Annotated in this window: 55 protein-coding genes and 2 tRNA genes (1 of these 57 cut by a window edge); 31 read left to right on the forward strand and 26 right to left on the reverse strand. The window is 55.4% G+C overall.

The genetic code is table 11. The features are described from left to right. Positions 1-81 precede the first annotated feature (81 nt). The 4 genes from H8S59_RS04845 to H8S59_RS04860 are packed head-to-tail and all read left to right on the forward strand — an operon-like array spanning position 82 to position 5,161. Entirely contained in the window at positions 82-1,185 is a 1,104-nt protein-coding gene (locus H8S59_RS04845; protein WP_187520669.1) for an ABC transporter ATP-binding protein, read from the forward strand. 18 nt (positions 1,186-1,203) lie between these two features. Beyond that, on the forward strand, positions 1,204-2,688 hold the full coding sequence (locus H8S59_RS04850; protein ID WP_187520670.1) for a mannitol dehydrogenase family protein: 1,485 nt from the start codon (positions 1,204-1,206) through the stop codon (positions 2,686-2,688). Between the two features lie 7 nt (positions 2,689-2,695). Further along, positions 2,696-4,177, forward strand: coding sequence for a xylulokinase (gene xylB / locus H8S59_RS04855; protein WP_187520671.1), 1,482 nt, complete (start codon positions 2,696-2,698; stop codon positions 4,175-4,177). 45 nt (positions 4,178-4,222) lie between these two features. Continuing rightward, positions 4,223-5,161: a carbohydrate kinase family protein gene (locus H8S59_RS04860; RefSeq protein ID WP_187520672.1), complete on the forward strand. Its 939-nt coding sequence runs from the start codon at positions 4,223-4,225 to the stop codon at positions 5,159-5,161. Between the two features lie 150 nt (positions 5,162-5,311). On the opposite strand, the gene H8S59_RS04865 is transcribed toward H8S59_RS04860, so the two are convergent. Next, positions 5,312-5,872 (reverse strand): hypothetical protein, encoded by a 561-nt coding sequence (locus tag H8S59_RS04865; RefSeq protein WP_095093949.1) that lies wholly within the window; start codon positions 5,870-5,872, stop codon positions 5,312-5,314. 160 nt (positions 5,873-6,032) lie between these two features. After that, complete coding sequence (locus H8S59_RS04870) at positions 6,033-8,918, reverse strand: sensor domain-containing phosphodiesterase (RefSeq protein WP_176469831.1); 2,886 nt, start codon at positions 8,916-8,918, stop codon at positions 6,033-6,035. Here H8S59_RS04870 and H8S59_RS04875 point away from each other — a divergent pair. Beyond that, positions 8,917-9,165, forward strand: a complete 249-nt coding sequence (locus tag H8S59_RS04875; protein WP_187520673.1) for a hypothetical protein — start codon at positions 8,917-8,919, stop codon at positions 9,163-9,165. The two genes, H8S59_RS04870 and H8S59_RS04875, sit on opposite strands and share 2 nt — an antisense overlap. Here H8S59_RS04875 and H8S59_RS04880 read toward each other — a convergent pair. Continuing rightward, a complete protein-coding gene (locus tag H8S59_RS04880) occupies positions 9,127-9,363 on the reverse strand; it encodes a hypothetical protein (RefSeq protein ID WP_095093950.1) in 237 nt (78 codons plus the stop codon). The genes H8S59_RS04875 and H8S59_RS04880 overlap by 39 nt on opposite strands. 17 nt (positions 9,364-9,380) lie before the next feature. After that, complete coding sequence (locus H8S59_RS04885) at positions 9,381-9,587, reverse strand: hypothetical protein (RefSeq protein ID WP_187520674.1); 207 nt, start codon at positions 9,585-9,587, stop codon at positions 9,381-9,383. A gap of 514 nt (positions 9,588-10,101) precedes the next feature. Here H8S59_RS04885 and H8S59_RS04890 point away from each other — a divergent pair. Then, positions 10,102-10,467, forward strand: a complete 366-nt coding sequence (locus H8S59_RS04890) for an NUDIX hydrolase (protein WP_187520675.1) — start codon at positions 10,102-10,104, stop codon at positions 10,465-10,467. A 120-nt stretch (positions 10,468-10,587) separates the two neighbouring features. Here H8S59_RS04890 and gvpU read toward each other — a convergent pair whose 3' ends face one another. Continuing rightward, on the reverse strand, positions 10,588-11,055 hold the full coding sequence (gvpU, locus tag H8S59_RS04895; protein ID WP_095093953.1) for a gas vesicle accessory protein GvpU: 468 nt from the start codon (positions 11,053-11,055) through the stop codon (positions 10,588-10,590). A gap of 264 nt (positions 11,056-11,319) precedes the next feature. Here gvpU and H8S59_RS04900 point away from each other — a divergent pair, with 264 nt between their 5' ends. The 4 genes from H8S59_RS04900 to H8S59_RS04915 all read left to right on the forward strand — a co-directional run bounded on the left by H8S59_RS04900 (position 11,320) and on the right by H8S59_RS04915 (position 15,275). After that, a complete protein-coding gene (locus tag H8S59_RS04900; protein ID WP_095093954.1) occupies positions 11,320-12,162 on the forward strand; it encodes a hypothetical protein in 843 nt (280 codons plus the stop codon). A gap of 361 nt (positions 12,163-12,523) precedes the next feature. Continuing rightward, entirely contained in the window at positions 12,524-12,733 is a 210-nt protein-coding gene (locus H8S59_RS04905; protein WP_176469832.1) for a PLD nuclease N-terminal domain-containing protein, read from the forward strand. 558 nt (positions 12,734-13,291) lie between these two features. Continuing rightward, on the forward strand, positions 13,292-13,531 hold the full coding sequence (locus H8S59_RS04910) for a hypothetical protein (protein WP_095093957.1): 240 nt from the start codon (positions 13,292-13,294) through the stop codon (positions 13,529-13,531). Positions 13,532-13,751: 220 nt separating this feature from the next. Further along, a complete protein-coding gene (locus H8S59_RS04915; protein WP_187520676.1) occupies positions 13,752-15,275 on the forward strand; it encodes a hypothetical protein in 1,524 nt (507 codons plus the stop codon). Positions 15,276-15,548: 273 nt separating this feature from the next. Here the strand turns inward: H8S59_RS04915 and H8S59_RS04920 are convergent. Then, positions 15,549-15,625, reverse strand: a tRNA-Val gene (locus H8S59_RS04920). 187 nt (positions 15,626-15,812) lie between these two features. On the opposite strand from H8S59_RS04920, the gene H8S59_RS04925 reads away from it, so the two are divergent. Continuing rightward, a complete protein-coding gene (locus tag H8S59_RS04925; RefSeq protein ID WP_187520677.1) occupies positions 15,813-17,096 on the forward strand; it encodes an NAD(P)/FAD-dependent oxidoreductase in 1,284 nt (427 codons plus the stop codon). Positions 17,097-17,135: 39 nt separating this feature from the next. Here H8S59_RS04925 and H8S59_RS04930 read toward each other — a convergent pair whose 3' ends face one another. Next, a complete protein-coding gene (locus tag H8S59_RS04930) occupies positions 17,136-17,822 on the reverse strand; it encodes a hypothetical protein (RefSeq protein ID WP_095093960.1) in 687 nt (228 codons plus the stop codon). A 221-nt stretch (positions 17,823-18,043) separates the two neighbouring features. Here H8S59_RS04930 and H8S59_RS04935 point away from each other — a divergent pair, with 221 nt between their 5' ends. Then, the gene (locus H8S59_RS04935) at positions 18,044-18,217 is read left to right on the forward strand and encodes a hypothetical protein (RefSeq protein ID WP_176469833.1); all 174 of its coding nucleotides are present in this window, start codon (positions 18,044-18,046) and stop codon (positions 18,215-18,217) included. Positions 18,218-18,297: 80 nt separating this feature from the next. Here the strand turns inward: H8S59_RS04935 and H8S59_RS04940 are convergent, their stop codons facing one another. Both H8S59_RS04940 and H8S59_RS04945 read right to left on the reverse strand, forming a co-directional pair. Further along, complete coding sequence (locus H8S59_RS04940; protein WP_187520678.1) at positions 18,298-19,059, reverse strand: TerC family protein; 762 nt, start codon at positions 19,057-19,059, stop codon at positions 18,298-18,300. Between the two features lie 32 nt (positions 19,060-19,091). After that, a complete protein-coding gene (locus H8S59_RS04945) occupies positions 19,092-19,328 on the reverse strand; it encodes a hypothetical protein (RefSeq protein ID WP_187520679.1) in 237 nt (78 codons plus the stop codon). Positions 19,329-19,458: 130 nt separating this feature from the next. Here H8S59_RS04945 and nhaR point away from each other — a divergent pair, with 130 nt between their 5' ends. Continuing rightward, positions 19,459-20,361: a transcriptional activator NhaR gene (gene nhaR / locus H8S59_RS04950; protein WP_095093963.1), complete on the forward strand. Its 903-nt coding sequence runs from the start codon at positions 19,459-19,461 to the stop codon at positions 20,359-20,361. Positions 20,362-20,374: 13 nt separating this feature from the next. Here nhaR and H8S59_RS04955 read toward each other — a convergent pair whose 3' ends face one another. After that, the gene (locus H8S59_RS04955) at positions 20,375-20,884 is read right to left on the reverse strand and encodes a DUF1993 domain-containing protein (RefSeq protein WP_095093964.1); all 510 of its coding nucleotides are present in this window, start codon (positions 20,882-20,884) and stop codon (positions 20,375-20,377) included. Between the two features lie 154 nt (positions 20,885-21,038). Here H8S59_RS04955 and H8S59_RS04960 point away from each other — a divergent pair, with 154 nt between their 5' ends. Further along, on the forward strand, positions 21,039-21,704 hold the full coding sequence (locus H8S59_RS04960) for a YceH family protein (protein WP_187520680.1): 666 nt from the start codon (positions 21,039-21,041) through the stop codon (positions 21,702-21,704). Positions 21,705-21,742: 38 nt separating this feature from the next. On the opposite strand, the gene H8S59_RS04965 is transcribed toward H8S59_RS04960, so the two are convergent. Continuing rightward, positions 21,743-22,558: a shikimate 5-dehydrogenase gene (locus H8S59_RS04965; RefSeq protein WP_187520681.1), complete on the reverse strand. Its 816-nt coding sequence runs from the start codon at positions 22,556-22,558 to the stop codon at positions 21,743-21,745. 232 nt (positions 22,559-22,790) lie between these two features. Between H8S59_RS04965 and H8S59_RS04970 the strand changes: the two genes are divergently transcribed. The 3 genes from H8S59_RS04970 to H8S59_RS04980 all read left to right on the forward strand — a co-directional run bounded on the left by H8S59_RS04970 (position 22,791) and on the right by H8S59_RS04980 (position 23,843). After that, complete coding sequence (locus tag H8S59_RS04970; protein WP_027899069.1) at positions 22,791-23,156, forward strand: hypothetical protein; 366 nt, start codon at positions 22,791-22,793, stop codon at positions 23,154-23,156. A gap of 191 nt (positions 23,157-23,347) precedes the next feature. After that, a complete protein-coding gene (locus H8S59_RS04975; RefSeq protein WP_095093967.1) occupies positions 23,348-23,542 on the forward strand; it encodes a hypothetical protein in 195 nt (64 codons plus the stop codon). A 118-nt stretch (positions 23,543-23,660) separates the two neighbouring features. Then, a complete protein-coding gene (locus H8S59_RS04980; RefSeq protein ID WP_187520682.1) occupies positions 23,661-23,843 on the forward strand; it encodes a hypothetical protein in 183 nt (60 codons plus the stop codon). A gap of 142 nt (positions 23,844-23,985) precedes the next feature. Here the strand turns inward: H8S59_RS04980 and H8S59_RS04985 are convergent, their stop codons facing one another. Continuing rightward, positions 23,986-24,546, reverse strand: coding sequence for a hypothetical protein (locus tag H8S59_RS04985; RefSeq protein ID WP_187520683.1), 561 nt, complete (start codon positions 24,544-24,546; stop codon positions 23,986-23,988). 247 nt (positions 24,547-24,793) lie between these two features. On the opposite strand from H8S59_RS04985, the gene pbpG reads away from it, so the two are divergent. Next, positions 24,794-25,729, forward strand: coding sequence for a D-alanyl-D-alanine endopeptidase (gene pbpG, locus H8S59_RS04990; protein WP_095093970.1), 936 nt, complete (start codon positions 24,794-24,796; stop codon positions 25,727-25,729). Between the two features lie 77 nt (positions 25,730-25,806). Here pbpG and H8S59_RS04995 read toward each other — a convergent pair whose 3' ends face one another. The 5 genes from H8S59_RS04995 to H8S59_RS05015 all read right to left on the reverse strand — a co-directional run bounded on the left by H8S59_RS04995 (position 25,807) and on the right by H8S59_RS05015 (position 33,512). Further along, the gene (locus tag H8S59_RS04995; RefSeq protein WP_187520684.1) at positions 25,807-27,240 is read right to left on the reverse strand and encodes an NAD-dependent succinate-semialdehyde dehydrogenase; all 1,434 of its coding nucleotides are present in this window, start codon (positions 27,238-27,240) and stop codon (positions 25,807-25,809) included. 125 nt (positions 27,241-27,365) lie between these two features. Further along, positions 27,366-28,250: a DMT family transporter gene (locus H8S59_RS05000; RefSeq protein WP_095093972.1), complete on the reverse strand. Its 885-nt coding sequence runs from the start codon at positions 28,248-28,250 to the stop codon at positions 27,366-27,368. 171 nt (positions 28,251-28,421) lie between these two features. Further along, positions 28,422-28,931: a cupin domain-containing protein gene (locus H8S59_RS05005; RefSeq protein ID WP_095093973.1), complete on the reverse strand. Its 510-nt coding sequence runs from the start codon at positions 28,929-28,931 to the stop codon at positions 28,422-28,424. 66 nt (positions 28,932-28,997) lie between these two features. After that, positions 28,998-31,256 carry an ATP-binding protein gene (locus H8S59_RS05010; RefSeq protein WP_187520685.1) on the reverse strand — a complete coding sequence of 753 codons (2,259 nt, stop codon included), beginning with the start codon at positions 31,254-31,256 and terminating at the stop codon, positions 28,998-29,000. Between the two features lie 630 nt (positions 31,257-31,886). After that, positions 31,887-33,512 carry an aldehyde dehydrogenase family protein gene (locus tag H8S59_RS05015; RefSeq protein ID WP_187520686.1) on the reverse strand — a complete coding sequence of 542 codons (1,626 nt, stop codon included), beginning with the start codon at positions 33,510-33,512 and terminating at the stop codon, positions 31,887-31,889. Positions 33,513-33,671: 159 nt separating this feature from the next. Between H8S59_RS05015 and H8S59_RS05020 the strand changes: the two genes are divergently transcribed. Together H8S59_RS05020 and H8S59_RS05025 are read left to right on the forward strand one after the other, a co-directional pair. After that, positions 33,672-33,747: transfer RNA gene (locus H8S59_RS05020), tRNA-Asn, on the forward strand. Positions 33,748-34,239: 492 nt separating this feature from the next. After that, entirely contained in the window at positions 34,240-34,731 is a 492-nt protein-coding gene (locus tag H8S59_RS05025) for a hypothetical protein (RefSeq protein WP_187520687.1), read from the forward strand. A 269-nt stretch (positions 34,732-35,000) separates the two neighbouring features. Here the strand turns inward: H8S59_RS05025 and H8S59_RS05030 are convergent, their stop codons facing one another. Next, entirely contained in the window at positions 35,001-36,032 is a 1,032-nt protein-coding gene (locus tag H8S59_RS05030; protein WP_187520688.1) for a leucine-rich repeat domain-containing protein, read from the reverse strand. 179 nt (positions 36,033-36,211) lie between these two features. Next, positions 36,212-36,643, reverse strand: a complete 432-nt coding sequence (locus tag H8S59_RS05035; RefSeq protein WP_187520689.1) for a LexA family protein — start codon at positions 36,641-36,643, stop codon at positions 36,212-36,214. A gap of 336 nt (positions 36,644-36,979) precedes the next feature. Between H8S59_RS05035 and H8S59_RS05040 the strand changes: the two genes are divergently transcribed. The 3 genes from H8S59_RS05040 to H8S59_RS05050 all read left to right on the forward strand — a co-directional run bounded on the left by H8S59_RS05040 (position 36,980) and on the right by H8S59_RS05050 (position 39,278). Next, positions 36,980-37,423 (forward strand): hypothetical protein, encoded by a 444-nt coding sequence (locus H8S59_RS05040; RefSeq protein WP_187520690.1) that lies wholly within the window; start codon positions 36,980-36,982, stop codon positions 37,421-37,423. A 79-nt stretch (positions 37,424-37,502) separates the two neighbouring features. Next, on the forward strand, positions 37,503-38,081 hold the full coding sequence (locus H8S59_RS05045) for a hypothetical protein (RefSeq protein WP_187520691.1): 579 nt from the start codon (positions 37,503-37,505) through the stop codon (positions 38,079-38,081). A 660-nt stretch (positions 38,082-38,741) separates the two neighbouring features. Beyond that, entirely contained in the window at positions 38,742-39,278 is a 537-nt protein-coding gene (locus tag H8S59_RS05050) for a T6SS immunity protein Tdi1 domain-containing protein (RefSeq protein WP_214658202.1), read from the forward strand. A gap of 154 nt (positions 39,279-39,432) precedes the next feature. On the opposite strand, the gene H8S59_RS05055 is transcribed toward H8S59_RS05050, so the two are convergent. The 5 genes from H8S59_RS05055 to H8S59_RS05075 form a co-directional block, all read right to left on the reverse strand. Next, positions 39,433-40,362 carry a DUF3829 domain-containing protein gene (locus H8S59_RS05055; RefSeq protein ID WP_187520692.1) on the reverse strand — a complete coding sequence of 310 codons (930 nt, stop codon included), beginning with the start codon at positions 40,360-40,362 and terminating at the stop codon, positions 39,433-39,435. 210 nt (positions 40,363-40,572) lie between these two features. Continuing rightward, entirely contained in the window at positions 40,573-41,067 is a 495-nt protein-coding gene (locus H8S59_RS05060) for a hypothetical protein (protein ID WP_187520693.1), read from the reverse strand. 156 nt (positions 41,068-41,223) lie between these two features. Further along, positions 41,224-42,198 (reverse strand): hypothetical protein, encoded by a 975-nt coding sequence (locus tag H8S59_RS05065; protein WP_187520694.1) that lies wholly within the window; start codon positions 42,196-42,198, stop codon positions 41,224-41,226. A gap of 631 nt (positions 42,199-42,829) precedes the next feature. Beyond that, on the reverse strand, positions 42,830-43,291 hold the full coding sequence (locus H8S59_RS05070) for a hypothetical protein (RefSeq protein WP_187520695.1): 462 nt from the start codon (positions 43,289-43,291) through the stop codon (positions 42,830-42,832). A gap of 232 nt (positions 43,292-43,523) precedes the next feature. Further along, positions 43,524-44,516: a hypothetical protein gene (locus tag H8S59_RS05075; RefSeq protein WP_187520696.1), complete on the reverse strand. Its 993-nt coding sequence runs from the start codon at positions 44,514-44,516 to the stop codon at positions 43,524-43,526. 231 nt (positions 44,517-44,747) lie between these two features. On the opposite strand from H8S59_RS05075, the gene H8S59_RS05080 reads away from it, so the two are divergent. Further along, a complete protein-coding gene (locus tag H8S59_RS05080; RefSeq protein ID WP_187520697.1) occupies positions 44,748-46,700 on the forward strand; it encodes a WD40 repeat domain-containing protein in 1,953 nt (650 codons plus the stop codon). A 196-nt stretch (positions 46,701-46,896) separates the two neighbouring features. Here the strand turns inward: H8S59_RS05080 and H8S59_RS05085 are convergent, their stop codons facing one another. After that, positions 46,897-47,766, reverse strand: a complete 870-nt coding sequence (locus tag H8S59_RS05085; RefSeq protein ID WP_187520698.1) for a phosphotransferase — start codon at positions 47,764-47,766, stop codon at positions 46,897-46,899. A gap of 227 nt (positions 47,767-47,993) precedes the next feature. On the opposite strand from H8S59_RS05085, the gene H8S59_RS05090 reads away from it, so the two are divergent. The 5 genes from H8S59_RS05090 to H8S59_RS05110 all read left to right on the forward strand — a co-directional run bounded on the left by H8S59_RS05090 (position 47,994) and on the right by H8S59_RS05110 (position 55,157). Next, positions 47,994-49,181: an MFS transporter gene (locus tag H8S59_RS05090; RefSeq protein WP_187520699.1), complete on the forward strand. Its 1,188-nt coding sequence runs from the start codon at positions 47,994-47,996 to the stop codon at positions 49,179-49,181. A gap of 33 nt (positions 49,182-49,214) precedes the next feature. Next, positions 49,215-49,775 (forward strand): nucleotidyltransferase family protein, encoded by a 561-nt coding sequence (locus tag H8S59_RS05095; RefSeq protein ID WP_187520700.1) that lies wholly within the window; start codon positions 49,215-49,217, stop codon positions 49,773-49,775. A gap of 232 nt (positions 49,776-50,007) precedes the next feature. After that, the gene (locus tag H8S59_RS05100; RefSeq protein ID WP_187520701.1) at positions 50,008-52,284 is read left to right on the forward strand and encodes an ATP-binding protein; all 2,277 of its coding nucleotides are present in this window, start codon (positions 50,008-50,010) and stop codon (positions 52,282-52,284) included. Then, complete coding sequence (locus H8S59_RS05105) at positions 52,284-52,745, forward strand: response regulator (RefSeq protein ID WP_027898985.1); 462 nt, start codon at positions 52,284-52,286, stop codon at positions 52,743-52,745. Before H8S59_RS05100 ends, H8S59_RS05105 begins: the two co-directional genes overlap by 1 nt. 30 nt (positions 52,746-52,775) lie before the next feature. Beyond that, positions 52,776-55,157, forward strand: coding sequence for a hybrid sensor histidine kinase/response regulator (locus H8S59_RS05110; RefSeq protein ID WP_187520702.1), 2,382 nt, complete (start codon positions 52,776-52,778; stop codon positions 55,155-55,157). Positions 55,158-55,178: 21 nt separating this feature from the next. Here the strand turns inward: H8S59_RS05110 and H8S59_RS05115 are convergent, their stop codons facing one another. Next, the gene (locus H8S59_RS05115) at positions 55,179-55,496 is read right to left on the reverse strand and encodes a hypothetical protein (RefSeq protein WP_187520703.1); all 318 of its coding nucleotides are present in this window, start codon (positions 55,494-55,496) and stop codon (positions 55,179-55,181) included. 614 nt (positions 55,497-56,110) lie between these two features. Here H8S59_RS05115 and H8S59_RS05120 point away from each other — a divergent pair. Both H8S59_RS05120 and H8S59_RS05125 read left to right on the forward strand, forming a co-directional pair. After that, positions 56,111-56,353 carry a hypothetical protein gene (locus H8S59_RS05120; protein WP_187520707.1) on the forward strand — a complete coding sequence of 81 codons (243 nt, stop codon included), beginning with the start codon at positions 56,111-56,113 and terminating at the stop codon, positions 56,351-56,353. Continuing rightward, positions 56,350-57,247, forward strand: partial view of a beta-glucosidase gene (locus tag H8S59_RS05125; RefSeq protein ID WP_176469994.1) — the 5' end (the start) only. 1,847 nt of this gene lie beyond the right edge of the window; only the first 898 of its 2,745 coding nucleotides appear in the window; it begins with the start codon at positions 56,350-56,352; its stop codon lies beyond the right edge, outside the window. The genes H8S59_RS05120 and H8S59_RS05125 overlap by 4 nt, the downstream gene beginning before the upstream one ends.

The raw sequence follows: 57,247 nt of genomic DNA on the forward strand, positions 1-57,247 counted from the left end.
TGCCATGGACAACGGGACCGTTCCAACAGGGATGCTGTTCACCCATTTCTGAAATATTCAAGAATAAGAACGGAGGCCACCATGGCTAACCTCAGCATCAGAAATCTGCAAAAAGGCTTCGATGGTCACCAGATCATCAAAGGTATCGATCTGGACGTGAAAGATCGCGAGTTTGTGGTTTTCGTTGGCCCGTCGGGCTGCGGCAAATCCACCCTGCTGCGCTTGATCGCCGGGCTGGAAGATGTCACGTCCGGCACCATCGAACTGGACGGCCGGGACATTACTCAAGTGACGCCGGCCAAGCGTGACCTGGCCATGGTGTTCCAGACTTACGCCTTGTATCCCCATATGACCGTGGGCAAGAACCTGTCTTTTGCCCTGGATCTGGCCGGTGGCGACAAAGCCGTCATCAAAAAGAAAGTCGATGAGGCCGCTCGCATCCTTGAGCTGGGCCCTTTGCTGGAGCGCAAACCCAAACAGCTGTCCGGCGGTCAACGTCAGCGGGTCGCGATTGGTCGCGCCATTGTGCGTAACCCGAAAATCTTCCTGTTCGACGAGCCCTTGTCGAACCTCGACGCCGCGCTGCGTGTGCAAACCCGTCTTGAGCTATCGCGCCTGCACAAAGAACTGCAAGCAACGATGATTTACGTGACCCACGATCAGGTCGAAGCCATGACCCTGGCGGACAAAGTCGTGGTGCTCAATGGCGGAAAAGTCGAGCAAGTGGGCTCCCCGCTTGAGCTGTATCACCATCCGGCCAATCTGTTTGTCGCGGGTTTTCTCGGCACACCGAAAATGGGCTTTCTCAAAGGCATGATCAGCCGCGTTGATACTAGCGGTTGCGAGGTGACGCTTGATGCGGACGCAGTCATCAACCTGCCGTTCGGCAACGCGCAACAAAGTGTCGGCGATCCAGTCACCCTCGGCATTCGCCCGGAACATCTGAACCTGGCCAAAGAAGGCGACTGCCAGATGCAGGTGATTGCCGACGTCAGTGAGCGGCTCGGCAGCGACACTTATTGTCACGTGCGGACCCGCTCCGGTGAAGCCCTGACCATGCGCATTCGTGGGGATCTGGCCAGCCAGTATGGCGACACGCTCAATCTGCATCTGGATAGCGCCCACTGCCACTTGTTCGACGCCCAAGGCCTGGTGATTGCCCAAGCCCTGCCGGTCGCCGCTTGAGAATTAGGGATCATCGCCATGAAATTGAACAAACAGAATCTGTCTCAGCTTGAGCGCAGCATCGCCCTGCCCGCCTACAGCCCGGAAAGTACCACTCAGGGCATTGCCCACATTGGCGTCGGTGGTTTCCATCGTGCGCACCAGGCGTTTTATACCGACGCATTGATGAACAGCGGCGAGGGTCTGGACTGGAGCATTTGCGGCATCGGCCTGCGCCCGGAAGACCGCGGCGTGCGTGATGCCCTCGCCAGTCAGGATTATCTCTATACGCTTTACGAACTGGGCGATACGCCTGACACCGAAACCCGGATCATCGCGTCCATCAGCGGCATGCTGCTGGCCGAGGACGATATCCAGACCGTCATCGACAAGCTGGCCAGCCCGCAGATTCGCATCGTTTCGCTGACTATCACCGAGGGGGGCTACTGCATTGATGACAGTAACGGCCAGTTCATGACCCACTTGCCGCAGATCCAGCACGATCTGGCCTACCCAGACGCGCCGCGCACCGTTTTCGGATTGCTCTGCGCCGCACTGGCAAAACGTCGCACCGCGGGCACATCGGCTTTTACCGTGATGTCCTGCGATAACCTGCCACACAACGGCGCAGTGGCGCGTAAAGCGCTGCTGGCGTTCGCTGCCCAGGGCAACCCGGATTTGCATGACTGGATTGCCGAACAGGTCAGCTTTCCCAACGCTATGGTCGACCGCATCACGCCAATGACCAGCACTTCCCATCGCCTGAAACTGGCCGACGAAAAAGGCATTGATGATGCCTGGCCGGTGGTCTGCGAGCCCTTTGTGCAATGGGTGCTGGAAGACAAATTTGTCGACGGTCGTCCGGCGTGGGAAAAAGTCGGGGTGCAATTCACCGACGACGTTACTCCTTACGAGGAAATGAAGATCAAGCTGCTCAACGGCAGCCACTTGGCGCTGACCTATTTGGGCGCACTCAAGGGCTATCGTTTCGTTCACGAGACCATGAATGATCCGCTGTTCGTTGCCTATATCCGGGCTTACATGGACCAGGACGTCACACCGCAACTGGCTTCGGTACCAGGCATTGATCTGGAAGGCTACAAGGACACGCTGATCGAGCGCTTCTCCAATCAGGCAATCGCGGATCAACTGGAGCGAGTCTGCTCGGATGGTTCGTCGAAGTTTCCCAAGTTCACGGTCCCCACCATCAATCAGTTGATTCATGATCAGGGTAGCCTGGAGCGCGCCTCGCTAGTGGTGGCCGCCTGGGCGTTGTACCTGCAAGGCACCGAAGGCGAAAACGGCGTGGCCTACAAGATCGTCGATCCTCGTGCGGAGTTCTGCAAGGCACTGGTGGCCGACGACGTTTTGATCGTTCAACGCTTGCTGGACGTCGAAGAGATCTTCGGTACTGCAATTCCACGGTCAGCTGAATTTGTAGCTGCCTTTGAAAAGAACCTGAACAGCCTCAAGCAACTGGGCGTCAGCAAAACTCTGGAAAACCTGTTGGCCAAATCTGCCTGAGGTGCCTATGTTTCTCGGAATTGATTGCGGGACCCAAGGCACCAAGGTGATCGTTCTCGACGCCCACACCGGCCAGGTGCTGGGCCAGGGAGCTGCGCCGCACAGCATGATCAGTGGCCATAACGGTCGTCGCGAGCAGGATGTGCAGCAATGGCTGACCGCCTTCGAGCAAGCGACTGCCGGGGCGCTGCTTGAAGCGGGCATTTCCGGACAGCAGATACTCGGCATTGGCGTCTCGGGCCAGCAGCACGGGCTCGTACTACTGGATGCCGACGGTCAGGTTCTGCGCCCGGCCAAACTGTGGTGCGACACCGAAAGCACGCCGCAAAATGACCTGTTGCTGGAGTATCTGGGCGGCGAAAAAGGCTCGCTGCAGCGTCTTGGCATTGCCATTGCGCCGGGCTACACCGTGTCCAAGCTGCTGTGGACCAAGGAGCAGCACCCCGAACTCTTTGCGCGCATCGACAAGATCCTGCTGCCCCATGATTACCTCAACTACTGGCTGACCGGTCGTTGCGCCAGCGAGTATGGCGATGCATCGGGCACCGGGTATTTCAATGTGCGCACTCGGCAGTGGGATCTGGCGATCCTTGAGCACATTGATCCCAGCGGCAATCTGAGCCGGGCACTGCCTGAATTGCTGGAGGCGCATCAGCCGGTTGGCACGGTCTTGCCGGAGATTGCCCGACGCCTGGACATCAATCCCAACGCTGTGATTTCCAGTGGTGGCGGCGACAACATGATGGGCGCTATCGGCACTGGCAACATTCATCCGGGTGCGATCACCATGAGCCTCGGCTCATCGGGCACCGTTTATGCCTTTGCCGATCAGGCACGCGTGAGTGAGCAGGCTTCAGTAGCGACTTTCTGCTCATCTTCCGGCGGCTGGCTGCCTTTGATCTGCACCATGAATCTGACCAATGCCACGGGCGTGGTGCGGGAGCTACTGGGCCTGGACATCGCCGCCTTTAACCAGGCCGTAAGCCAGGCCCCGATTGGTGCAGAAGGCGTATCGATGCTGCCGTTTCTCAACGGCGAACGCGTACCTGCCCTGCCCCACGCCACCGGCAGTATTCTGGGACTGGACGCCACCAATCTGACCCGGGCCAACCTGTGTCGGGCAGTGGTCGAGGGCACCACGTTCGGCTTGCGCTACGGTCTGGATCTGTTGCGCGCCAGCGGCATCAAAAGCGCTAAGATTCGCCTGATCGGCGGCGGCGCCAAGAGCGCGGTATGGCGGCAGATCGTTGCCGATATCATGGATACGCCGGTGATCTGCACTGAGCAGGCCGAAGCAGCGGCCTTGGGCGCTGCGATCCAGGCTGCATGGTGTCACGCCAATCTACAGGAGGCAGGCGAGACGCTGGATATTCTGTGTGCACGCTGCGTAAGCCTCGATAACAGCAGTGAAACCCGGCCCGTCCCGCAGAACGTCGCCGACTATCAACAGATCTATGAGCGGTATCGCAATCAGTTGCAGGCGCTCTGATTCCAACTTCTGAGCCCGACTGACGCATCTATTTCAGGAGCACCTATGTTTCTCGTTTGTGGCGAAGCACTGTTCGACTTTTTCAGCCAGCCCGACAACGGCGGGCAGCTCAACAAACTGGGCTTTCAGGCGATTGCGGGCGGTTCACCTTTCAACGTTGCGGTAGGCCTTCGCCGCCAGGGCATCGACGCGGGCCTGTTTGCCGGGCTGTCCAGTGACTACCTGGGTAAGCGCCTGCGCGCCGTACTGGATAAAGAAGGCGTAAGACCTGATTACCTGATTGATTTCAATGCGCCGACGACCCTCGCCATGGTGGCAGTCGGTGCTGACGGTTCGCCACACTACAGCTTTCGCGGCGAGGGCTGCGCGGATCGACAGCTGCGCCTTGAGCACTTGCCGGAGCTGGATGAGCAGGTACGCGGGATTCATATCGGCTCGTTCTCACTGGTGGTTCAACCCATCGCCGACACGCTGCTGGCCTTGGTGGCAAGGGAGAGCGGCAAACGGCTGATCACCCTGGACCCCAATGTACGCCTCAACCCGGCACCGGATATCAACCGGTGGCGGGAGCAGATCAGCGCCTTTGCCGAGCACGCTCACATCATCAAGGTCAGCGACGAAGACTTGAACCTGCTCTACCCCGACAAAGACCCACAGGTCGTCGCCCAGAGTTGGTTGAGCAAGCGTTGCCAATTGGTGGTGCTGACTCAGGGTACTGAGGGAGCAACGGTCTTTACTCGTCAGCACGGCAGCTGGTCAGTTGCTGCGCAGAAAGTCGTGACTGCCGACACGGTTGGCGCAGGCGATACCTTCCAGGCCGCGCTGATTACCTTCCTGACCGAACACCAGCTGGATGACCCGCTCAGCTTGCCGACTCTGCGCAAGGAAACCGTGGATGAAATGCTCAGGTTCGCCGTCCAGGCCGCGGCGCTGACCTGCACCAAGGTCGGGCCGGACTTGCCGTATCGGGATCAGTTGGGGTGAAGGCCTACGCCTTTAAAAAGCGAACACCGAACCTTGTGGGAGCGGTGCTTGCCCGCGATAAGGCTGGACGCGTTCTAAAATGAACCGCATACAGCCTTATCGCGAGCAAGCTCTGCTCCCACAGAATATACGCAAATCCGTAGACCAGCCTTAAACCAGCGCCAACCGGGCCGCGAGGATTTTGCTGTTTACGTCAGCGGTCGTCTGTTGCTGCTGCTCTTTCAGAGCGGCCTGAAGCTTGGTGTCGGCGTCCAGCTTCTGCTCAGGGGACATGGACTCATATTCTTCCTTACTGACTCCGGTCAGTTGCTCGCGCATTTTCTCCGCGGGCGTCAGGTTCATATAATCCGAGAACTCCTGCTGAGCCGAGGTGAACTTCGATGCCACTTCAGCCACATCAGCTTCGCTGGTGACCGCTGAATCGCGGGCCGCAATGCTGTTGTCGTTGCCTGCAGAGACAAACGAAGGTGCCGCGTCATTGTCAGTATTTTGCGTAGCCGTCTTCAGGCTGAGGAGCATTTTGGCAAACGCCTCGTCATATGCCTCGTTCTGCTGACTGCCACTGTTCTGCGCGACGGGATCCACGGCCGGGACCGGGCTGGTAGCACCGGTTGGGACGGAGAACGCATCGGTTGCCACATCGTCTTGAGTCTTGCGAGCCACCGCCTGAGAAACCAGGTGATGGAGCGCACTGATACTAGCGGTAATCATGCTTACCTCCTGCTGCCTGTTGTGATGCACAACCTGTACAGCAAGACTGATGCCATTTCACTCGCCGCCCTAAGGCCCACGGATTACAAGGCAGGCAGTTTTATACCTCAACCGAAATGCGGCAATTGGCAGCCAACTGTGGCCGAGGATTGCCGGTCAACTAATTGTCATTCAACAGCAGCTTGTCCTCGGGCAGCGGTACAGCGAAGAAGTAACCCTGGGCCTGACCCGCACCGATCTCCCGTAACAGATCAAGGGTGGCCTGATCTTCAACGCCCTCCGCTACCACGGTCAAATCGAGAGACTCGGCCATCCGTACGATCGCACGCACAATGGCCCGGCTGCGGGAGCTGGTGGTCAGCTCGAGGGTGAACGACTTGTCGATCTTCAAGCCGCTGAAGTGATACTGGTGGACGTAACTGAGGGACGAAAAACCCGCGCCAAAATCATCCAGTACCACTGACATGCCGTGATCAGCGAGCTGCTTCATCGATTGCCGGGCCAACTCCGGCTCGGCAACCAATGCACCTTCGGTAAGCTCCAGACAGATCCGCGAAGGCGCCATTTCGTAATTTGCCAGCAGTGTCAGTACTTCACCGGCAAACTCGGGGCGGGTAATGCTGTAGCTGGAGCAGTTCACATGCACCGTCGGCCAGTGCTCATTGCCCGGCCGCGCTAGAATCTCCACGACACAGCGCAACATGTACAAGTCGAGCCGACCGATCAGACGCAGGCCTTCCAGCGCAGGGAGGAACTGACCGGGAGCCAGAATTTTGCCGTCGGGTTGGCGCCAGCGGATCAAGGCTTCCAAAGCTAACAACTTGCCACTGTTGACATCAATGATCGGCTGGAAATACGGAATCAGCTCATCCTTGCGCTTGAGGGCATTACGCAATGCGCCCTCGCGCTCGACCTGGTCCGACACCTCGCGGCGCAACTCCTGGTTGAACACCGCATAACTGTCGCGACCACCGTTCTTGACCCGATACATGGCCATATCAGCATCGCGCAGCAAATCAGCAGGCATCTCATGAAACTGGCTGTCAGCCCCGACCACGCCAATGCTGCAGGACGAAAAGACCGCGTGACCATCAATGAAGAACGGCAAATCGAAAGCCGCAAGTATTCGCTCGGCAATGCCAATGGCCGTATCCAGCGATGCACCCGTGGCCAAGACAGCAAACTCATCGCCACCCAGACGCGCCAGTAGATCAGACTCGCGCATGCAGCCACGCAAGCGATCAGCTGCCTGCGTCAGCAACTGATCGCCAAAGTGATGACCCAGACTGTCATTAACCAGCTTGAAGCGATCCAGGTCGATGAACATCACCCCCAATTCACGACCGGTAGTGCGAAACTCCAGCCACTCCGCATGCAGGCGCTGCTGCAAATGGCTGCGGTTCGGCAGGCCGGTAAGTGAGTCATGAGAGTTTTCGTGCTGAAGCTTGGCGTTGGCGTAATCCAGCTCCCGGGTGCGGTCCTGAACACGCGCTTCGAGGCGTAGATTCGCAGTGTGCACCGCTTCAGCCGCGCTGCGCCGAGAGAGCGCGGTGTCGATGTGCCTGGAAACGAAGGTCAGCAGTTCCTGATCGCGTAACGAGTAACGTACCAGCGGCGAATAGCTTTGAACGGCAAGCACACCCCGCACATCATTGCCGTCGAACAGCGGAATCCCAAGCCATGACGAGGAACGGGCGCCCTCTCTCACCACATCAATCTCACCGCAGGCTTCAAGCCTCAGGGTTTCATCCTGATCGATCAGGCAAGCACGGCGCTGGCGTATCACATACTCCGTTAGGCCACGCTGGCCCCGCCGCGCAGCGGGACGAATAGCCTGACTTTCGTCGACGTAGTAAGGGAATGTCACTTCTCCCGTGGAAGTGTCAAACAACGCGATGTAAAAGTTCAGGGCAACCAATAACTCGCCCACAATCAAATGCAGGCTGTGGAACAGTTCAGCCATATCACCAGGCTGACTGGACAGTTCGGCTATCTGGAACAGCGCACTTTGCAGGTGCTCGGCACGCTCGCGCTCAGCAACTTCCTGACGCAGCGCGTTATTAAGAGCCGAGAGTTCCTGGGTGCGCAACATGACCGTTCGTTCGAGATCAGCGCGGTGCAGGATACGATCCAGCGCCATGGCCACATGGCGAACCACGACCAGAAACAAGGCTCGATCCTCGGCACTGTAAACCCGGGAAACGTCATACACCTGCATGGCCAGCATGCCAAATACTTCGTCCGAGGCATTCTTCAGTGGTGCCCCCATCCAGAACTCCGGGCGATGGCCTACGCAGTAGAAGCGCTTTTGCAGCTGGGCCCGCTCAATGGCCGCCGCGTCGACAAACAGCGGTTGGGCGCTGTTCAAGACGTAGCCGGTCATCGATAGCCGTGACCGATCCATATATTCAGACGCCTCTGACTCCAGCGCGTCCAGATCAGTGATGTCGACGTAATACGGATAGGTGATTTTATCGGTGTCGGAATCGTAGAGCGCGAGGTAAAGATTCTCCGCATCAATCAGAGAAGCAAGCTGATGGTGCACGCCCTCCAGAAACGCGCCGCGATCTCGGGTCGAACTGGCCAGATAGGTAATTTCATAGAGCACCCTCTGGGTGATCTGGGCCCGCGCCAGGGCGTCGGTCTGAAGACGGTGCCCCAGACGTAGTGCCAATGCGGGCAAGTCTGTGTCGCAGGCTTCGTTTTGCGGCGCGACCAGCCACGCCAGCACGCCCTCGCCTTTACCGGCGGCCCAGCGCTGCAACGCGTATTCGCGACAGAAATCATCGAACCGGTCGTTGGCAACGCTCACGGACCAGCGCATCGGGCTTTCGCCATGCCCCAACAGATGCATAGGGTCGCCGACGGCATACACCGCCCACGGCACATCCCCCATCCGATCCTGGATTGCGGCAAGTACTACGTCGATAGGTTCACCACCTAAGTTCGCTACAGCAGCCGACGCGGCGTCGGCCAGGTATCGACTGGCAGGATCATCACCAACACTTGATTGAGCTCGGTCAGAGGCCAAGGGCGGAACACTCATGAAAGCTCCAAAACCAAAGACAGCAGGCGCTTATATTCGCGGCGTGTGCAAAACCGTGCAAGTGGCATATTCATATCATCTGCAAGAAAGCCGCCAGAATTATCGGCAAGCGAACTTCAGCCTTGAGCGCAACCAGGTTCAAGGTCAGAAAATATTGGGACGAGATAGTGAAATCGTTAATCAGGCAGCCAAAAGACCACCGGATAATTCAGGCAATGGGGCGGGAGGTAATGGAGGTAATACCTAACAGCTGAGCCTGATCCAGTACCGATGCGGGAGGCGCGTCGGCCGTAGGCATGATCAGGCTGTTCTCTGCGTCGCCGAAGTGCAACTGCAGTAAATGTAGAGCTGCGATATGCGCGGGTAGCGACTGTTGATCCAGTTCGAGCAGGTGCTCACGCGCTTGCTCGTTGAATCGATAAGAAATGCAGTGACGATAAGTCATGCGATTTTCAGCCTTTGTCAGTTCAACGCATGACCGTACATTTCGGATTTCTTGATGAATGCGTTCCAGCGACCAAAGGAAAGACTTTGACGCGCAGTGGCAGCGATCCACACAGGCCCCGTGGTCTGGTGGATTCCAACCATTCCCATCATCGCGGCGGTTGCGTCGTTCAGCTCAAACATCAATACGTTTGCTTGCGCGCTGAAATCAATGTGCATAGTCATAAGTTAAGCCTTTTAGCGATGGAGACCCTTGGACAAAGACCCCCTTCCAAGTCATAGGACACTGCGTCCGTTGATATAGCCGTAAGCTTCCGATGGGCGGTCATTAATAAACGTATTCTATTTTACGAGTCGCTGCCCACGCTCATTTGTAGACCATCCTGCCTGCACCTTTTGAGGGCGAAGGATCTGCATTCAGGTATGGCAGACATATGTACCTACACGCTCACGAGGAAGGCCTGCAAACTGGCCTTCATCATGCGCAGCCGCGTTCAACTGGCTGAGGGCTCTATAGCCCTATCAAGGTCAAGCGCGAGGTTGACCCTCAAGTTTTCTGCTGCTCATACCGAAACAAGTAGGCAGGGAGGCCAAAAATGGCACCATTCCTGCTTAAGTCAGTTTAATGAAGGTTTTGTGACATTATGATTACCGTATCAAACATCTTAATCACCTTCGCAATTTTGAAGTAATGCGTCCGCTCCCGATAAGGCGGCGATTACATAAGAGGTGAATACTGATGAAAGAGCGGGCAACCGTGATTTGCAAGCGTGACGGCAGGATTCTGTACGTGCGCAAGCCAAAGTCAAAATGGGCTCTGCCGGGCGGCAAGATTGAAGTCGGCGAGACGCCGGAGCAGGCAGCAGTTCGTGAGCTGAGCGAGGAGACCGGGCTGGAGAATCTCGATCTGGTTTACCTGGATGAGTACGAGAAAGATAACGTCATGCACTATATCTTTATGGCTGTACTCTCATCCTCGGCCCAACCTGCGCCGCAGAACGAGATTGCCGCGTGCAAATGGTCGCATGTCAAAAACGTCAGCGACCTCAATGCCAGCGCGGCTACCAAATCCATCGTCAAATCGTTCGCCAGACAAGCGGTGTAACCACCCCGCTGCTATCTAACGCCCTTGATCCTGCTGAACATCTGCGACGCTTTATCAGGTCGCGACTTTTGGCCATAAGAAACCCCGGCATGTGCCGGGGCTTGATCAAGTGTGTATGGCTCAGGTCCTGACCAGCAGGCCCATCGTAAATCCGTCCACTGAGGCAATCTTGCCGCGCCACAACACGCCCTCTGCGCAAATAGGGCTCTGGTCGCTGGAGTAGGTTTTGCAGTCTTTCAAATGAATGAAGTGAAATGCCGTGGTTTCGTCTGCCGACTCGCCAGGCGTGAAGGACAAGATAATTTTTTTCATGGACTCGTCGACGCCACCGTCAAATTGAGCCAGCGGAGCAGCCATATCCTCAGCAAGCTGCTTGAAGTACGTGTCGTGCGAGATCAACTGACCCGAGACGAGATTGCCGCCAACAGAGAGCGTTATGCCGATTTCTACCGGCGTGGTGACGACAAACTTGACCAGAAACTGCAATAACCAGTCGATTTGCTTGCCTTGATCCTTCAGATGCGCGATCAGCTCATCATATTTCACGTCCTGGGACGTGGCTGTGAGGCTCTGCTCTACTTCCGACATCGACTGCTCCTTGCCTTACAAAATAATGAGCTTTAGCTATAGCCCAGATTTGTGAAAAACGAAACCTGTGGTTTGACCGTTCAAGCCATCACCTCCCGATTAATGTCGACTGCCAGGAAAATCGCCACCTTTATCCTGATTGCTTCACAGCACAAATCTGCACACCGACGTCGCGCGAATTAGTATTAGTCCGTTTGTATGTAGCTTATCGCCACTGTTAAGATGCGGCATGGAATAGCAGTTAGCCTGAATAAAGAAGGATTTATGTCCGCGGTCAAAGAGATTTATCAGCAGTTTCCACATACCTTCAAACATCTTGATTCCACGCTGTTCCTGGTCAAAGCGCCCTCTGATGCCAAGCGTGATGCGCTGCGTCATCTAGTTGAAGGCAGGCGTGCTGCGGGCCTTGAGCGGGTAAGTGCTCCACTGAAAGGTGTAGAAGACGAACTTTTTGCCAAAGCCCAGCCACTCGACAGCCTCAAAGCAAAAATCCGGGTAACCCTGGGACGAGCCAAGCGAAACGGCATGTATGATTGGCCGGTGGAAGAAGTACTCAATACAGCTGAAGCTCATCGTCGCGGCGCACCGATTGCCCCTCTTGCAGGTTTCGGCTACAGCAAATCGCCACTCGGAATCACTCAGGAATATTTTATATTCACTGAGTTGCTCAGCGAGCACATCAATGGCATGACGTGGATTGAGTCGACCCCAGGGGAGATCGAAACATTCATCCAGCTTTCTTTTCGCCTCCTGCGCGTGCTGCATAACAAACAGATTACTCACATGGATTTCTGGGCCAATAATGTGATGGTCAATCTGGCGCCGCAAGATATCCCCATGGCTATAGACCTGGAAAACTGCTTCCCGACAACATCACAATACTTCAGTGAAACCCTGGCATTTCAATTCGGCTTTTTCTACCAGCGAGACATTTATCGCTTTATTACTGAAGCGCGGTACGACCAATTGGTAGCTGAAGAGCTGGAAATGTATAAAGCCATCGACAGCGAAGCTTTTGAAAGTATTTACGGGCTTAGCAAGCACGAGAGAATCGGTCGCAAGGACCGACGCGAGATATTCTGGAAAGGCAAATTCGTCACTGGCTAGCAAAGGCTACGGCACGATAATGTCGAGTCTTGTTTCTCCGCACGACCGTCGCTGGCTCTTCATGAGCCCTGCCCCCCTCTCTCTATACAGCTTCTTCTCCACGGCCATGCATCAAGCACTTGCTTAGAGCCAAGCAATCCGCAAAACCGGCGCTGAAACTCACTCGATCAATTCAACGCGGCAGCCGGAATGCAGAGGAGTCCAAAACCGACCTCTCGATCCGTATGAAGCCAAGCGACAGCACGCGCCCCAAAAATCACGTCGATTGAACCCTTGCAGCGCCATCGTGACTAAACATTAACGACCGAGGGAGTGTATGACGATGGGTAACTCAGAGAGCTGGAACGTAATAGCATCAATCATGAATATGCCCGTTTTATGGATCGTATTCGCGACCATTCTGGTGGTCGTCGAGTTTCTGGTGGTGATGCGAATCGTCAAAAGCGAAGGCAGCCGTGAAAGCAAATGCCTGTGGATTCTGGCACTGGTGTTTGTTCCCGTTCTGGGGCTGATTGCCTGGGTGTTCGCAGGACCCAAGACCAAGACAGCCCGCTCGGAATCTCGCGGTTAAGCAAATCAATACAGGTAAAGGACGCTTGCGGGTTGAGCAAACACCCGTTTAGCAGGTGCGCCTCATCGCCCCCGCACCTTTATCCGATAGACGGATACGTTTACGGCCGTTCTCCCGGCCCGACAGGCCGCTTACTGGCGTAGCGTTTGCTACACAGGTGAGTAGCCGCACTGAAAAGACTTAATGTTGACGCAGCAAACTTTTTACTCAAGCTCAAGGACGCAGCGATGCGCCGGATATAACCAGGAGACGTAACGTGTCAACTCTCAGTGAAATCGCAGCGAACCACGCGAAAGCAATCAGAACACTGGATGCAGAGTCGGCCATGTTGAAGGCACTGTGCGCTCCAGCGTTGCCAACTGACGAGACTGCTACCGATTCAACGCAGCAAATACCGCCACATACCATTGCGGCAATCCACAACAGCATGTCAGGGCATGCGATGGGCGTTTGAGCAGATGGGAGTGATCACATCGAGCTAGCTAAATGTCATGATCAGGCCGACCGTGTTGCATACTGATGCTATGCATCACGGACCAACCCTCATCTGGACCTCACATGACACCCAACGCTGAACGCTATAACCCCTCCACCGAATACGCCGACAAACTGATTTCGCGAATCGGACAAACACCGTCCTGGATCGCAAAGCGCATCGGTGTGACGGATAAGCGCATTCGCTACATCCTTGAAGGCGAAAGAACCGTCAAAGGAGAAACCACTCCGATCCAGATGACGTACACAGAGCAGTTTGCTCTTGAGTGCCTTGCTGAAGAGGCAAGCGCGAAGAAAAAATAGATTCGCCCTGCCGCCAAGGTCCTGACGTGCTCACGCCGTCAGGCAGCCATCAAATACCTACTCCCCCCCCCAACTGAATCACACCTACCCGTCTCAGGTGCCTGACTATATGGACAGCGCCAAAGCTGCGCTACGGCCGCCACAGCCGCGCAGGCCGAAGCTTGCCCTCATGCTAGATTAGGGTCTAACCGACATGAGGTGAACTTTGAAAGGACAGTCTGTGGCGCCTGAGATTGGAGATATCTATAGCGTTTATTCGAGCAAGCTGCGGCAGTATGTCGCCTGCCAAGTGACGGCGCTCAAGGAGAACAGCGAGCGCAAGGGCCAACTGATGGCGGCGGTTCTGGAGCTGGACTGGAGCGGCGACGCCTTGCCGCAGCCGAGCGAACTGGCGGCCATGCGCCCGCTAGTGGCCGATTTCTTTTTCCGGCGTGACAAGCATGAACACGTTTATGTCAGCGCAGAGGTGCCCGCCGCTTACACCCTGGTGGGCAATATCGCGCCGCTGGTGCTTGACGACACCACCACGTATGGCCACTGGAATACCGGCGAAACCTTGTACCGCCAGCAGCAATGGGAGCAAATCGATGCAGCCCGGCGCCAGCGTTTCAAGGCTGCTTCAGGCGACGTCGAGGTGACAATAGGCGGTCATGTGCTGCGCCAGGATACCAATCGCATCGAAGACAACGTCTTGCAGTCAGTCACTGATCTTGCTGAACTCGATCAACTGCCATGCCTGACCAAAATTCACACTGAGCATGGTTCACAGGCCCTGCTCGACTATGTGAATCAGCATCCCTTTATCACTGAACTGCTGTGGCGTTCGCCGCAGGTGACGGAGCTTGATCTGCGCGACAGCCGCCTGAGACGCCTGAGCATTGATGTGACCGGCGTGATTAAGGTGCACCTTAATGACGACTTGATGCATCTGATACTGCGTGGCGAGCCATCGCCACAGTTGCAACTGCACTGCGGCGACGAGGGACGCGCGTTGTATCTGACCTGCAAGGGCGACGTGAAACCCTTCGGCGGCCTCGATCATCTGGGCGGCCTCACGCTCTATGCGGCCAAGGAGATCGACCTGGAGACGGTGGTAGCGCGTTTCCCTGATCTGTGGTTTCTGGATCTGGGAGGCAAGCCGGGCATAGTGTCAAACCTGCCTGCCATCACTGCGCTGGCGCAGTTGCAAATGCTGAGTTTGCACGACCTGTTCGGTTACACGGCAGAGCAATTTCCGGCACCGCAACACCTGCCTCGCCTGTCGACCTTGTGGCTTAGCAGCGTGCCGTTTGACGTGGCGCAGGCCGTCAAGAAGGGATATAAAAAAGCCGCTGCCCTGGGCCTGGACCTTTCGGTGACCCAGCCGCGCAAAAGCCAATGGCTGGCCGAAAACCTGGACAACCCGTTTCGCGACTGGGATGGCCGCGACGAGATGCCTCCCGCCAAGGCAAAAAAAGCGGCCTCCGCCTACACAGCGTTGCTGTCAGCCACGCGCAGCGTCAACGCCAGCATGGCGGCCGATGCCGTACAGGCCGCCTTGTCCACAATGGTCACCGCCTATGTGGCAACCTTCAACCAGATCGACCAGCGCGGCAGCGTCATAGGCACGATCGAGTGCGAAGAGATCCATGCAGCGCTGGTTGGTTGCCTGAACGCACTGGCGGTGCAAATGGGCGAGCACGGTGCGGCGCTGGTCGACATGGATGGCTTGATGGACTTGTTCGACGAGTTGCGCGATTTTTGACTGTCAGCAGGAATAGTCTTGCGGCCATCCTGCCCTTACCTTATTCACTACTCGCCGAAAGCCCGCAAGCGAACGCAACTCGATGCAAAACCCATTGGAACGCTCAGGAGGGGTATGACGAGAAGAAAATCGAGTGCGCCGAAGTGGGAGCCGAATTGGCATTCTAAGTGGGGTTTTTCAAAAATATTTCCAAAACTGCTGAATAGCAGCCAACAAAAAAGGGCCCACCTCTCGGTGGGCCCTTCTGTACCGGCAGCAGGACCGGATTTTGTTTGGTAGGCGCGACTGGACTCGAACCAGCGACCCCCACCATGTCAAGGTGGTGCTCTAACCAACTGAGCTACGCGCCTGCTGTGGGTCGGCATTCTACGGATATTCAAATGTGTGTCAACACCTTTTTTTCGCGCTAACTCCATGAATATGCAAATTTTTTTGCCTTCCCGGTTTTCCTTCTTTGTTTAGTGGCTGGCTGGTGGAGATATTTGATCTCGGGTAGGATCGAGCCATTCGTAAAATATATTAAACGGAGGTTGAAGGATGGCGAACACTCCTTATCCGCAGTCCTATTACGCGGCTTCGGCGAATCCAGTTCCGGAACGCCCGCAGTTGCAGGGAGACGTGGAAACTGACGTTTGTATCATTGGTGCTGGCTATACAGGTCTGTCCAGCGCCCTGTTTCTGCTTGAACATGGCTTCAAGGTGACGGTACTGGAAGCCGCGAAGGTTGGCTTTGGCGCTTCAGGCCGTAATGGCGGGCAGATCGTCAACAGTTATAGCCGCGATATCGATGTCATCGAACGCACTGTCGCCCCCCGACAGGCCCAACTGCTGGGGCAAATGGCGTTTGAAGGCGGAGCGATTATCCGCGAGCGTATCGCCAGATATCAGATCCAGTGCGACCTGAAAGACGGCGGAGTATTTGCCGCCATCACCGACAAGCAAATGGGTCATCTCGAAGCCCAGAAACGTCTGTGGGAACGCTATGGCCATACCCAGCTTGAATTGCTGGACAAGCGTCGTATGGGCGAAGTGGTTGCTTCTGATCAATACATTGGCGGCATGCTCGACATGAGCGGCGGCCATATCCACCCGCTTAATCTGGCATTGGGCGAAGCGGCTGCCGTGGAATCGCTGGGCGGCGTTATCTACGAGCAGTCTGCTGCCGTACGCATCGACCGCGGAGCCAATCCGGTTGTTCATACGGAATCAGGCAGAGTCAAAGCACGCTTTGTGATCGTCGCGGGGAATGCCTATCTGGGCAACCTGGTGCCGGAGCTGGCCGCCAAGTCGATGCCTTGCGGCACGCAGGTCATTACCACCGAGCCGCTGGATGAAGAATTGGCCAAGACGCTGCTGCCTCAAGACTACTGTGTCGAGGACTGCAATTATCTGCTGGACTACTACCGACTGTCTGCAGACAAGCGCCTTATCTTCGGTGGCGGCGTGGTTTACGGAGCGCGGGACCCGGCGAACATCGAGGCGATCATTCGCCCGAAAATGCTCAAGGCGTTCCCTCAACTCAAGGACGTAAAGATCGATTACGCGTGGACGGGCAACTTTCTTCTGACCTTGTCGCGACTGCCACAGGTCGGGCGCCTGGGTGACAACATCTATTACTCTCAAGGCTGCAGCGGCCACGGAGTGACGTACACCCATCTCGCTGGCAAAGTGCTTGCCGAGGCATTACGTGGACAGGCCGAGCGCTTTGATGCCTTTGCCGGGCTGCCGCACTACCCCTTCCCCGGCGGACAATTGCTGCGCACGCCGCTCACCGCGCTGGGTGCCTGGTATTACAGCCTCAGAGACAAATTCGGTATGTGATTGCGAGGGAAGCGCCTGATCAGGCGCTTCCCTGCAGAGTCAGCGCGCTTTGAGCGTCTTCAGCGCCTCACCAGCCGCCTGCTCTTGCCCCGCCTGAGCCAGATCATTGGCTGCCTTCGACCAGCGTTGCTCATCCAGATTGGCGGGCAGTTGGCGCGGGCTTTGAATCAGCACAGCCCAACTGCCAGTCTTTTCCCAGGCCGACGTGAAACTACTGAAACTCATCAGCAAGTGTCGATTCATGCCTGCGTGAAGCAGAACCGTCTGTTTAATGCGGTTGTAACCCACCAGCACCCCGTAACGAGGCTCGGTAAATACTGCGCCTTCAGCGAAACGCACCATCACCGGGTAGCCTGCTGACACCTGAGTCAGCAGCGATTGAAGACCCGAGTCCAGCGGATAGACCAGAAAGCCATACTGTCGAGCGACTTGCTGCATGTTCTGCTCGAGTCTGGCCTCGCCGCCGGGCAACTGCAGCGATTTATCCAGCAATCCTGGAGTTATTTGCACTCGTTGATTAGACAGCATGCTCGCCAGCGCACCAGGGCCGCTTTGGTAGGCATTGCCGCGGAAGAACGGCACATTATTGAGTTCTACGCGATCCGGCAGGCGTTTGATTTCAGGCGTCAGAGCAGAAGCACAACCGCCAAGAGTCAATACAACGGCAACGAGTATTCCAAGACGCTTCAGGCCAGCGACACGGAAAAAGAGAGATACCGGCGACATTTTCACTCACTTCAACAAGCGCCGGACAACCCTCGGCCCAGCTCGGACAAGATAATAGGACGCGCCGGGGTCGGGGTATAGCCTCAATACGCAGCGTATAGCCTTGCATAGATCAAATTAGTCATGAAGTTCGACCACTGGTCAACTAACGGAAACATGCTACGGACTAGACTGTCGATTATCAGGACCGTAGATGAAAAAGCAGGGTCCGTGGAGGACGTATGAGCCTGGAAATGACAATCGTGATGCTGATCTCCGCTTGGCTGGCCGTGGCCACTGCCATGCTGTGGGGTGTGATGCGGATTTCTCGTCGTCATCATCACCGCAGCGCGCCGCCCGCGCCAACAAAGCCGCTGAAGCCGATCAAGAGCCGCCCACACGCACCGGCCCATTGAGTATCCAATGAAAACGGCCGGTATGAAGAGTATTCATACCGGCCGTTTGCTTTTCAGCTTTTAAGCGGCGCCGTCAGCTATCACGCTTTGGATGTCTGAGCAGCCGCCTCCTTCTTGAGCTTGGACCTGCGGGACATCATGTTCAGGATTTCAATAAAGGCAGAGAATGCCATCGCAGCATAGATGTAGCCTTTAGGCACGTGAGCACCGAAGCCCTCTGCGATCAGTGTCATGCCGATCATGATCAGGAAGCCCAGCGCCAGCATCACGACGCTCGGGTTGTCGTTGATGAACTTGGCCAAAGGCTCGGCTGCCACCAACATGACGATTACGGCAGATACCACAGCGATGATCATGATCGGCAAGTGTTCGGTCATGCCGACGGCCGTGATGATGCTGTCGATGGAGAACACCAGGTCGAGAATCAGAATCTGACTGATCGCCGCACCCATGCTGAGGGTAATGGTGGTCTCCAGCTTCTTCTCTTCTTCAGTCTTGATATCGACGCTATGGTGAATCTCGGTCGTGGCTTTCCAGACCAGGAACAGACCACCTGCGATCAGGATCATGTCTTTCCAGGAGAATACCTGCCCCAGAATCTCAATCACCGGCTCGGTCAGTTGTACGATCCACGCGACGGTGCTGAGCAAGCCCAGGCGCAGGAACAATGCCATACCGATACCCAGGCGCCGTGCCTTCAACTGCTGGTGGGCCGGTAGCTTGTTAGTCAGGATAGAGATGAAAATCAGGTTATCGATGCCCAACACGACTTCCATGACAACCAGAGTGGCCAAGGCAATCCATGCAGCGGGGCTTGAAGCGAGTTCTAACAGGTATTCCATGTGTATTGCCCTGATTCAGTCAGTGGTAAAAGTCAGATTTCTTTCTTGCTTTCGTCGTCTTTCTGCTCTGCCTTGGGCTCAGCCATGGACAAGTCCTGCTTGGCATCATCCAGAGCTTTTGTTGCGGCTTTGTGAGTATCGTCGATAGCCTGTTTGGCTGAATCAGTTGCAGTGTTCAGCAGTTGTTTGCTGGAACTTTCAATCTGGTCACAGCCCGCCAACACCAATAACGGTACAGCCAGTAATGCAGCATAGAGAGATTTAATCATCTGGAGCCTCGAAAATTTAACCGGTTTTTAACGCTCCGGCGATAGGCCAGCATTCTAGAGAGATCGAACCATCAGGAAAATTCGTATTTTTAAGCGGTATACTTCGTAAATACCGAACCGAGAAGAGTCAATGCTTAACTATCGACAGCTGCATTATTTCTGGGTGGTCGCCAAAACCGGCAGCATCGTGCGCGCCTGCGACCAGTTAAACCTCACGGCCCAGACTATCAGCGGCCAGATCAGTCTGCTGGAACAGTCTTTGGGCGTTGACCTGTTTCAGCGTGTCGGTCGACAGCTGGAGCTCACCGAAGCGGGTCGCCTCACCCTGCCCTACGCCGAGCAGATGTTTCAACTCGGTAACGAGCTGGAGTCCATTCTGCGAGCACAGCCGGACGAACCGCAGATATTGTTTCGCGTTGGCGTCGCGGACGTGGTGCCCAAGTCCATCGTATACAGGCTGATCGCACCGACCATGGAATTGAGCGAGCCGATGCGTATCACCTGTCGGGAAGACAAACTTGAACGGTTGTTGGCTGACCTGGCGATTCAGCGACTGGACCTGGTGATCTCCGACAGTCCGATGCCTCCTCACCTGGACATCAAAGGCTACAGCCAGAAGCTCGGCGAATGCGGGATTAGTTTTTTTGCCACTGCGGAGCTTTTCGAGCGCTATGGGCAAGACTTCCCCCTCGGCATGCAAGGTGCACCGCTGCTGATTCCAGGGCAGGAAACCGTGGTGCGCAGTCGACTCATGCGCTGGTTTGCGGAGTTGAAGGTTCAGCCGAGAATCGTGGGAGAATTCGACGACAGCGCCCTGATGAAGGCCTTCGGCAAATCCGGCAGCGGGATATTCGTCGCGCCGAGCGTGATTGCTGATGAAGTGCAGGCGCAGTATGGCGTGCAGCTACTCGGCCAGACGGATGCCGTGACCGAGTCGTTTTATGCCATTTCGGTGGAGCGCAAGGTCAAGCACCCCGGCATCGTTGCGATTACCGAGGGCGCCCGACTGAAGCTGTTTACCGATGCAGTTTAGGGACGTAAAGGACTTAAACAGTACCCATGAAATCGCGCTTGCCGATTTCGATGCCATTGTGGCGCAGCAGGTCGTAGGCGGTGGTTACGTGGAAGAAGAACTGCGGCAGGCTGTAGCTCAACAGATAAGTCTGGCCGGTAAAGCGTTTCTCTTTAGGGGTGCCCGGGCGAAGGATGATTTCAATTTCTTCGTTGCCGTCGATTTGCTCGGGCTTGATGCTACCAATGAAGTCCAGAGTCTTGGCCAGTAGCGCCTGGAGCTCAGCGAAGCTGGTTTCAGTGTCGTCATACTTCGGCATTTCGACCTGAGCCAGACGCGCCGATGCACCTTTGGCGAAGTCCACAGCGATCTGCACCTGGCGAGTGAAGTTCAGCATGTCTGGATACAGACGCGCCTGCAGCAGTGCTTCAGGCTGGATGTTTTTCTGCGTGGCGTGCGCTTCGGCTTTAGTCAGGATCTGGCTCAACGCGTTAAGCATCTGCTGGAAAACCGGGACGGAAGCTGAGTACAGGGAAATAGTCATGACAGTTCCTTCAAAGAAAGTGGCTGATTATAGGCATGTGTAGCCAAGCGCGCTGTGGCTCTTTTCAACTGACATCCTTTGGCTGACAGTTGCGCTGGAAATAATTACCCACACGCCCTAGGCTGTCTGCCCGCCATCGCCTACGGAAAGAGCCATGTCCACAGAACAGTCTTCGAACAGTCCTGCCGAACAACCCGATGCGCTGAATCTGAGCAGCACCGAGGTGCGCATTCTAGGCTGCCTCATCGAAAAACAGGCGACCAGCCCGGAAACCTATCCGCTGACCCTCAACGCACTGGTCACTGCTTGCAATCAAAAGACCAGCCGCGACCCCGTGATGAACCTTAACCCCGGTCCGGTCGGGCAAAGCCTGCGCGCACTGGAAGGCCGCGGCCTGGTTCGGCTGGTCATGGGCAGCCGCGCTGATCGCTGGGAACAGCGCGTCGATAAAACGCTTGAGTTGGTCCCTGCGCAGGTGATCCTGGCGGGGCTTCTGTTGCTGCGCGGCCCGCAGACGGTCAACGAACTGCTGACTCGCAGCAACCGGATGCACGATTTCGAGGACAGCGAGCAAGTCGTCCATCAACTGGAGCGGCTGATTGCCAGAGGCCTGGCGATTCTGCTGCCACGCCAGTCAGGACAACGCGAAGACCGTTACATGCATACGCTGGGTAATGCTGAAGATCTGCAGGAAATCCTTGCAGCCCGACAAAGCCAGCCAGAGCGCGCCTCCTCAGCGAGCAACGCCAGCGCCGAGCGTCTGGATGAACTTGAAGCGCGTATTGCAGCACTCGAAGAGCGTCTGGCGAAGCTCGAATAACCCCTGCCCGTCAGCGACTACCCGGGCAGGGCATTGTCTTACCCGGCCCGGGCAAACGCGGCCGCCTGGCGAAACTGCTCGTCATCCGGACGCACGCCGGTGTACAGCACAAATTGCTCCAGCGCCTGAATCGCGGCGACTTCATCACCACTGATGACTCGCTTGTTTCTGGCGCGCGCAGCTTCCACAAGCGGCGTATTGACCGGGTTGGCGACGACGTCGAACACAGTCTCTGCCGCATCGATGGCGTCCAGGCTGAATGCAAGCTCATCGGCCTGGGGACCAATCATGCCCAACGGTGTCACGTTAACCAGTAACGACGGCCGCTCATCACCCAGATCGGCCCGCCAACGCAGGCCGCAGGATTGCGCCAACGCCCGACCGGCTTCTTCGTTGCGGGCAATAATGGTCCCCTCAGTAAATCCCGCGTCGCGCATGGCGAACGCGACAGCCTTGGCCATGCCACCACTGCCGCGCAGGGCGAACGCAGTGCGTGGAACGGCTCGGCTGTCCATCAATTGAGCGACGGCAATGTAGTCCGTGTTGTAGGCTTTCAAGTGGCCTGCGGTATTAACGATAGTGTTGACTGACGCAATAGCGGCCGCCGAAGGATCCATTTCGTCAATCAACGGGATACTTGCTTCCTTGAACGGCATTGAGACAGCGCAGCCGCGAATCCCCAGCGAGCGCATTCCCGAGAGGGCAGCCGGCAGGTCCGAAGGGCTGAAAGCTTTGTAATAGAAGTTCAGACCCAGTTGTTGGTAAAGGTAGTTATGGAAACGAACGCCGAAGTTGCCGGGTCTTGCAGCGAGGGACATGCACAGAACCGTTTCCTTGTCGGGGACAACAGCCATACTTTTCTCCTGAACGGTATTAGTAAAAGCCTCATGGGAAGGCGTAATATCTGCACCGCAACATGGCGCGGTAAAAATCGGCCGACTAGACTATTTGTACAAAAGTACCTTACACAAAATTTACTCAGCGGCTTCGCAGTTTTTCCGCAAAGCGCTGTCTTAAGAGTTATCCCGTGGCAGTGCTTGAGAGTGACGCAGGCTCGCGACAACGGGTTGAAAGTGAGGAACAGTCATGATTCGTCAAATCCCCAAGGTTGCCTTGTTATTAGCTGCTCTGGCCATGGCCGGCCAGGCGAATGCCCATGGCGGCGGCCGTGGCTGGGCAGGCCCGGCAGTTGTGGGTGCAATTGTCGGTGGCGTAGTCGGTGCCGCGGTATCGTCCGGTCGCGACAGGACGGTTTATGTCGAGCAACAGCCGGTCTATGTTCAACAACCCGTGTATGTTCAGGCTCCGCCGCAACCAGTCTATTATCAACCGGCCTATCAGGTTGTAGCGCCACCGCCAGTGCGCGTATACGGTCCACCGCCTGGCTATTACGGCCCACCACCGGTGTATTACGGCCCACCGCGCGGCTATTACGACCGTGGTCGCTGGTAATCATTGATAAGCAGCCCTGCCCTCACCGGCGGGGCTTTTTTTCGCAAGTTGAATGATAACGACTACATTGAGACTCAAGATTGGCGGGTCAAAGACGATAGCCTGCTAACGTCTATTCTCGACCCACGAGCCAAGGTATAACTCTCCAACAACCTTACAGCTCAGTTCGTCATAACAATAAGGAACTCAACATGCCGACACAGAACCCACATCGAACGGTTGGACTCTGTACGTCGAACAAGGTCTATAGCGCCTTGACTGAACTCAAGAGCCTCGAAGGCCATCGTACTGCAAAGTTTATTGCGCTGATGGCGCAGAATCTGGTTGAGAAAGGCGTGCTGTCAGATGAGGAAGTGATCGCCATGCTGGACCAGGTCGTCGACTGATCCCTGTCGGCCTGAGTTGCGCCGGCCTTCTGTTCATCAATGTCCACTATCGAGCGCGTTGATTTCTGCTGAGTCCAGTGACGCCGTAGAGTAGCGCCATAGATTGTTGGAGGCACTTATGAGCACACTCAAAATCATGTCCGTGGTCGGCAGCGCAGTCCCCCAGGCGCTTAGGGCCCAAGGTCTGCTGGCCTGTTGGTATCTGGTCCATAACGGAGAGCCCGTCAGCGGCCCGTTCGAATCATTGAATGCCGCCCAGGCACGTTCTGAGCTGGTCGAAGACCATCCGCTCAACAGCTAGATAGATGTTTAACAGCCCGGCTCAACGCCAGGCTGATACTTACCCGGTTCAAGCTCCCTGAATCGTGCGTTGCTCCGCACACCCCATTGCCCGCATTGGTCCCCTGATGCGGGCTTTTTTACGTAGCTACTTCCAGGCGATATCAGAGACGCTCAGCCATTGCCGCATTGAGCTGGCAACGATGGGTCAGCTTCTGCAGACGCTTCTCCATACTCATGAACACCACCCGATCCGAACGACCACTTTCCAGCTCATCGATAAGGTCACTGGCGACCTGACGCAACTCGTAAGCGATCACCACGCGGTCATCATTGAGGTCATGCTTGTGGGATTCGAACAGACGGTGCAGATAGTTCTCCAGAACATACTTCATCCGGTGCCGGTCAGTGGCACGCAGGTGGTTCAGGCTCAGATTGATTTTGCCCAGCAACTCGCTGAGCTCTCCACACAGATACTGCATGCGTCTGGCGTAACCAATCTGCCCGTCGCGCATGGCCTTGTGTTGCACTGAGGCTTCCTGACTGCGCTGAATGCCAGGAACGGCAACGGCGACCATCATGCCAATGATCAAGCCGGTTGCCTGAACCCAGCCCGCCCAGTCTGCGGGACGCGAGAAGAAACCTGCCCCCATCAAAAGCACGGCTATTGCGCCAGCCACTATCACTAAAACAACGTAATCCTTGCTGATAAACCCTTTGGGCATCACGCGACTCCTTCGGCCTGTGTCGGCAGCTATCGATGGCATGGGATGCTAATCGGTGCGGGCGATGGATACCATGACTATCGTTACCGTGGACGATTTTTCAACCGCCGCGGAAAAACTTAAATCTTACATATATTAGTGAATCGCCCTACAACAGCCATCGACAGTGGTCAGGCCTACTCATAAAATGCCGAGCAGTTTCTCTATCCGTGTGAATACCACACTCCATTCTTAGTGAGCCTCGCTCTTGAAAATTCGTCTTCACATTTTGGGCCTTTTATTTGCACTTACAGGCCCGGCACTTTCCACCAGCGCCTCCGCGAACGACCCCGCCCCACTTAATCGTGATCCTTCTCTACTTCATCTGGCATCCGGCAGCGCGATGCTTGTTGACCTGCAGACCGATAAAGTTCTGTATTCCAGCAATCCTGATGTCATCGTCCCCATTGCCTCTGTGACCAAGCTCATGACGGCGATGGTTGTGCTGGACGCCAAGCAGTCCATGGATGAAGTCATTCCGGTCAATATCTCGCAAACGCCAGAAATGAAAGGCGTGTTCTCCCGAGTCAAACTGGGCAGCGAACTGCCCCGCCGTGAAATGCTGCTCATCACCCTGATGTCTTCCGAGAACCGCGCAGCAGCAAGTCTGGCGCACAGTTATCCGGGCGGCTATGCAGCGTTTATTCTGGCAATGAATGCCAAAGCCAAGGCACTGGGCATGAAACACACGGTGTATGTCGAGCCTACCGGTCTATCGATCTACAACGTTTCTACCGCCCGCGACCTGACCAAACTGTTGCTCGCATCGCGCAAATACCCGGCCCTCAGCGAGCTGAGCACCACCTCGGAAAAAACCGTGACGTTCCGTAAGCCAACCTACAGCCTGGGCTTCAGTAACACTGACCACCTGGTTCGTAAATCCAACTGGGATATCAAGCTGACCAAGACCGGCTTTACCAATCAGGCTGGACACTGTCTGGTGCTGCTGACCAGCATGGCCAATCGTCCTGTTGCGATGGTGATCCTTGATGCATTCGGCAAATACACTCACTTTGCAGATGCAAGCCGCATACGCCAGTGGATGGAGACAGGCAAAAGCAACCCGCCGCCAGCCGTCGCGCTGCAATACAAGAAAGAAAAGAATCTAGTGATGAAGCAACAGGGTTTGCAAGCCACTGAGTGACCTGCAGGGCTCACAGGCAACTAAAAAGGCCGCCAGCTCCTTGAGGAACTGGCGGCCTTTTCGTTGCAGCTAAGTGCTTAGAGGTTGAATTGAGTGACCAGCTTGGTATTCAAGTAAGCCTCAATCGCCTCGGTACCACCTTCGGAGCCGTAGCCGGAATCCTTGATGCCCCCGAATGGAACCTCCGGCAAGCCGATGCCTTGATGGTTGATCGAAAGCATACCGGCTTCAATCTGGGTGCTCAGCGCGTGAGCCGTCTTCATCGACGTGGTAAACGCATACGAAGCCAGACCGAATGGCACACGATTGGATTCGGCAATCGCCTCTTCCACGGTGTCGAACGGCACCACTAGGGCAACGGGGCCAAAGGGCTCTTCGTTCATGATGCGCATCTCACGGGTCAGGCCGCTGAGCACAGTCGGTTCGAAGAAATAGCCAGGACCGTCAATAGCTTTGCCTCCTGCATTCAGCGTCGCCCCCGAAGCCTTGGCATCATCAACCAGGGCAACCAGCGCTGGAATGCGGCGATCGTTGGCGACCGGCCCCATGGTTACCGTTGAATCCAGACCGTTACCGACCTTGATCTCCTTAGTCAGCCCAACGAATTTCTCGAGAAACGCGTCGAATACGCCGCGCTGCACCAGAATACGGGTCGGCGACACGCAGACCTGACCGGCGTTGCGGAATTTGGCAGTTGCCAGCACGCGCGCAGCGAGATCGACATCTGCATCGTCAAAAACCAGTGCAGGGGCATGACCGCCCAACTCCATGGTCGCGCGCTTCATGTGCTGCCCGGCAAGTGCGGCGAGTTGCTTGCCAACCGGAGTCGAGCCGGTGAATGTCACTTTGCGAATGACCGGGTGAGCAATCAGGTACGAGGAAATTTCCGCGGGGTTACCGTATACCAGGCCAATGACACCGGCTGGGACACCGGCGTCCGCGAAGGCGCGGATCAATTCAGCGGGTGAACCCGGAGTTTCTTCCGGTGCCTTGATAATGATCGAGCAGCCTGCCGCCAGCGCCGACGACAGTTTGCGCACGATCTGGTTGATCGGGAAATTCCACGGCGTAAACGCTGCGACTGGCCCTACAGGCTCTTTGACGACTTTCTGCTCGACGTCTACGCCACGGGACGGAACGATGCGGCCGTAACTGCGACGCCCCTCCTCGGCCAGCCACTCGATCACGTCCGCACCCGACAACACTTCAGTGCGGGCTTCAGCCACCGGCTTACCCTGTTCCTGCGTCATGATCCGGGCAATGGAATCTGCGCGCTCGCGCAGTAAATGCGCTGCTTTTTGCATCGTTTTGTAGCGATCATAGGCCGAGGTTTTGCGCCATACAGCGAAACCGCGCTCGGTAGCCGCCAGCGCGTCATCGAGGTCAGAAATGCTGGCGTGTGCAACAGTGCCCAGTTGCTGGCCGGTAGCGGGATCAATGACTGGCTGGGTGCGACCATCCTGGCCTGCACGCCATTGACCGTCGATGAAGAGCTGTACATCAGGATACATAGCGATTCTCCAGTTGCATTCGCAAGAACAGAAATGTGCTTTTCAAAAGCGCTACGAGTTCAATGGGGGCGCAATGGTGTATATCAAGGCATTTCCACTCATTGCTTTTGCGGGGCAAGCATCCATCAAGCCTTGGTTCGTTGCTGCCACGCAGCAGCCAGCCCGCTCAGGCAGATGACGGCGATGCCCAGTTGCGCAGTCAACGAGGGCGCATGGCCAAACACCAGATAACCCAGCAGCCCCGCGAACACGATCTGGCAGTAGCTGAACGGGGCCAGCATCGCAGGCGCCGCATAACGAAAGGCCTGAGTCAGCAGCAAGTGAGCAACCATTCCGCACGCGCCCAGCGCCAGCATGAACGGTAAATGCTTGAGTTCAGGCGCAGTCCAGAAAAATGGCAGGAGCGCGGTCATGACCAGGCTGTTGAAAAGCCCTGCGAAGAAGTTGCTGGTGGTCGGGCTGTCGTGCGCGCTGACCATGCGGGTAAGCAGCTGATAGGAGGCAAATAACGTGGCAGACCCCAGCGGTAGCAAGCTGGCTGGAGTAAACAGCTCTCCGCCGGGATGCACAATGATCAGCACGCCGGCGAAGCCTACAAGCACCGCGGCCCATTGCTTGCGCGTGACATGCTCCCCTAATAGCGGCACCGATAAGGCGGTAATCAACAGGGGAGCAAGAAAGTTGACGGCGGTTGCTTCAGCCAACGGGATGTACATCAATCCGGTGGTGAACAACAAACTGGTCCCCAGCAGACACAGCGCGCGCATTATCTGCAGCTTCAGGCGTTTGGTGCGCAACACGCGCAGCCCTGCCGAAGGCATGAAAATACCGGCCATCAATAGCGTATGCACCACATAACGAACCCAGACGACCATGAAGATCGGGTAAAACCCGGACAGGTATTTGGAAATGGTGTCGTGACTTGAAAAAAGGAAAGTCGCCAGAACAATGAGCGCGATGCCCTTGAGTGGCTGATTGACGCCGGATAATGGCGTGCTGACGGTACTCATCTAGTTTCCTTGGCATGGCAGAAAACAGTCGCCTATTCAGATGCCGAACGCCAGCGCATCCGATCTCCCTGAATAGCGTATGGAGGAAAGAATATAGAAGCTGCCCCGGTTATCCAAACAATGCCGAGGCTAATGACGAAATTAAATGACTGGTCAGTCCAGTCGGGACACTCAGGTCCAGATTCGCAACAGAGCGCCCTTCGCCCCGGAAAGAGGATCGCTTATCGGCAAAGGGACTTCGGAAATACGCTGCCGGGAAGCAATCAACGCCGCATGATCGGCACGCTGGATGTCGTACTGGCTCCGATTGGATGGATAGGCGCCCACGACCAGAAAGTCATCACTTTGCTCCAGACAACAGTGACCGGTGCCAGCAGGCAACACCAGGACATCTCCTGACGCTACCGTGACCTCCTGCCCGTATTCGCCACCAAGCTTGACCCTCGCCGCTCCACTGGCAACGCCGAGCACTTCATGGGCAGTGGAATGATAATGGTGATAATCAAAAATCACATCACGCCATAGCGCTGGCCAATGATTACCGGTGAAGAGTCGCTCGAACTCCGCCGCCATGTCCTCGCTTTCAAACGATATTCCCCGGTACACCAACACAGGTAGTCGACTGTTAGGGACTTCCCGGTCTCCTTCGAAAAACAATTGCTCGGGTGCACGTGAAACCATGATGGCGGCTCCTTGCCTGATGGACTAATCCATGTCGACTCCTGCTGATCGCCGATATTGCCAGCGTCAGACAGGCGGACATGCTTGAGACGTAACCAGCGGCACCGTAAAGCTGAACTCACTGCCATGGCCCAGCTCACTGCGAACCCAAAGATCGCCGCCATGGGCTTTCACGATGCCCATCGAGATGTACAGCCCCAAGCCGGTACCACTGGGATTGCCTTGCCTGATTCGCCAATAGCGCTCAAAGACATGAGGCAGATGCTCAGGTGCAATCCCCGCCCCCGTATCAGTGACACTGAACCTGACGTAGCTACCCTCTTTCACAGCCTTGACCCCGACGCTGCCTTCCCTTGGAGTGAACTTGATGGCATTGCCGACCAGATTGGACAACACCTGGAATAATCGCTCCGGGTCGGCTGAAATCTGCAGGTCCGGCTCGGAGACAAAGCTCAACTCGACAAATTTGTTCAGTGCCAATGGCGCAAGAAGAGAATAGCCCTCTTCAAAGATCTGGCTGACATCCATGCGCTGCGATGTGATGGAGTAACGACCTGCTTCGATCTTCGACGTATCCAGCAAGTCCTCCAACAGATTAGTCATCCGCGTCGTCGCCCGCTGCATGGTGTCGATGGCGGAGTTGACACGTTTGGATGATGGGCCACTATCGGCGCCTATCAATCGCTGCATCATGCCGCACTGCATGACTATGACCGTCATTGGGCTGCGCAGGTCGTGGGAGACCACCGCTACCAGATCATCGCGCGCACGAACCGCGTCCTGCTCTCGTGACACCTGACGAGCAAGATCCGCTTCCAGCGCTGAGCGCCGCAAATCGGCTGCGGCAAACAGGTCGCCTGCGCTCCAGCGATGCGCCTTGCCATCAACCTGTTCTTTCCAGATCTCGAAAGACTTGCGCGGCTGGAGTCGGCTACCCGCTTCGGTTTCCGAAAGCTCCATAGGCTTGCTGGGATCACCACTCCAATTGACACTCTCCTTGACCTCTGGACGAAACCACAGCACAGCATTGTCCACTGGTTTAGGTAGGGTGAAACTCAGCAGCCCACTGGCGACGTCCTGATATTCATGTGCATCGGGAAAGTCTGCACTCAGGCTGGACGACTCGTAGATGCCGACAGGCTGCTGTTTAACCCAGGCATACAGCGTCTGGATCTGCTCATCGCTCGGACAGGCACCCCACGTATGCAAGCGATCCTCTACCAATACCGCAATGCCCGATGCCCCGGTCAGCACCATCAACTGCTCAGGACTTTGCGCCAACGCTTCCAACACGTCCTGCTGCGTTGCCAAGCGCATCGCCTGCACAAGCTCGGTGAGCATCACCTCTTTCTTCTGCCGCTGCCGGGCGACCTCCGCTTCCTCAAGCGCGCTGATCTGCATCGACAACACCTGACCAATGGTCTGGCAAGCCGCGCGCAAGCCGTGCGGCACCAGCAGGGGCGTGCGATTCCCACAACTGATCAAGCCCCACAGGCGATCGTCCTTGAGCAGCGAAATACTCATTGAAGACAGCACGCCCATGTTCTTCATGTATTGGCAATGAATCGGCGAAACACTGCGCAGCAACGAATGCGTCATATCCAGTGGCAGTAGCGTGTCCGGGCGCAGCAAGGGGACCAGCGGCACGGGCATGTAGCGAGCGTCGGGGATGATCCGCAGCCAGTTGAGACGGTATAACTCCCGTGCCTGGCTCGGAATGTCGGACGCCGGGAAAAACAGGCCGTTGTAAGTGTCCATTCCCGGGCTGGAGGCCTCGGCAATCACCTGACCGTGTCCCTCTTCCTCAAAACGATAAATCAGCACCCGGTCATAGCCCGTCAACGCCTGAATCTCGCGGACACTTATTTCGTAGAGCTCTGCGAGGGATTTTGCGCCTTGCAGACGACGCAAGGTCCTGCCCAGGCCGCGATCCAGATGCTGCATGCTGGCCGAATTGAGTTCGCCGGGATTTTCGATCTCCAGCATCAGCATTCCATCGTGACGATGCACGGTACAGTCCACCCACTTTCCGTCATAAGCCAACGTGAGTGGATTGACCTCATCCAGTGAGCTGGCAGCCAATGCATTGCGTACCTCCTGCGCCTGCTCAGTGCCCAATACGACGTCCAGATCCTGACCGACCAGCTCTGATGCGACACGGCCGAAAAGCACATCAGCATTGGCACTGAGTTGCTGCACAATCCAGGTACTCTCGTTGACAGCCACCAACACACCGTGAGGCTGAATAGCGCCCGGAATCTGGATAGGCTCATGATCACAGTTGGCCAGCAACCGATCAAAGACATCACCGTCGTCAACAATCATCACAAAATCTCCGCTCGCCTCACACGCAAGCAATATGAACAAAGGTAGCAAATACGGCGCTATCGGCCTGCCTGGTCGTAATCTGAACGTTGTGTAGAGGTTAACGCTTTGCTCTTAATGATCACTGATCATCAAGCGGGCCCGATGCGCCCTGCCCACCTGCACATGTCATTGGATACAGCGTTTAATTTTCAACGAATGTTTTGCCAATGGCGTGTAATTGCTGCAATACAGATCACAGTAAAATTTTTGCGAGGTCTCAACGATATACCCGCAAACCTGTGTGCTGGAGAGGAACACTTGACTGGACTGACCTTACGCTGCACCTGAAAAGCCGCGAAATGCCCGCATATGAGGGTGTTGACTGCCGTATGGAGAGATTTTCTTCGAACAAGAATCAGTGCTCGTAACCATGGCACACGAACGAGTTCAACGCACCGTTATATTTTTTAGTGCCGGCAAGCACGCTCGCTCAATCAAAACGCCGGACATTTTACAGCATCGAATTGACGCAGCGAATCATCCCAAGCGAATCTTTTTGATGCGCCAATTAACGGGCTCGATTTTCACTCACGATGAGCGCATCAGTCCGTGATGCATAATCAACCTGATGCGCTCACTGCAAAGCTGTCAAAAAATATAGTCAGTGGTAAGGAAGCTGGACTCGCGATTGCGGATGATGTCGCTGATCAGCGCTTTGTTAGCGTCCTGAAATCTAGTCGCAACCAGGGTACGGATCGAGAAAACCCTGAGTGCATCGTGAACCGACAATGTACCTTCCGCGGAATTCTTGCGACCGTTGAAAGGAAACTGATCCGGTCCACGCTGGCACTGTGCGTTGATATTAATGCGCCCCACCTGATTGGCGAAAGCATCTACCAACCGCCCAACCTGTGCCGAGTCATTACCAAAGAGGCTCAGTTGCTGACCGAAATCAGAGTCCAGTACGTAATCGATGACCGACTCAATATCCCGATACGGTACAACAGGCACAACCGGACCAAACTGTTCTTCGTGGTAAACCCGCATTGCCGACGTCACTGGATACAGCACGGCCGGATAGAAAAATGTTTCATCAACCTGCCCGCCCCCCTCATTGACTACCCGCGCACCCTTGGTTACAGCGTCGTCCACCAATCCTTTCAGGTAGTCAGTTTTGCCGGGCTCAGGCAATGGAGTCAGCGATACACCTGGTTCCCACGGCATGCCTGCTTTCAACTGAGCAAGTTTCTGCTGGAATTTCTCCAGAAAGTCATCGACTACGCTCTCATGCACAAACAGAATCTTGAGCGCCGTGCAGCGCTGACCGTTGAAAGAAAGCGATCCGGTTATCGACTCATTTACAGCGTTATCCAGATCAACATCTGGCAGCACGATGCCCGGATTCTTTGCATCCAGCCCCAACACAGCGCGTAAGCGGTGTGGCTTGGGGTGCAGTTTCTTGAGGTCACTGGCCGCTTTGTTGGTCCCGATGAACGCAAACACATCTATCTTGCCACTGGCCATCAGCGCACTGACCGTTTCTCTACCGCTGCCGTAGATCACATTGATGACGCCCGCCGGAAAACTGTCCCGGAACGCTTCCAGCAATGGCCGAATCAGCAACACACCAAACTTGGCCGGTTTGAAGACCACGGTATTACCCATAATCAGAGCCGGAATGAGCGTGGTGAAGGTTTCATTCAGCGGATAATTGTAAGGCCCCATGCACAGTGTTACGCCTAAAGGAACACGGCGAATCTGACCAAGTGTGTCCTGCTCCAGCTCAAAACGACTGGAGCGACGATCCAGCTCCTTAAGAGCATTGATGGTGTCAACGATGTAGTCGCAAGTACGGTCGAACTCCTTCTCGGAATCCTTGAGGTTCTTGCCAATCTCCCACATCAGCAGCTTGACCACCGCTTCACGCTGCTCGCGCATCCGCTTGAGAAATGCCTCGACGTGTCGGATGCGCTCGACCACCCGCATCGTCGGCCAAGCGCCCTGCCCTCGGTCATAAGCCTGAACCGCCGCCTCCAGCGCAGTCATCGCAGTGGCCGAGTCAAGCAACGGCGTACTGCCCAGAATCACCGACTGGATACCATCGACAGCACTGAGACACACCGGACTGCGCACCGGTGCCAGCGGCCCTTGCCACAGCTGCAATGTACCGTTGACCAGGTACTCCCGCTGCTCGATGGCCTTGTCCGGACGATACTGCTCGGGGATTTGCTCAAGGGTGGGAAATAATGTTTCAAGACGATTGCTGGCAGTCACTTCTTTCACCTCTCTGAAGATCAGTCACAAGGAGCATGCCAACTACACTACGCCAAAGTCCCCCGCATTTGGAAACCAGACCCGCCAACCTGCTGAATAGTAAAAATATTTTTGGCCCACGCTTGACTAATCCAATTGAAACAGTAACATAGCGCTCATTCCGCGATAGCTCAGTTGGTAGAGCAAGTGACTGTTAATCACTGGGTCCCTGGTTCGAGTCCAGGTCGTGGAGCCATATAGATACAAGCGATTGGGCGGTTTTTGTAAGGCTTCTTAGTTAAAATGGCTTCGGTCATTGAGAGCTGAAACCTGGCATAACCGCCCTTTTTCTTGCCTGCAGAACTCTGAACAGCATTAACGATTCAGAGGCGAGCACAACGAAAATCTTTACCCCCTTCCAACCAAAGCTGACCTGGCAAGACTACGGCAGACGCAAATCCGGGCGCGCTCTTCGTTGACGCTGACATACCCACTCCTCCTTGCTGAAACGGCCTTTACATGAATGCAGCCCGATGCAATTCAAAGGTAGGCCTGTTTAAAGCATGTATTTTTTGATTCAACCTTTGACGGCCTGGGTGGATCAATTCTGCTGACGCTAATTCTGCGGATATTGGAGGGCTTGGAAACCCGAATAGAGGGCGTTAACCTGACGATCCTGTGGATTCAATCCTGAGTGGTCAAATTCTCCTGATTTCTTGCCGCGCTCAAACCTGTGCCTGATGCGACGATGAATAAGTTTTCTCTAATTAGTTGTGCGCTTCTGCTTACTGGCTGCGTTGGTCACTACCAGCAACCGGCGCTGACAGCGCCTCACGCCACCCTTGATGCCAAGTGGGGCAACAACAACCTGATGTCCGGTGGCTTCCAGGCATACTGGGCTTATCACGACGCCCATTGCCTGGACACAAAAGATACCGGCGTGCTGGGCCGTGTTTCACAGTCAGAGAGCGAAAAGAATCAATTTTTGGTAGAGCCTGACAGACGTATATACCTCACCGCTCTTAGTACCGGAACCAAGCAGCGCGAGACCACCGACCCGTCGGCGATTCAAAGGAGTTGCATGAACATCAGTAGCTTCATCCCTGAAGCTGGAGCGACCTATCAGATTACCCACTCAGCGCCCAAGTCTGGTTGCTATTTGGAGGTGCTAGACATTAAGACCGGAAAGGCGCCTGCTTCGCTCGTCTTAGAGCCTATTACCAAGGAGTGCGGGCTGTAAGGGATCGAGTAGCCTGCCGCCACTTTCGCGGTCGGGCCAAGCAGTGACAACTCATCGGATTAATACGGGAACTTAAGTCAATATCATCAAGTTTTCTGTAAGCGGATGGCGAACACCTATCGAACTCCGGCATTAAGGGCGGCGGTGTCCGAGAGTTTTTAAGCGGGAGCAAGCATCCTTATCACCAGGATGTCCATGCGCCAATGAAGCTCTTACTTAGATTAAGCGGGCACAATGTGCTCTTGCAAAGTCCGGTAAACCAACATCTCTCATTCTTCAAAAATCCCTTTCACCAACGCGAGCCCTAGCGTCTCGCGCCTCGCCTCAATCTCCTGATCAACCCCCCGCTTACCACTCACCAACCGCACAGCTTTCAACTCTGGCAACGGCTGATCAAGCAAAGCCAGCAAATCCAACTCCGGCGTTTTATAAATCGACAACTTGCCCACCGGCACTTCACCCAACCCGTCAATCCGCCCAAGCGACTTGAGATTAGCCAAACGCAACCCCCGTAACCTGCTACACGACCCCAAAACCAGCTCACCCAAGTGCGGCTGATCCTCAATCTCCAACACCTCAAGACTGGGAAAGCGTCCAAGCTCCAGCGCTTGCAACCCGCGCACCCGGAGCAGGCTCAAGTGCGTAACGCTGTCACTGAACAACTCCGGCATCGCCTCACGGCTGCCAAAACCGATTGAAAGAGTCTCCAAACCGGATAACCTCGAGATCACCTCAAACGTGGTAGTGGCCGGCTGTCGGTACAGGCTGAGTTCGGTCAGCCCAGTAAGCGCTTCCAGCGGCTTCAGCCCCTGGGTTTTTGCATTCAGGTGGAGCACCCGCAGGTGGGGCAGGCGGCTGACCGAAGCGAGGTCCAGCTTTGGCCCCACTTCCTGGAAAACCCGCAGCATGGTCAGGTTTTGCAGGTTGCTCAAGGCCAATATCGGGTTCAGGTCAAGCTTGTCCACGCCAAGCGCCAGACTGCCCAGGTACGCAAGGCTTGCCAGCGTCTCAAGCCGTTCGGCGTGATAGAGGCAATCGAGGGTCAAGGTCTGCACGTTAGGCAGGGCTTCGAGTGTGCGACCGTCGAAGGGCTGGTCGGCGGCGTAGTGCCCGTAGAAGCGCACGTCGAGGCGATGGCCGTGTTGTGCGCACAAGGCATCCAGCGCTGCCAATATCGGTGCCGGGTATTGCTCGGGCGCCAAGAACTGCACCACGACGTGTTCGTCACTGTTGCCGAGCAGTTCGGCCACGGTGGTTTGCAGGTCGTGCAACGAAGGTGAGTGGATACGTTGGGGCAACATGGCGCAGCCTTGTGAGCAGAGAGTGAGGGTCGATGTTAGGTCACAACGTCGGTTTCGGCCATTCTGGAGCGGCTCGAATCCCCCCGTCGCGCGCCGTACTGGAGCACCTCGCCGGGTATCCATGTGGAGGCTGACCTGGCCGGCACGAGTCATCTATCAGTCTAAGCGCAGATACAGGTTCACAATTTGCCATGAACGCGCACGCTGTGCTTCACGACACCCCAGATCACCAGCTCGTCGCATTCCATCACGTGGCGTGGTGGGTATTTGCTGTTTTCCGAGGTAAGCATGCATGTGCTCTCACGCATATGCAGCCGCTTGCAGAGGGGTTCAGCATTGAGCGCTGCGATGACGATGTCGCCATGTTCCGCGTAAAGACTGCGATCTACGATCAGAAGATCCCCGGAGAAAATCCCCACCCCCTGCATGCTGTCCTCCTCAATTTTCACCATGTACAGATCGGGTGTCGGGACGTCGAACAATTCATCCAGTGAGATGTGCTTTTCGATGTGATCGGCAGCCAGCGACGGCAAGCCTGCAGATGCCTGAAAGGAATAAAGCGGGAGCTTTTCGCCCCCGGCCGATATGGGACCAAGGATGGTAATACTCATTAGGCTGACCTTGCGAAGAATGACTGTACATGCATACAGTTAACGATCTCGACGACGTGCAGTCAATCTCATGCGCAGCAAATTGCGACGGGTGACACCATAATGCGCGAGCCACATGCGTGGCAGCGCCCCGAATTCGGACGGTTATCAGGTCCGATGGCGGTTGAAGATTACGAAGCCTTGATGATGTGGAACTGCACTCCTCGACTGTGCTCATAAATGCGCCGCCCATGGTTGGCTAGCTAGGGGTCATGGAGCACTTGCGGTACAAGGGGATTGCCAGACAGGGCTGGCAAGGTACAAACAGAGTCGGTATTTGTTGATGTCAGGGTGTTTATGAACGCTAAAAAAACAGTGAATAAAGGTGATTATTTCGTCATCCCTATGAGCGATGGCCGGGGTGCGGTGTGTCAAGCTATATGGATGGGTATCGAGAGTGAAGAAGGCAAATTCAAGAATGTATTTGCATTCTGTGTGGTCTCAGTAGGCACAGACCAACGCCTTCCTGATGAAAACAAGTACCTGGTGTTTGAAGAGCACTGCGGGCCCTTTACAGTGATTTTTACAGCCGTCGGAAAATGTTTGTCCGGCGAGTGGCCATGGCTCGGTAGCGGTGTGCTGGATGAGCCAGACCTGGTGGATTTTGAATTCAATATGGCAGGTAATTTATACCGCTCAGGTTACCCTGTTCGGATGCTGCCGATTGACGAGTACCGCAATCACCTTGACATGGGTATCTCAGGGTATGCGCTGGTAGAGCGCTACCTGATGCAGCATTAGCGTGGGTAATGAAAGAAACGGACTCGCCAATACCTGACTAGTTTTCATTTTCGCGCCGTGACATCAAGGATACCTCCTCATGCAATATACGTTTTCCGAAGTCCTTAATGACGTGATTGACTACTTCCTGCTGAGTGACTTGCAACTCCTCAAACGTTTCAAGCACGAGCATCAACTTCCCGATGACCTGGCTAGCGAGTTTACTTCCAATGAAAGTGGCGACAAGGCCGTTCTTGAAGGTGTCCTCATCCCCCTCATCGGAGTGGAAAACCACCCTTACAACATTGTCTTCACGTTGGAAGGCACTGAACCTGAAATGCCTCGATACGAAGATCGGATCCAGCATCGGCGCGGCGGTTATTCGTTGCGTGTGGAGCACGGCCGCATCCACCTTTACACGTGGCGCATCCTGCAGGCGTTCACGGAGGACAACCTCGATGAGTTGCTCGAGCGTTATCAGCAACCCAACAGACCGACGATTGAAGTCGAGAATGGCTGGTATGAGGTGGAGATACTGGCGGGGGAAATCCTGCGCGATGGCTACTTCGAACCGGCGTTCGAGTTCGTACTGACCAAGACCAATCTGCCGGTAGATGCCAGCAAGGTGGATGTCAACTATCGCTTTGAGGTGGAATGGCGTCAGGGCACGGCTGAATAACTGTCTTAAACTGCCGGAGCACCGCACGTGGCTGTACTACCCAGAGTGACAGGTCGGTATGCACCCGCTTGATGATTTGCATGGGGACTGCAAATCCGCCTATCTATCAGGCGGGCATACCGATCACCAATAAACAGCAACCACAACCGCAAGCAATACAACAGTCATTGCGGCTTCTTTCCTGGAACAGCTCACATAAATCAAAAACTGAGTGAATAAGGCAATTGCCACCGCTAGACCTCTTATACCCCCCCTGTCATTCGAATTATCCTCTATAACGTAATCGGGCCCCATCCAGTCATATTCTGACCCTTGCATAAACGTATAGGTGAGTAGGCAAAAGACAAAAATTCCATACAGAAAAATTCGTATCAACACCCTGACTGCTTTCATGCACACCTCATCAGCCTACTGAAAGAACTCCACCCTCTCATCATTGGGTAGGTGCCGCGACGGTATTCGATACCTCACCACACATTGATTCCACTGCCCTACACACTATGGTAACTTCGTCAGCCATATACTTGGTATAGGCGGTCAGCATATTGAGGACTGTCTTTTATCATTTAACGGTTCCGGCTCCGACTGGAACGGTGTGAAAGTCATCGCGCGAGACATGAGATCTGAAGTAATCCGCTAAATCGAGTGTGGCTCTCAATAGTGACGACCACAGAATTCACAGGCGCGTTCCTGAGACGATGCGCCCAACTTGAGGTTTCCCCCTTGGGACTTTTCTCTAAAATATTCGGAAAGCCATCCGGACCTGTTCTCTACACACTCTTTTCGGCTCGCCCCTCGAGCGATCTGGGTTCATGGGCACCCAACTTCCCGGAGCACACTGAGGTTGTCGGTTACTCAAGCCTCGGTCATTTCTTCCTTCGCAGCCCGGACGACCAGGACTATATCGTCCTGCACCCCTTCAAGCGCGCGGCGAAGTCGTATGGAAGCTTTGAGTCAGTCGAAGAGTTTGAAACCGAGATACTGAAAGAACCGGGGTTCGATCTGCACGTCCTGAGGTCGGATCACGTCGCCGAATTATTTCAGCATCTGGGCCCTCTAGCTGAAGATCAGGTCTACATCCCGAAGCCATACCCGTTTCTCGGCGGCAGCGAAGCGCTTGAGACCTACGAAAAAGGTGATGCCTGGGTCTTTATGCAGGTTGTTGCTCATATGCATGGTCTCGACGGCAGCGCCTGAAATGCACAAGCTAGCTGAACGCGCTGAAGAGACTCTTCAGCGCAGTTCTGCGACGAAGGTAGCGATGCCGGGCTAAGGGCACCTCACTCGTGCAATTCTCCAGAAGAGACACGCCAAAAATCAAAGCGCGCTCTTCTTCTGCCGTGGACTGGAACTATCGCAGATTGTTTGCTGCACCCACTGCTGCATTGTAGGAGTCCATCATCGCTTTGATAGAAGAGTCATGTTTAAGCTCTTTATATTGCCGCATGAAGCCGATGGAGTTGGTCAACGCACTTTGCACAATGCTCATGCTGCTCTTCGTCACAGGATCCTTGTAGTCGATTAGCGACTTGCGCAGTTCTTCCAGTGAAGCCTCCAGGTTCGGCACGATGGTGTCGGCCTTCGCCACGTCCTTCTGGCTCATGGCATTTACCATATCGGTCCCGAGCATCAGGCTGTTGAGCGTATAGTAAGCCGGCATGTTGCCTTCTTTGCGAAGAGATTCAGCCTCTTCTGCCTGAACTCGCCGTTGATGAGTCGACAGTGCTTGATCCATCTGCCCCAGGCTGTCCATGGCGTCCTGGAACGCTGCTCGAGTCGCCGGGTCCTGGGCTCTCCCCTTCGCCAGATTATCCTCTCGATAGGCGCCACCGTTAAAGTAAGGCGCGATCTCATCAATGCGTGTAACAACAACAGGCAAGGTTTTCAGTAAAGCATCAGCGGCTGCGTCTGCATCTTCCGAGCCTGCAGCAGATAGCGCACGGCCCTGCTTCAGCGCATTAATGGCATCCGTGTAATGGCTGTTGGACGTCGGAGCATGGAACATGTCAGTCGGTTTGGCGCGATCAAGTTCCATCTCGCCGTATAACCTGATGCTTCCAAGCAGCCCAAAAGTGTCGTCCAGCAAGCGGTTGTAAGCCTTCACATACAAGTTGATTTTTTGCTGTTCTACGGCTTGAGCCGATTCCGCCTGAGTGGTGGCAGGCGTCTGGGAGTTGCCGGACGAATTAGGATTATCACAACCTGATAACGCCATTATTGTGCCAAGCAGAACACATACAGCAGCAAGTTTATTGAGTCGATCAAAAGCTGAGAAAGGCATAACGGTGGTCGTCCTTGAAGTCGGAGAATTACGAATCACGCATACAGACTGGAATATATCGGCCAGGTTCAACCGGGGAATTACAAAAAGCCATCACTGCTAGCTGATCACCGTATAGCGGCATCCACTTTCATACCATGTTGGTATTATTGTGATGAATGACGGCGACACCTGAGATCGTCACTACCCTGAAGGGTAGATGGAGTTGCATCAATAATAATCATCCCAGCCCCTAAGCGGCGGCGTGGTTGTGGAGCAAGGTAGAGAGCCTGCGTAGTATCCCTTTGCAGGATCCCAATCACCTTCCATGATGAATACTCGCTGCGTTGAAAGGTCACTCCATTTGATATGCCGGGTGAAGTACCTGCGATTTCCTTTGGGGTCGGAGCATGGAAGGGCCACCTGGACGGTCAGACTGGTCGCGTACTTTATTGTAAAGGTCTCCTCACCATCAGGGCCGACCTCCCCCTTGAAAACGTGCATGTTCCAGAATGTCGCGCAGCTTCCACCATACAAGTTAATACAGAACAGTTTCTTCCCGACGTTGAGGGGCTGTACGGCGAGTGCGACCGTATCGGGAATGGGCTGACCATTTTCATCGAGTACCCGAATGGTGATCTGCAACGGAAGATCGAGCGCCTGCTGCCTGGCACTGATGAGCTCTGACACACAGCCTGAAAGAAGCGATGCAACAGCAGCGAACACGGCAAAACGGCAAAACGGCACGCTGCTTTAAATGTGATCGTCATAATTTTTATTACGCCAATGATTACATCCGTGATGGTGGGGATGGAGTTATTTGCAGCGCCTTGGTTCAGGTGCAGAAAATATGTTTTCCGCACCGGATAATGGGTTACCAATTCAATACTGAGTACGTTGCTCTAATTCCAGCAATTTAAGGAGTTCTTTGTCATCCAGATGAAAGGCGAGTTCTTCAGGAAGCGGGCGCTCGAAATCCCTGAGCTCACTCAGTTCGTAGAAGAAATTGTTCTCGTAGAATGCGTTAATTGCTGCAAGCTCGGGGACCAAATCCAGCATCGGCGTTGCAGGCGTATAGCCCCGACGCACCCGTCCAATTGACTCAAGGTACTCGGTGCATGACGCACATCCTTCATTGACGCCTTTTTCCCACAAGCGGTAGGCATCCAAACGACGCCCTTCCATCCAGGCCAGTTTACCCAGGCTCATGTAGGCCGGGGCATAACCCTGTTTTACCGCACACTCAAGCATCTGTTTACCAACAGGATGAAGCTCTTTCGCCTGCGGGACGATATTTCCCCCGACTGATGCCATCGCCTGCGGGCTGCCGCGATCAACGGCTTCAGAAAGCAGCTTGTACATCGCGTCATAGTCCCGGCCATAAAGAGAGGCTCCATAGGCAGAGACTACAATTGGTACACCCTGTTGAACAAATTCGTTGATTGTATCTGACGCTGCGGCAGCTTTTTCGGGGCTGGCCGGATAACGCAGCGTCCAGACACTGTCGAGATATATGGCCTTCCAGCTTCCCTCTTTCACGGCAGCAGCGAGTAAACTCTCACGCTTTTCTTTATGCTCTTTATCCATCCAGAAGTTTTCGGTTTGGTCCCCTTTCGAGGCGTACTCCACCAGTTGCCTGAAAGCCTGCGCCGCCGCGGGGGACTCTTTCGGCAAAAAATCCGTCTCACTGCGGCAAACAAAATTCTTATCTTTAAACTCCGCCAGTAACTGTTTATTAACTGACAACTGGTCTGAGCTGCCATACGAGGCGGGAAGGTGGTTAAAGTCTTCTAATTTTTTGTCACAGCCCGAAAGGATGGCCACCATAACCAGCGTAAAAACCGATAAATATTTCATATTTTCCCTGATAACTTTCTGATTATCGTGAAGGATATTCTTTAGCGAAGTGATCTCTGGATCAGAGATTTTTCATTAATATCAATCCCCGTTGCACGACGCTGTTGCTCTTGAATGCTAATCACCCGAGCCGGGGTAGAACCGCTCAGCCGAATAAATAATTCGGATACCTCAGTGCAAGAAACCCGGCTACCGTTAGCCCTGCTTGAATCAGCAGCGTCACCGAGAGCCCTTTCGGCCCTCGGCGGACAAACCAGTAAATAGCGTTCAACGCCATTGAAATCAGGTTAGTGAGCCACATGACGGCGAACGAGAAGAGAGACGACGGGACGAAGGCAGAGCTAGGCAATTGCAGTACATAGAGTGCGAATATCGTACCCAGAATCACAGTAGTGATCGAGAGGCAGGCAATCCAGCGGGTAAAACGTAAAACGCCGTGGGATATCATACCGATGTATATCCTTTCCAATTAGCTTTGCCCAAACAACGAATCATCGCTGCGGCGTGGTTCACGCCACTAAAGTCAATTGCCGCAATAGATAAAGCCTTCACTTGCAGCAACCTGGATGCTTCATAGCCTTTGCGTTCATGGCAGCGTGACTGCTACTTACCCGTTCCGGATTGCAACCGCTCAGCCGAAGAAATAATCCCCGAAGAGGGATACAACAAAAGGGGCTAAACACATCCCTGCTTGAATCAGCAGCGTGACCGAAAGCCATTTCGGCCCTCGGCGGACAGACCAGTAAATAACGTTCAGCACCATTGAAACCAGGTTGGTGAGCCACATCACGGCGAACGAGAGGAAATACGGTGGGAGGAAGGAGGAGCTAGGCTTTTGCGCCAAATAGAGTGCGAATATCGAACCCAGAATCACAGTAGTGATCGAGAGGCAGGTCATCCAGCGGGTAACACGTAAAGCTTCGTCGGGCATCATACCGGTGGACTTCCTTTCAGCACTTTGCCCGAATGGTAAGCTATCGCTGCTGGCAATGGCTTGCTTGAGTAGGTGATAGATCCTTATTGGATCCAAAAAACGCAATCTTACTGAATTCGCCTCAAAAGCCAAGCGCCAATGTTTTTTGGCGCCAGCCACTCTCAGTCTGGTTGACCTCGCCCGGAAGCTTTGACCGATGTTCCTTCCCGCCAGTCCCGACAATTGATTGTTTTAAAACACCCTGCCGCCATCAAGGCACAGCCCGGTATCCATAAGCCGGGATTCCAGTGCCCAAACCTACTGCGAATAGCGCAATTCCTGTCGCGAACATTATGCGTTCTCCATAACTGATCCGAGCTTGATAAGCCTTGGACGGCCCTGAGACTCGCCATCAAGGAACCACAATCTCATCATAAAACCACACACCCACTTCGCCATTCGGGCGCACATCCAGAACCTTCCCATCAGCACTCTGCATAACCGAATGATCAGACTCGATGGGCGTTCCCGTACGCCGATCCAGGGCCTGCGCCTCAGGTGGCGGGCTGAAGAGCAGGTAGCCTTGAAAACTGCTGACTTGAGCGCCGACAGGATAGTGAACAGGGCCGAAATCGGCTGCACTGTTCAATTCACCGCTCCACTTGAGCACATCACCGTCAGGCTTGTTCAGGCGCATGCTCAGCCATCTCAGTTCCAGTCCCAGCAGGCGTGTCGGCGTGTCCGTCCCCAGCTCCCAGCTATCGCCCGAGGAGGAAGACACCGTCAACGATCCCGGCCAGACAATGCCTCCCTGCTTGCTGCCTGGCGCCAGCGTGCAGCGGTTCAAACGCCATTCGGAGAACTTGAAATGAGCGCCGGATGGAAAGCGGAACTCGACCTTGCCCGGCTCACACCTCCAGCCTTGCAAGTCGGTAGCCGCCAATATTTCCACCGTCGCCGAACCATGGCCCTGCCACAGCTCGAGCCAACGCACAGGTATGCCCATGATGTTACCGGGCGTACGTTCGAAGTCGGCGCGCTTGAGGCTCTGCATGCCGTAAGGCTGCGGAGTACCGCTCAGGTCGTTAAAGGGTTTGACGTCTTCCAACTGGACCTGCGTGCCAGCCGGCAGCACCAGATCGCCCAGCACCTCTTCACGCTCCAGACGCGGGTTATGTGCACGCCAATCAAGCCATTGGGTAACCCCGAAATTGACGTAGGGCACGCTGGTGGCCGCCAGCACCACGAACGTCAAGCCGAACAGCCAGGGCCGTGCCAGCATGGCCCGTCTGTAACGAGGGATAAGAAAAGCCAGCAGGCCGGCTATTAGCAGCCAGAGAAAAACCTGGGAAAAGATGAAGATCATGGAACCGATCATCATGGCCAGCGGATTAATCGGGATCATGGACGTCCTTGTAAACTCATTTCAAATCGCGAAGGATAATCCAGACTGCGGCACTTTCCCACGTACCGACAAACTAAGTCCTGGCCAATCAAGGAAGTCACTCCGCATGATGCCTGACAGCGCTTGCCGTATTGACTGCCGTTTTATTGCTCACGAGCCCGAATATATTTTTAACTGAATAGCAGTGTCCGAAGCTGGCAACAATGCCGGAATACCAGGGAAGTACAACACATGAAATGCGCAGGATTCTGGAAGTATGCGTTATGGGCTGCGGCGATCGGTTATAGCGGTATGAATAATGCCGCAGCGTTACCCCAGGGCTGGCAAATCCAGCCAAGCGCTGCCGAGGACGTCGACAAAGGGCTTCCATCGGCGTTGCAATCGTCGGAGCTGGCGAAAGATGGGCGCAGGCTTGCAGAGGTGCACATCGTCGTTTCCCTGCCCTTCAACCAGGTACTGCCGCAAGTCGTCTCTGCGTTGCGACCCTTGGGGAGCTTGAGCGAGCAGTCCGGCGTTGAACCGTTGTCCAAACTGGAAGATGAGTGGGGCAATGTGCTGTTGATGCGCCGTCCTGATCTTGTACGGGAACTGGTCCGACAGTTCGATCTACCCAAGCTGCAACAAGACGTACGCGACGGCGCCCTGGCTGAATCAGAGATACCCGAGCGTATTGCCCTTATTGAACGGACTATACGCTTTCAATCAGACAGCAAGCGCATGGCTCCGCTGACCGAGCAGTATAAATCCTGGATCGGCAGCGCTGAGCATAAGCATGGAGCAACAGGCCGCAGCAGCGGTCGTGTCATTGCCCGCGTGATGCAGCTTGACCCTGTCTTGGGTCGCCCCGCAACCGTGGTCTATCTGACGCGAAACGATGAGTATCCGAACCCCAACGCCGGGTTCTTTGGCAGGATGCGCGAGCTGGCCGAATTCAATATTTACAGCCCCGGCGCGCCGAGCCTCCTGCATCGCAGCATCGTACCAGGTGAAGTATTCAGCCCGGTATTCGATGCGTTGAGCAAGCTGCCTAACGCTAACGTGAAACTGGGTGCAAGCCCGGACCAATGGCGCGCGCCCTCCAGGCCAATCTCTTTTGTAACCGAGCCGAAGCTCATCCTGCCGGACAGCAAAGCGAAGGTACTCGAGGCGAAAGCGGTCATGTCCATTAAGTCCCCGGACAACTTCATCGTCCTGGGCGATGGCAGTGTTCTGATCATCCGTAGCTACCCGCGCGCATTGATGCGCTGGTCGCCTGACGCCGGCGGTGAGCTGCGGGAACTATGGACCTCGACGGAGGAAAACTGGCACCAGTGGCAGCTGTCGCGCGATGCGAGTGGACAATCGGGGTATCTGACGACAGGCGGGCTCATTGTGCGCTTTGACGCTAAGACCGGTTCTCTGTTCAAGCACCCCATGGCCTTCGAAAAAACGACCAAACCGGACGACTACATAAAGTACTTCCACGATGGAAACGGCGTGCCGTTACCCTATGACCACAGCCTTAGCGGGGGGCGCGACACGCTCAATGTCTGGCAAGCCAACGCGCAACCCGCTGGCGACGGTACGCCCTGGAATTACACGTTGCGCTTTGCCTCCCCGCGCCAGGACATGATGAAAGGTTCCCTGCGCGGTAATAGCCTGATCAAGCCTGTACGCTGGGACGGCCTCCTGCCCAACACATGGGTCGAAGACGTTTACGGCCTTGCCGAACTCGACGGGAAAACTGGCAAGGTGTTGCGCGTGGTGAAGCTGCCGCGCCGATTGGGCGATGTGGACCGCAACGATGACACTGGCATGGCACCCTGGGACCCTGCGCCTTTCGGCTCCGTCAAAGGTGGATGGATCGCGGTCGGCTTTGTATTGGATGAAGGGAAGCAGGTCAATCCCGGGATGCACGTTGTCGACATTGCCAGTGGCAAGGTGCGCTATTCACTGACCTTGCCCGGACGGGACTCGCTCAAAACTGCGGTGGGTTCGCCCAACGGCAGTCTGCTGGCACTCGGCAGCGGTGGCAAAAACTCTGCTGTGCTATGGAACCTGGAAACCGGTCGCTCACTCACCCTCGGAACTGAAGCCTCAGGATGCAAGGAGTTTGAGCAACTGCAATGGAGCCCATCCGGGGAGCGTCTGTGGGGAAGTTGTAATAACGGACTGGTCGCCTGGGATGTGCCTTCGACCTGGTGAATTGGCTTGCCTGGCTAACAACATCCGTTAATACTCATGTCGCGTAAACCCAAGTAACCCAACCCATGTGCTGGCGTAAAGCGCATGGGTTGAGCACACTTCTTGTTCATACTGTGCAGCTCCGCCACTGGCTCTCGGTCCTCGATAGACGGAGCCTGCTAGCCGCTGATTGTTCAAGAACCGCACGCAATCCGCTTCAAGGATGGGTATCAGGTGCCCTCCGGAACTTCGCCTGATGCCTGGCACTGGTCAATATGCTGTAGCGGGTGGTACGCGAAACCTTCTTTGTCAGAAAGCGCTCGAACACCGGGTCGAAAACGGCACGTTCCAGATTGGGTTGTTCATCGAGCAAGTAATGCTCGCAGAGTGTCCGGTAGTCTTCGAGAGAAATGAAACGTTTGATCCAGTAGTGATAGAAGTACCCCATCAAAAAGCCAAGACTGAAGTCGTGATCAATCACCGAGTGGGCACAGCATTCGAAATCGATCAGCCGCAAACTTCCATCCGGGCCGATCAGAATATTTTTAGGATGAGGGTCCATGTGTACATAACCCTCGCGGAGCATCTGCTCGAATAACCGGAATACCTGTGGCAGGAGACGCCTGGAGTCTTCGGGGCACGCGATGAGTCGATCATCAACGCTGCAATGCTGATCGAAAAAACCCAGCAGTAAGTATTCCTCCTTGATAAACGGGAAACGCGCTCTATACCCAAAGCCTGCTACGCGTGGAACGTTGATCGAACGAGGAGATACCACTGAGAGATTGATGAATTCGTTGGTCAAGTCATGCAGCCCGCTAACTCGTTTCAGGCCAAGGTAGTTCTGCAACTGCTTTTTCCAATGCGGCAGTCGGTTGTATTTCAAGACCCACTTGCGCTCTCCCTCCAGCAGAAACACACCGCGGTTTGGCTCAGGCAAATCCAGTGTGGCGTGCTGCTCCGGCGCGATAATGAACTGCCGTACCAGCGTCGCCAACTCGTCTTGATAGCGGGGTTCGAAATGGAAGGTGAGGCCCTGAATCTTCTGACTGAGAAGTCGGCGGGTCAAATCCTGAAGATGACGCATCTGCATGTCCGTATTAATGCCAACAGCGGGATAAACTTACGTGCGCCACCTGGGCTGGGGTAAGCAGGAAGGAACGAAACAACGCGGTGTTGCAGATCGTACTTTATTCTGGCCAAAACGACACGAACGCTGAACTCTCCCGCCAGACAACGCTCTAGACCCTCTCGCCGATATTTGCCTGACATCGACGATGCAACTCCTGTCACCTTTTGAGAATTTGAACACGCATGTCTATTCAGCAATCCTCCGGGCACGTGCTGCCCGCGCGCTCCGCAGCCAAAATGGAAGCTGCCATGGCCGTTGGCGCTTTTGCTATCGGTACTGGCGAATTCGCAATCATGGGGCTGATGCCCGACATCGCGAGCAACCTGCAATTGAGCGAACCGCAGGTGGGTCATGCCATCAGTGCTTACGCATTAGGGGTGATGGTCGGCGCGCCGCTGCTGGCGATTCTGGGCGCCAAATTGCTTCGCAAACATCTGCTGTTATTGCTGATGGCGCTTTACGCTATGGGCAATCTGGCGACTGCGTTTACGCCGACATTTGGCAGTCTGATTGCCTTTCGTTTTATCAGCGGCCTGCCCCATGGCGCTTATTTCGGCATTGCCGCGGTGGTGGCTTCGAGCATGGTGCCCTCCAATAAGCGTGCGGGTGCGGTAGCGAGGGTGATGATGGGCCTGACCCTGGCGATGTTGCTGGGTAACCCGATCGCCACTTTCCTTGGTCAGTTTTTCGGCTGGCGATCTGCGTTTGCGCTGGTGGGGGCTATCGCGCTCTGCACGATTGGGTTGGTCTGGCGCTTCGTGCCTGATCGCCGCGACGAACCGCGCAGCGATCCTCGCAAGGAACTGCTCGCGTTCAAGAAACCGCAGGTCTGGATGGCGCTTGCGATTGGGGCCATTGGTTTTTCCGGAATGTTCTGCGTGTTCAGCTATCTGGCACCAACGATGCTGGAGGTGACGCGGGTTACGCCGCAGTGGATTCCCTTTGGTCTGGCGGCCTTCGGGGTTGGCGGCATCATTGGCAATATCGTCGGCGGCAAGCTGTTCGACCGGATGCAGTTTCGCGCGGTAGGTGTGCTGCTGGTCTGGTCGATGGCAGTGCTGCTGTTTTTCCCATTCGCAGCGGGCTCGTTGTGGGGCGTCATGCTGGGTATCGGACTTGTCGGAACGATGGTCGCGCTGGCGGCGCCACTGCAAATCCGTTTGATGGACATTGCCCACGAAGCACCCAGCCTGGCGGCAGCGTCCAACCATGCCGCGTTCAACCTGGCCAATGCGCTGGGCCCATGGTTTGGCGGGATGGCCATTACCGCCGGACTGGGCTGGACGAGCACCGGGTATATCGGAGCTGCCACGGCGCTGGCGGGTCTGGGTGTCTACCTGATTGCCCGACGCATGAAGGGCGGTGATTGATTAACATCGCTGTGATTGAGCATAAGGAATCCCATGACACTGACCGCCAACAGCCTGATCGACATCGCGATGTCCAACCCGCTCAACGCCGAAATATTCGCCCGGTTACCTTCGCTGGGTCTCAGTCAATGCATGCTCACGGCGGGATGCATTTTTCAGGCGGTATGGAATCAAAAATCCAGTCAGCCACCCGCCTGGGGCGTGAATGATTACGACGTGTTTTACTTTGATGAAGACCTGTCGTGGGAGGCAGAAGATGAAGTCATCAAAGCCGCAACCTCTCTTTTCCAGGATCTGGGTGTAAACGTCGAGCTCAGGAATCAGGCACGCGTGCATCTCTGGTTCAGTGAGCGATTCGGCCATCCCTATGCACAGCTCCACTCAGCAAGACAGGGGATTGACCGATTTCTTGTTGCTGCGACGTGTATTGGCCTGGATATCGAAACGAAGGAAGTCTATGCCCCTTATGGCCTTGCAGAACTTGAGCAAGGGATTCTGCGAATCAACCCCAATTACGCTCATCCCGAAATGTTTTTGAAAAAAGCGGCCAGCTATCAACGTCGCTGGTCCTGGTTGAAGGTAGTCGAGCCATAAGCGATCAGCTAACCATCCTGAACACGGTAAAGCAGCGCTTAAACCCGAAAATTCAGCAATTAAATGTAAATTTCCCCTCAAATTATCCGACAACCTGTCAACGGCCACAGTGTGGCCATTAATAATTTGATACTGTGTCATCGGATTTTTCGGGACGAATGCTATTCGGCCTTCTTCAGCTCACGATCTGAGCCTGTGCCAACCGTCTCAAAAGCCTTCAAAGGGGAAAGTTTTGACCGTGATCGACACTCAGGCATCTCTGCAGGCTGCCATTGATAACTGCGCGCGCGAACCGATTCGCACGCCGGGCAGCATTCAGCCTCAAGGGTTCCTCATCGTTATTGATGAACCAGAGATGACGATCGTTCAGATCAGTGAAAACATTACCCATTGGCTAAATCTTGATACTGCCGATTTGCTGGGCAGTCATCTGGACTCTCTGGTCAAAAATGGCTCGGCGTTTGTCGGCCAGCTAGGTGAGCTGGACGAAGATGAGGCGCAGCCTTACCACGTGGGTGACGTCACCTTTCTCAAAGGTGATCGTGCCGGGCAACACGTAGCCATGATGTTGCACCGTCACGAAGGCGTGCTGATTGCCGAGTTCGAACCGGCCGGCGACACCGTAACGGCGCACGGCAAGTTGTATCCACTGGTGCGTGCATTCATCAGCCAGATGCGCGAAGAAGAAAGCGTCGACGAGCTGTGTGATCGCTCTGTCCGCTTCATCAAGCGCATCACCGGCTTCGGACGTGTCAACTCTTATCGTTTCGATGAAGCCGGTAACGGACTGGTGAATGCCGAATTGGTTGACCCAGGGATTCCCAGCTACCTGGGCCTGTGTTTCCCGGCTTCGGATATCCCGGCGCAGGCACGTGAACTGTATTGCCTCAACCGCATCCGGATTATTGCCGATTCGAATTACACCCCGTCAGCGATCATTCCTGGCACCAATCCGAAAACCCTGCGCCCTCTGGACTTGAGTTACGCGACACTGCGCAGCGTTTCCCCGGTCCACTTGCAGTACATGCGCAATATGGGCACCGGCGCCTCGATGTCCATCTCGATTGTGGTTGATGGTCAACTGTGGGGCCTGATTTCCTGCCACAACCCTGCCCCGCACCCGGTCAGTTTCCAGACACGCTCGGCCTGTGAATTGCTTGGTCGGGTTTTATCGTTGCAAGTGGAAACCAAAGAAGCTCACCTGCGCAGCCATCGGATGTTGAGCCTGCGCAAAGACATCGTTCATATGCTCGCCGCAATGGCTGATCACGACAGCGTGTTCAAGGGCCTGCAATCCCTGTCAGACACATTTATCAGGTTCGTGGGTGCCTGCGGCGCAGCCGTGGTTTCCGAGGAAGAGTGCCACTTGTTCGGTCAGACGCCTGCCGAGCGACATGTTCAGGCACTTGCCGAGTGGCTGGCAGAACGTGGTGGGCCCAATGTCTTTCATACCAACAATGTCAGCCTCGACATCGCGCAAATTCCAGGCCTGGCCAAATCAGTGAGTGGCGTGCTGGCAGTGTCGATTTCCGAGCTGCATTCGAACTACCTCATCTGGTTCAAACCCGAGCTGGCCCGCGTTGTTCACTGGGCTGGCAAACCCGAGAAAGCCGTTGATAGAAACGGCGCACTGAGCCCTCGACAGAGCTTCGAGCTGTGGAAACAGAATGTCGAAGGATATTCGTCTCTTTGGGAAGACACCGAGCTGGAAGGCGTGGCGGAACTGCGCCTTGCGGTTCTCGGCATCGTGCTCCGCAAAGCCGAAGAAATGGCGCAACTGGCCACGGAGCTCAAGCGCAGCAATAAAGAGCTCGAAGCCTTCTCCTACAGCGTTTCTCATGACCTGCGGGCGCCACTTCGACATATCGCAGGTTATGCCGAACTGCTCAAGGATATGGAAGAGGCCAACCTCTCTCACCGCGGCCAGCGCTTCCTCGACACCATCGGCGAATCCGCCAAGTTCGCCGGTACGCTGGTGGACAATCTGCTGAGTTTCTCGCAGATGGGACGCTCTGCCATGCGCCAGTCAGAGGTCAATCTCACGGCCATGGTCGAATCGATCCAGCGAGAAATGCAGCCCGACTACGAAGGACGGACAATCGAGTGGAGGGTCGGCAAATTGCCGATCATCATTGCCGACCCGGCCTTTCTACACTTGGCGATGCGCAACCTGCTCGCCAACGCAATCAAATACACCCGCAATGAAACCATTGCTGTCATTGAAATAACTGCGGTTCAGGAATCTCAGGGTGTTGTCGTCAACGTTCGTGATAACGGCGTGGGCTTCGATATGCAATACGCCGATAAATTGTTTGGAGTCTTCCAGCGTCTACACCGGATGGAAGAGTTCGAAGGTACCGGCATTGGCCTGGCCAATGTGCGGCGGATCATCGAGCGCCATGGTGGCACCGTTCACGCGCAAGGCGTTTTGGGCGAAGGAGCAACGTTCTCTTTCACCCTTCCTTACAAAAATCCTGAACCCAGTCGTCGGAGTACGAAGGAAAAATAATGCTCAAGCCAATTCTGCTGGTTGAAGACAACCCCAACGACCTGGAACTGACCCTGGTGGCGCTCGAACGCAGCCAACTGGCCAACGAAGTGATCGTTCTGCGCGACGGCGCGGAAGCCCTTGACTACCTGTTCCGCCGCAATGCTTACGCCGATCGCGTGGACGGTAATCCGGCGGTCCTGCTTCTGGACCTGAAACTGCCCAAGGTCGACGGGTTGCAGGTACTGGACGCCATTCGCCATTCCGATGACTTGCGCAGCATTCCGGTGGTCATGCTCACCTCCTCCCGAGAGGAAATGGACCTTTCACGCGCCTATGAACTGGGTGTCAACGCGTACGTGGTCAAGCCTGTCGAATTCAAGGAGTTCGTCAGCGCCATCTCCGATCTCGGTATTTTCTGGGCCGTTCTGAACGAACCACCACCAGGTTCGGTCAGAGCTCAGCGTCGTACCAGCTCCTGATCCCAAATTGATTAAGCGCAGTCAGACTTAATGCCACTGAACGAATTAAAGATCCTCCTCATCGAAGACAGTCCGCAAGATGCGGAATTGACCCTTTTGTCCCTGGAGGCCAGTGGTATCAAAGTTGACTCGACCCTGGTGCACAATCATCAGGGTGCCTCCCAGGCGCTGGGTCAGGAAGTCTTTGATGTGGTGTTGTGTGACTTTCTGTTGCCGGGCTCTTCCGGCGCAGAAGTCCTGAAAATTGCTCAGCAATTAGCGCCGGAAACTCCCTTCATTTTTCTCTCAGGCATTTTCGGCGAGCAGCAAGCCGTAGAAATGATGCGCCTGGGCGCGGTGGATTACGTCCTCAAGCAAAACTTCAAGATGCTGCCCAAGGCCGTCAGGCGGGCCGTATCAGAGGTACGCGAAAGGACTCAGCGTCGAGCAGCGGAAACCGCCCTTCAGGACGTGGAAGTGCGGGCCCGGCTGGCCATCGAAGCAGCCATGATGGGCGTGTGGGAGATTCAGCCCGCCACCGGCCGGATGCTTTGGGATGAGCGCTGTAATGCCTTGTACGAAATCCTGCCCAACACCGCGGTCAATCTGCGGTTTCTTCTGGATCGCTGCCATCCGGATGATCGACCGCTACTTGACTCAAAGATCAGTGCAGCCATCGCGCGGGAATCCGACTATCAGATCGAATACCGCGCCCTGATGCCCGGAGGCCGATCGCGCTGGCTGTTCTCCAGTGGCCGTTCGGTGTTCGAAGACGGTCAATGTGTGCGCATCACGGGCGTCATGCAGGACATCACTGAGCGCAAGCAGGCCACCCGTGAGCTCGTTGAGCTGAACGAGGTATTGGGCGCCCGTATTGAACAGCGTACCCGTGAGCGGGACCGGATCTGGGAGCTGTCCAGAGAACTGCTGGCCGTCCTGCAACTGGACATGACACCGATTTCCTTCAACCCGGCCTGGGAAGCAACACTGGGCTGGTCCCATGAGCAAATCAGTCAGATGCGCTTGTGGGAGTTGATCCACCCGGAAGATTTCGACACGACCCTCCACGAAATGGAGAGCATCGCTCAGGGCAATGTATCGACACGCTTCGTCAACCGGATGAAGCATAAGTCAGGTGATTACCGCTGGCTGTCATGGACCATCGTGCCCGAGGATGGGCTGATGTATGCCGCCGTCCGTGACATTACCGAAGAGCGCGCGGTCATTGATGAATTGGCTGCAGCCAACCAGCGCCTGCGATCCCAGATCAGCGAGCGGGAACGCATTGAAGCCGATCTGCAGCAAATGCAGCGCCTCGAAGTGGTGGGTCAATTGACTGCCGGCGTCGCTCATGACTTCAACAACCTGCTGACCGTGATTCTCACCAGTACCACCTTCGCGATCAGGGATATCGAACGCGGCACACTGGACAAGACCGTCAAGCGCTTGCAGAACGTCAAGGATGCGGGCGAGCGCGGTGCCAGGCTCACGGCCCAATTGCTGTCGTTCTCCCGACGCCAACGGTTGCAACCTACCGCGATCAACCTTAACGACACCATTCGCGGCATGGGCACCCTCCTCGGTCGCGCACTGGGCGGCAGCATCTGGATCGAGACCGATCTGGCCAGTGATCTGTGGTACGCCATGGGCGATCCGACCCAGACCGAGATGATCATTCTCAACCTTGCGATCAATGCGCGAGATGCCATGTCCATGGGCGGATCGCTGTGCTTCTCCACGTTCAACGCGCAAATCACTCAGCCTGCGGTCCGCCCCGAAGATCCGGAGCCAGGCAAATATGTGGTTCTGGCTATCCGCGACTCAGGCAGCGGCATGAGCCCTGAAACCTTGCTGCGCGCGTTCGAGCCGTTCTACACCACCAAGGATGTCGGAAAGGGTTCAGGTCTGGGTCTGGCTCAGGTGTTCGGTTTCGCCAAGCAGTCAGGCGGCGGCGTGATGATTGAAAGCGAACTGGGTGTGGGCACGAGGGTTCTGGTCTATCTGCCCAGCGTTGATAAGCCTGCCGTCCTGCCGGAAGAAAAACCCCTGAATCAGGCCCCGGCGCAGGTAGGTGGGGCGCACACGATTTTGCTGGTAGATGATGATCCCGAGGTTCGAGCCGTGACCGTGCAGATGCTCGAATCCATGGAGTACAAGGTCAAGCAGGCGAAAGACGGCGCGATGGCGCTATCGATGCTGGATCAGAGCGTCGACCTGGTACTCACTGATTTCGCAATGCCGGGCATGACCGGTGGCGAGCTAGCCAGCCTGATCCATAAAAAATATCCCGCCCTGCCCGTGCTGTTTGTCACCGGCTATGCCGATACCGACGTGTTGGGCCTCAATGGCTCGGCAGTGGTACAAAAGCCGTTCAACGAGATCGACCTGAGAAATAAACTGCACGACGTCTTGAGCAAAGCAGGCCGTCGCTGACCCTCCCTTTATTGACCTCTCCTAGATCAGCAGGGCTGCGCCAATCTCGGTCAGCCCACTGATGATGTGCTGGGTGTACGGAAACGCCGGATCCTCATCCAGCACCCGCTCCGACACCAGTAGCCCCTCCTTCACCAATACGTCTACGGCGACTACGCACTCTGTGATCGTGGGAACCCGTATCTGGGAGCGGATCAGCCGGGTATAAATCTGGCCGAACGTGAGCTTTCTTGCCCCTGCAAGATTGAGCACCCGGACGGCAGTCAATACTGCGAGATCAACCGTGTATCGGTCATCGACGGTCGGCAATCGGCAGGGTTCAGTAACGGGGGACGGCATAAGCGAAGGGATCTGAAAGATAAATCGGAGAAAAGACGCTCTTCTGCCACAAACAAAAAATCATGATAACGCGCAGACTTTAAACGGCATGCGGACTATCACATGCCTGCGTGGCAAACCGAGACTTCAAATAGTGATTAGCACGCCCAGACAGGCAGCAATATACTTTATATAAAGCGCTGAAAATCAGGCGTAACCGACTTCATTAACACAACATTAAAAGAGCAATACTTTCTACAAAAAATACCAACTTCCAGCGATGGACAAAGCTTATCAGATCACTAAACCTAACTGCAATTAGGTTTATGAAATAGCTACGAAACGCCTCAAATTCAATTTTTGACGCAATAAAACACCCATATATTCTATATATCGACATTTAAAACCAATAAACCACCTTAAAACTGTTAATACCCGTCCCTAAAAATCAGTCAAAACTCAAAAAACACCGATTGAGGCCATGTGCCATCATTTAATAAAAAACTTTATCCAAATATTCTATTCGTCAGTGAACTTTTAATCCTGGCGCTGGACTTAACGTTCGGCCGATCGCCGCAACCGCGTTTATTTATTTCTCCAAACCATTAATCGAGATTTAATCGATGACCAGACCCATGCTGTCTGTTTTCAGCGCAGTGCTGCTCTGCGCCCATAGTTTGTCTGCCTTGGCGGCCGACTCTGCTTCTGCGACCAACACTGCAACTTCCACAGAACAAATTCGCGTGCAGGTCGAGGCCAAGCGCGACCAACTGACCGGGGTTGCCAACGTCAGTACACCAACGACAAAAGGCCCCTCTGCCGTGCTCAACGCACCGGTGGCCACCGACGACGCTCCAGCGCAGGCGCAACGTCCATGAATCAGTCCCACTATCAGCCGATCGCCTCCGCAAAAAGGACGCCCGCCTTGTCAGCCTTCAAACACACCCTCGGCCTTAGCCTGCTGACCTTCAGCATTCTGCAGGCCAACCTGGCTCTCGCAGCCGTGACGCCAGCCACTGGCAACGACGTTGAAGCCCGTGTCAGTTCGATTCTGGACAACATGAACCAGTCCGAGAAGATCAACTTCACCCGTGTAAACGACGGGCACATGATTCCGCCGCTGCTGAAGTGGGGCATCAAAGGCACCACGGCGTACGACTCGTCCATGGGCGTGCACGTCAACAACGCCACCTTCGGTGCGCAGTACCCTTCGCAGTCTGCCCTCGCCGCAACCTGGAGCATCAACCGCGCCAAAGAGTTCGGCCTGGCCATCGCCTACGAAACGCGCATCTCTGGCGGCCAGCAAATGCTGTCGCCAGGCGTCAACCTGTACCGCACGCCCTACAACGGTCGTTCAGCCGAATATATGAGCGGTGAAGATCCATTCCTGGGTGCGGTGCTGGCTCCAGCGGTGGTCAACGCCATTCAGGCGCAAGGCATCCAGGCCAGCGGCAAGCACTACCTGGCCAACGAACAGGAAGCCAATCGTCAGGCGGTCAACGTTATCGCTGACGAACGCACCCTGCGCGAGCTGTATCTGCCGGGCTTCGAGTCGATGGTGAAAAACTCCAACGTCGCCTCGATCATGTGCGGCTTCAACAAAATCAACGGTGACTACGCCTGCGAAAACCATCACCTGATCACTGAAGTGCTCAAAGGTGAATGGGGTTATCAAGGCACCGTAATCAGTGACTTCAACGCCATTCACGATGCGTTCAAGGGTGCCTGGGCAGGTACCGATATCGACATGCCGTCGGGTCTGCAATTTACCG

This window comes from Pseudomonas folii (assembly GCF_014357575.1).
Classification (GTDB): Bacteria; Pseudomonadota; Gammaproteobacteria; order Pseudomonadales; family Pseudomonadaceae; genus Aquipseudomonas; species Aquipseudomonas folii.

Coding starts and splice junctions, on each gene's coding strand:
- H8S59_RS05075 (WP_187520696.1), bottom strand. CDS start 44,516: ATGATCCCGATTAATCCGCTGGCCATGATGATCGGTTCCATGATCTTC.
- H8S59_RS05045 (WP_187520691.1), top strand. CDS start 37,503: ATGCAATATACGTTTTCCGAAGTCCTTAATGACGTGATTGACTACTTC.
- H8S59_RS05115 (WP_187520703.1), bottom strand. CDS start 55,496: ATGCCGTCCCCCGTTACTGAACCCTGCCGATTGCCGACCGTCGATGAC.
- H8S59_RS04970 (WP_027899069.1), top strand. CDS start 22,791: ATGATTCGTCAAATCCCCAAGGTTGCCTTGTTATTAGCTGCTCTGGCC.
- nhaR (WP_095093963.1), top strand. CDS start 19,459: ATGCTTAACTATCGACAGCTGCATTATTTCTGGGTGGTCGCCAAAACC.
- H8S59_RS04905 (WP_176469832.1), top strand. CDS start 12,524: ATGAATATGCCCGTTTTATGGATCGTATTCGCGACCATTCTGGTGGTC.
- H8S59_RS04960 (WP_187520680.1), top strand. CDS start 21,039: ATGTCCACAGAACAGTCTTCGAACAGTCCTGCCGAACAACCCGATGCG.
- H8S59_RS04955 (WP_095093964.1), bottom strand. CDS start 20,884: ATGACTATTTCCCTGTACTCAGCTTCCGTCCCGGTTTTCCAGCAGATG.
- H8S59_RS05025 (WP_187520687.1), top strand. CDS start 34,240: ATGAATAAGTTTTCTCTAATTAGTTGTGCGCTTCTGCTTACTGGCTGC.
- H8S59_RS05030 (WP_187520688.1), bottom strand. CDS start 36,032: ATGTTGCCCCAACGTATCCACTCACCTTCGTTGCACGACCTGCAAACC.
- H8S59_RS05040 (WP_187520690.1), top strand. CDS start 36,980: ATGAACGCTAAAAAAACAGTGAATAAAGGTGATTATTTCGTCATCCCT.
- H8S59_RS04890 (WP_187520675.1), top strand. CDS start 10,102: ATGAAAGAGCGGGCAACCGTGATTTGCAAGCGTGACGGCAGGATTCTG.
- H8S59_RS04845 (WP_187520669.1), top strand. CDS start 82: ATGGCTAACCTCAGCATCAGAAATCTGCAAAAAGGCTTCGATGGTCAC.
- H8S59_RS04940 (WP_187520678.1), bottom strand. CDS start 19,059: ATGGAATACCTGTTAGAACTCGCTTCAAGCCCCGCTGCATGGATTGCC.
- H8S59_RS04985 (WP_187520683.1), bottom strand. CDS start 24,546: ATGCCCAAAGGGTTTATCAGCAAGGATTACGTTGTTTTAGTGATAGTG.
- H8S59_RS04995 (WP_187520684.1), bottom strand. CDS start 27,240: ATGTATCCTGATGTACAGCTCTTCATCGACGGTCAATGGCGTGCAGGC.
- xylB (WP_187520671.1), top strand. CDS start 2,696: ATGTTTCTCGGAATTGATTGCGGGACCCAAGGCACCAAGGTGATCGTT.
- H8S59_RS04925 (WP_187520677.1), top strand. CDS start 15,813: ATGGCGAACACTCCTTATCCGCAGTCCTATTACGCGGCTTCGGCGAAT.
- H8S59_RS04865 (WP_095093949.1), bottom strand. CDS start 5,872: ATGATTACCGCTAGTATCAGTGCGCTCCATCACCTGGTTTCTCAGGCG.
- H8S59_RS04885 (WP_187520674.1), bottom strand. CDS start 9,587: ATGACTATGCACATTGATTTCAGCGCGCAAGCAAACGTATTGATGTTT.
- H8S59_RS04860 (WP_187520672.1), top strand. CDS start 4,223: ATGTTTCTCGTTTGTGGCGAAGCACTGTTCGACTTTTTCAGCCAGCCC.
- H8S59_RS04965 (WP_187520681.1), bottom strand. CDS start 22,558: ATGGCTGTTGTCCCCGACAAGGAAACGGTTCTGTGCATGTCCCTCGCT.
- H8S59_RS04910 (WP_095093957.1), top strand. CDS start 13,292: ATGACACCCAACGCTGAACGCTATAACCCCTCCACCGAATACGCCGAC.
- H8S59_RS05080 (WP_187520697.1), top strand. CDS start 44,748: ATGAAATGCGCAGGATTCTGGAAGTATGCGTTATGGGCTGCGGCGATC.
- H8S59_RS05095 (WP_187520700.1), top strand. CDS start 49,215: ATGACACTGACCGCCAACAGCCTGATCGACATCGCGATGTCCAACCCG.
- H8S59_RS04945 (WP_187520679.1), bottom strand. CDS start 19,328: ATGATTAAATCTCTCTATGCTGCATTACTGGCTGTACCGTTATTGGTG.
- H8S59_RS05055 (WP_187520692.1), bottom strand. CDS start 40,362: ATGCCTTTCTCAGCTTTTGATCGACTCAATAAACTTGCTGCTGTATGT.
- H8S59_RS05085 (WP_187520698.1), bottom strand. CDS start 47,766: ATGCGTCATCTTCAGGATTTGACCCGCCGACTTCTCAGTCAGAAGATT.
- H8S59_RS04880 (WP_095093950.1), bottom strand. CDS start 9,363: ATGACTTATCGTCACTGCATTTCTTATCGATTCAACGAGCAAGCGCGT.
- H8S59_RS05110 (WP_187520702.1), top strand. CDS start 52,776: ATGCCACTGAACGAATTAAAGATCCTCCTCATCGAAGACAGTCCGCAA.
- H8S59_RS04980 (WP_187520682.1), top strand. CDS start 23,661: ATGAGCACACTCAAAATCATGTCCGTGGTCGGCAGCGCAGTCCCCCAG.
- H8S59_RS05090 (WP_187520699.1), top strand. CDS start 47,994: ATGTCTATTCAGCAATCCTCCGGGCACGTGCTGCCCGCGCGCTCCGCA.
- H8S59_RS05005 (WP_095093973.1), bottom strand. CDS start 28,931: ATGGTTTCACGTGCACCCGAGCAATTGTTTTTCGAAGGAGACCGGGAA.
- H8S59_RS04930 (WP_095093960.1), bottom strand. CDS start 17,822: ATGTCGCCGGTATCTCTCTTTTTCCGTGTCGCTGGCCTGAAGCGTCTT.
- H8S59_RS04850 (WP_187520670.1), top strand. CDS start 1,204: ATGAAATTGAACAAACAGAATCTGTCTCAGCTTGAGCGCAGCATCGCC.
- H8S59_RS05120 (WP_187520707.1), top strand. CDS start 56,111: ATGCTGTCTGTTTTCAGCGCAGTGCTGCTCTGCGCCCATAGTTTGTCT.
- gvpU (WP_095093953.1), bottom strand. CDS start 11,055: ATGTCGGAAGTAGAGCAGAGCCTCACAGCCACGTCCCAGGACGTGAAA.
- H8S59_RS04900 (WP_095093954.1), top strand. CDS start 11,320: ATGTCCGCGGTCAAAGAGATTTATCAGCAGTTTCCACATACCTTCAAA.
- H8S59_RS04870 (WP_176469831.1), bottom strand. CDS start 8,918: ATGAGTGTTCCGCCCTTGGCCTCTGACCGAGCTCAATCAAGTGTTGGT.
- H8S59_RS05035 (WP_187520689.1), bottom strand. CDS start 36,643: ATGAGTATTACCATCCTTGGTCCCATATCGGCCGGGGGCGAAAAGCTC.
- H8S59_RS05010 (WP_187520685.1), bottom strand. CDS start 31,256: ATGATTGTTGACGACGGTGATGTCTTTGATCGGTTGCTGGCCAACTGT.
- H8S59_RS04875 (WP_187520673.1), top strand. CDS start 8,917: ATGAAAGCTCCAAAACCAAAGACAGCAGGCGCTTATATTCGCGGCGTG.
- H8S59_RS05105 (WP_027898985.1), top strand. CDS start 52,284: ATGCTCAAGCCAATTCTGCTGGTTGAAGACAACCCCAACGACCTGGAA.
- H8S59_RS04935 (WP_176469833.1), top strand. CDS start 18,044: ATGAGCCTGGAAATGACAATCGTGATGCTGATCTCCGCTTGGCTGGCC.
- H8S59_RS05000 (WP_095093972.1), bottom strand. CDS start 28,250: ATGAGTACCGTCAGCACGCCATTATCCGGCGTCAATCAGCCACTCAAG.
- H8S59_RS04975 (WP_095093967.1), top strand. CDS start 23,348: ATGCCGACACAGAACCCACATCGAACGGTTGGACTCTGTACGTCGAAC.
- H8S59_RS05065 (WP_187520694.1), bottom strand. CDS start 42,198: ATGAAATATTTATCGGTTTTTACGCTGGTTATGGTGGCCATCCTTTCG.